Origin of the sequence: Erythrobacter sp. HKB08 (genome assembly GCF_004114695.1) — a bacterium.
Lineage (GTDB): Bacteria > Pseudomonadota > Alphaproteobacteria > Sphingomonadales > Sphingomonadaceae > Parerythrobacter_A.
Map to the genome: position 1 here is coordinate 2101288 of NZ_CP035310.1, position 57183 is coordinate 2158470.

The following is a 57183-nucleotide window of genomic DNA, read 5'->3' on the forward strand; positions in this document are numbered from 1 at the left end:
GCCGTGCGAAATGATACGGGCGAAGTCTGAAGGGGAAAGTGGGCGTACAGCGGCTTGGGCGCGGCCGGATACTTTGCCTTCCTCATTGAGCACGCCACGCTCAACCTGCTCGCCATTCACGATGTGAGGCACGGTCGGCTCGAAAGGCAGATAGCTGCCCTGCTCGATGATTGCACGGTAGCGATCTGAGACTTCCGGATCAGGGATAATCCGCTCAACTTTCGCCACGGCGAAGAAGCCCTTGGAGTTCGGAATCTTGACCGGCTCGCGATAGACAATCCAGTCGCCGACCATTTGCTGAGCGCGGCTAAGATAACTCTTCGGAAACTGGTAGTGCGCCTCGGGAATGTCGTCGTAGATCGACCCATCCTTGTGCATGAAAACGCCGAAAGTCATTGCTCACAATCCAGAGAGTTGGTCGATCCAATTCTGGTAATAGATCCGGATCAATTCAAAATCATCTTGATGGCGTAAAACCCCATTGTGAGCGACTACATTTCGAAATGAACCAGCGTCTTCAAACCGGTGAAGAAAGTTTATGTCGCCAAGAAAGGGCAAAAATTGATCCGGATATTTTCGCATCAGCTTAATGAGGTCGGGCCAATCTAAGGCGTAAAGAGGTCCAAAATCCGATCTGGTCGGCGCCCACTTTTTTGACTCTTCATTTGCTATCCGCGAAGCGTGTTTTCGCTTCATCTCTGCGTTTGATGCCTTGTCCCACCAGTCAATCCCCAGATGCCTCTGCAGCACATTCTCGATCAGCCCCCGCATCGAATTTTCGAGCAAGAAAAGATGCGCGTAAACACGCACCATTCGTTCCAAATCCTTGTGCCTTTCCGGGGCGACGAAAGCTGGCAATTGAATAGAACCAGTGTCAAATATCTCTTCAGGAATTTGCGAATTGGCCGGAAAAATATCTTCGCAACTCTCTAAAAATTCCCTTGTTGGCGCATAACCATTTCGATCACGCCTAACGTTTCGCGATTTACGGAAATGCTCGCGCAACCTCTCTACTTTTGCCCTCGGTAGATGGACCGATTCAAAAGCTTTAGAAATTTCCGTCAGGCCAATGGGCTGGCGACCGGATTCCTCAAATAGACACCAGAGGATGAGCTCGGCTTGCGCATTCTTATTGGCGTTTCGGAACCGCTCAGTCTTTGCGAGAGCTTCGAGCATTCGTTATTTCTTGGCTGGTTTGGCAGCTGGCAGATCGTGCTTCACCATGTCGCTTGACTTGAAGTTCGGCGTCCATTTTTTGTCGACTACCTTGCCGAGCCCTTCTCCAGTCATGTTACCGAAGACCCCCGTCAAATTTGCAGGAGTCTTCGCATTCACGGCCTGGAAGGCAGTATGAATCTCGTTCCCGTCGAACTCATTCCTGCCCAACATCTCAGCAAGCTTATGCGCAAGTACGGCTACTTGATCGTTCTGTTTGCCCGGGGCCTTTTCAGCATAAAATTTTCGCAACTCGTCCCGCTGCTTCTCGGTCATGAGATTGTCGAGTACCTTCCAATTAGCATGTCCGCTGCCCTTCTTGCGTCGCGATCTCGCCTTAGGCTTTGACGCATTTACGTCTTCTTCTGCCTCCGAACCTGGCTCTGAAGCATCCTCGTCCTGCGAGCTGGGGGCTGTACGCCCGTTCATTGCAGCCCCGCTCCTTGTTGCGAAATTGCTGAGAACTCGCTCTGCGCTGGAGATTACGCTTTCGAAATCGGCTGCTTCACACTCGACCTCAATCGTACCCAGATTGATGTCGATCTTTAAACTGATTGCCGTCACTATCTGCACCTTCGTGATGTTCAATAGGCAGATAGATAGTAAGATTTGCGAAAATCAAGTTCGCTTGTTTTAATCTCCACTATGGCGCGGCCTTGCAGCGCTGAAATATTCAGATCTTGCATAATATTCACAATTCTCGTCGCTAAAGCCCTTTGGGTGCCACCATGTCACCCGAGGCTGCGACACCATCACGCGCCGTTCCGCGATTGCTGACGCAATCGCTCCATGCGTCACGTGACGTCGAACGGGTTCCGCTGCGCGGACCCGCCGGCCGATGCTCGCGATGCGCTGGCGCGCACCGGCTTCTAACGTGTCGCTTGCTTCGCAAGCTCCGGCGTTAGGCGCCTTCGCTCGCTACTCCTCCCCCATCCGCAGCGCGGCAATAAACGCCTCCTGCGGAATGCTCACGTTGCCATACTCGCGCATCCGGGCCTTGCCCTTCTTCTGCTTCTCCAACAGCTTTTTCTTGCGCGTGATGTCGCCGCCGTAGCATTTGGCGGTGACGTCCTTGCGGAGCGCAGCGATGGTTTCGCGGGCGATGATCTTGCCGCCGATCGCGGCCTGGATCGGGATCTTGAACAGGTGGCGCGGGATGAGGTCTTTCAGGCGCTCGCACATGCCGCGGCCGCGCTCTTCGGCGACGGAGCGGTGGACGATCAGTGACAGGGCGTCGACCGGCTCGTTGTTGACGAGGATATTCATCTTCACGAGGTCGCCTTCGCGCAGGCCGATCTGCTCGTAGTCGAAGCTCGCATAGCCGCGGCTGATGCTCTTCAGGCGGTCGTAGAAGTCGAACACCACCTCGTTCAGCGGCAGCTCGTAGGTCACCTGCGCGCGGCCGCCGACATAGGTCAGGTCGGTCTGGATGCCGCGGCGGTCCTGGCACAGCTTGAGGATGGCGCCAAGATATTCGTCGGGGGTGTAGATCACCGCCTTGATCCACGGCTCCTCGATCATGTCGATGCGGTTCACGTCCGGCCAGTCGGCGGGGTTGTGAATGTCGATGACCTTGGCGTCCTCGTTCTTCGTGTGGCCGAGGTGCACGCGGTACACCACGCTCGGCGCGGTGGTGATGAGGTCGAGGTCGTATTCGCGGCTGAGGCGTTCCTGGATGATCTCCAGGTGCAGGAGGCCGAGGAAGCCGCAGCGGAAGCCGAAGCCCAGCGCGGCGGAGCTTTCCATCTCGTAGGAGAAGCTCGCGTCGTTGAGGCGCAGCTTGCCGATGGATTCGCGCAGTTTCTCGAAATCGGCTGCGTCGACCGGGAAGAGGCCGCAGAAGACGACCGGCTGGACTTCCTTGTAGCCTTTGAGCGGTTCGGGCGCGCCGTTCTTGACCGTGGTGATGGTGTCGCCGACGCGGGCCTGTTCGACTTCCTTGATCTGCGCGGTGATGAAGCCGATCTCGCCCGGGCCGATTTCCGGCAGGTCGACGCGCTTGGGGGTGAAGCAGCCGACGCGGTCGATCAGGTGCTGGGTGCCCCCTTGCATGAACTTGACCTGGAGGCCCTTCTTGATGACGCCGTCGATCACGCGCACGAGGATGACGACGCCGAGGTAGGGGTCGTACCAGCTGTCGACGAGGCTGGCCTTGAGCGGTGCCTCGCGGTCGCCCTTGGGCGGCGGGATGCGCTTGACGAGCGCCTCGAGCGTTTCCTCGATGCCGATGCCGGACTTGGCGGAGGTGAGGACGGCGTCCGATGCGTCGAGGCCGATGATGTCCTCGATCTCTTCCTTCACGCGCTCCGGCTCGGCGGCGGGCAGGTCGATCTTGTTGATGACGGGGACGATTTCGTGGTCGTGCTCGATCGACTGGTAGACGTTGGCGAGGGTCTGCGCCTCGACGCCCTGCGCTGCGTCCACGACGAGGAGCGCGCCTTCGCATGCGGCGAGGGAGCGGGAGACCTCGTAGGCGAAGTCGACGTGGCCGGGCGTGTCCATGAGGTTGAGCTCGTAGGTCTCGCCATCCTTTGCGGTGTAGTTGAGGCGCACGGTCTGCGCCTTGATGGTGATGCCGCGCTCCTTCTCGATGTCCATGTTATCAAGGACTTGCTCGGACATCTCGCGCTCGGTCAGCCCGCCGCAATGCTGGATCAGGCGGTCGGCCAGGGTCGACTTGCCATGGTCGATATGGGCGATGATGGAGAAATTGCGGATCTTGGACAGTTCGGTCATGAAATCGGAATTCTTGGAAAAAGAGGGCAGCGCAAAAACGCCTCGCGCGCCCTTTAGCGCCCGCATCCACGCGTGTCAGCCTTTCGCGTGATCAAAGTACGGTTAGCGCCAGTCTGCACCCGTCACTCGGTCTGATGACCGCCTTCGCTGTTGCAAAGTTGCCACGCGACCCGACGGCTTGAAACAAATTGCCGGAAAGCCCGCTCGGTCACATTGAAAATTGTGCAGGTGCGAAGTAGCGTCCTCGTCGACATTATCAAGACAAGGGGAAAAACATGTCGCATCGCCTCCTCTCCACCCGGCTGAAGTCGTCCACCGCACTTGTATGCGCAGTTGGTCTTGTCGGGATGGCATCGCCCGCTCTGGCCCAGGACGCCGAGGAAACCACCGAGCAGGAGGCGAGCACGAGCGGCCAACCTGCGATCGTTGTTACCGGTTCGCGCATTGCACGCGACCCCAACATCGGTTCGCCCGCTCCGATCGTCAGCGTATCTTCCGAGCAGCTGACCCAGTCCGGTTCTTCGGATGTTGTCGAGACGCTTCGTGACGTCCCGGCACTTTCGACCTCGACGACCAGCGATGGTTCGATCGACGGCGTGTTCTCTTTCTCGGTCGGCCAGTCGACGCTGAACCTCCGCGGTCTCGGTGCCGGTCGTACGCTGGTACTGGTCAACGGTCGCCGCCACGTTTCGGGCGTTGCCGGCGCGCAGGTTGTCGATATCAACTCGATCCCCTCCGCTCTGATTGAATCGGTCGAGACCATCACCGGCGGTGCGTCGGCAGTCTATGGTGCCGATGCTGTCACCGGTGTGGTGAACTTCAACCTCCGCGACGATTTCGAAGGCATCGAAGCAAACGTCCAGGGCGGCGTCTCGCACAAGGGAGATGGCTACCGCTTCAACGGCGACCTTACCTGGGGAACCAACTTCTCCGACGGTCGCGGCAATGTGACTTTCACGGCCGAATATGCGCGTAACGAGGAAATTCTTTTCGGCGACCGCTCGTTCACCCGGAATAACGGTATCTATGACGACCAGGGCAACCCGGCCCTTCGCTTCCAGGCTGGCGACATCGACGGCAATACGCCGAACTTCGCGCAGTACTATTCGACCGCGAACGGCTTCTTCCCGACGGGCTTCGTCATTCCCGACGCAGCGAGCTTCATTGCGGACTACACCGCGACCTTCGGCACCGCGCCGACCCTCACAGCGGCCGAGCAGGCGCTGATCGATCGCGCGGCCAACGCACCCAGCCGTATCATCGCGGCCGACCCGCGCTTTTCGCTCTCGTCTGCTGGCGGTGTGATCGCACCGGGTGACTTCGGCCTGTTCGCCCTCCCCGGCGTGGACCTCGACAACAACGGCACCGATGACTGTTTCCAGTCCTCGGTCGGCTTCAACAGCCTGCTGTTCGGCAACGCCTTCGGCATCGCAGGCGGTTGCTACAACATCAACGCCGATGGCAGCGTGACGCCGTATCAGGACGGCCAGATCACCGGCCTGTTCAACCAGTTCGGCGGCGACGGCATCCAGAACAACTTCGACGAGAACTCGCTCATTCCCGAGACCGAGCGCTATTCGTTCAATCTCAACGCCAAATACGAGTTCTCCGAAGCGGCCGAGCTGTTTTTCGAGGGAAAGTACGTGTTCTCCAGCGCCGAATTCCAGGGCCAGCCGAACACGTTCTACGACCTTCTAACCGTGCCGTCGGACAACCCGTTCATCCCTGCATCGCTGCAGGCACTTGCCGACAGCACGCCGCTGCTGTTCGACGACCAGGGACGCAACGGTCTCTACATCACGCGTGACCCGGCGGACCTCGGTCCGAACCGCGATCGCAACGAATTCGAGACCTGGCGTTTCGTCGGCGGCATCCGCGGTGAGATGACCGACCACCTGCGCTACGAACTTTCGGCCAACTGGGGCAAGTTCGAGCAGACCACCTTCGATAACAACCGCGTCATCCTCGACCGTTTCTATGCGGCGATCGATGCGGTGACCGATCCGGCGACCGGCAACATCGTCTGTCGTTCGGACCTCGACCCGACGCCCCCGCCGACCACAATCTTCGGCATTCCTGCCGGCGATCCGGGCTATTTCACCTTCAACCCCGGCGACGGACAGTGTCGTCCGGCGAACATCTTCGGCGGTGTCGGCTCGATCAGTGCCGAGGCAATCGACTTCATCACCGCGACGGTCGTCAACCGCTTCGAGCTCGAGCAGTTCGTCATCAACGGCCTGCTGATCGGCGATAGCGGCGCGTGGTTCGAGCTGCCGGGCGGCCCGATCGACTATGTCGTCGGCATCGAGTTCCGCAAGGAGCTGAGCGACTCGAACTTCGATCCGCTGGTTCGCGGCGTCGTTCCTGTGACCACGCCGGACGCCAACGCGGGCGACCTGCTGCGCGACCTGCCGAATGCGCAGAACTCGCTGGTCTTCGACCCGGCATCGGTGATCGACAACGCTGGCGGCGACTTCGACGTGTTCGAGATTTTCGGCGAGATCCGTCTCCCGCTGCTCGAAGACAAGCCCTTCGCAAACCTGGTCGAATTGAACGCGGCAGCTCGTTATGCCGACTACTCGACGATCGGGGGCGCGTTTACCTGGAACGTCAACGGCCTCTATTCGCCGGTCGAGGATATCCTCTTCCGCGCGACCTACGCCGAGGCGGTCCGCGCTCCGAACATCAACGAGCTGTTCAACCCGCCGCAGGGCGCGTTCTTCCGCCCGGTCGATCCGTGCGATGCGACCGAACTTGGCAACGCGCCCGATCCGGGCCTGCGCCAGGCGAACTGTACCGCGTTCTTCAACGCGATTGGTTTCGATCCGACCTTCGGTGGCGGCAACTACACCTACATCGACCCGCTGACCGCACGCTTCTCCGGTAGTGTCAGCGGCAACCCGGATCTGTCGGAAGAAACCGCCACCACCTGGACGGTCGGTGCGCAGTTCACGCCGACCTTCATCCCGGGCTTCGCGCTAAGCGTCGATTACTACAACATCGAGATCGAGGACGCGATTTCGACGGTCAGCGCACAGGACATCGTGAACAACTGCGTCGACAGCGCGTCGATCGACAACCAGTTCTGTTCGCTGGTCGACCGCAACCCGAACAACGGTGGATTCACCTTCCTGCGTCAGGTTGCGCTCAACTTCGCCCGTCTCGAAACGGCTGGCGTCGAGGCAGCGGCGCAATACCGCTTCGACCTTGGCGAACACCGTTTCACCCTCGCGGCTAGCGGCACTTGGGTCGACAAGCTCGACCGCTTCTTCGACCCCTCCGACCTGACGAATGTCGATCCGGAGCTGGGCGAACTGCAGCGTCCGGAGTGGGCTGGTCGCGCGTCGATCACCTGGGACTGGAGCGACCTCAGCCTGACCTGGTCGACCAACTACCTCGACCAGATGGCGCTGCGTTCAGTGGAGATCGAAGACGTAGGCACGATCTGGGACGCGTCCAACGCGATCGCCGACGAAGTATGGATCCACGACGTGTCGTTCAGCTACGATGCGACCGAGGAATTCACCATCTACGGCGGCGTCAACAACGTCTTCAACCGCAAGCCGTTCGTCACCGAGCAGGCTTACCCGGTGAGCCCGCTGGGGACCTATTTCTTCCTCGGTGCCACCGCCAAGTTCTGATCTGCGGAACAGGTAAATAAAGAGGGGCGGCTCGAAAGAGCCGCCCCTTCTTTGTTGGGAGCAAGCTTTCGTTGCAGTCAGTTAGACTGCGAGACCTTCACTTCCATGAATTGCGGCTGGGTCTTCGGCTTCTCTCCATACTCGCCGCCAATCAGCGGATAGTCGCCCGGAGGAAGCGAGGCGAGCGGCATTCCGGCGGCCGCCAGGGCATATGGCGATACGCGGTGGCGCGTGCACAAGCCGTCGGTACCATCGCTTACAAGCGGCTGCTCGAACTCAAGTCCTTGCCGCGCATCCATCGTTCGGCGAACCTTGGCGACTGCCAGCTGCCCTTCGCCGAGATCGAGCACGAGCGCCGTTCCCTGAGGTACGTTCAGCAATCCTTCGATCATGGCCCCTGTGCGCGAGAGATTGCGGAGAACCGCCTCGTACCGGTGATCCTCGTGAATTACGCCGATCCGACGGAACAGGCGCTTGCGTTCGGCGCGGTGCTTGCTCGGTCCGACGATCTCGAATTCAAGCTGCCCGTTCTCGAAGCGCTCCAACAGTTCTTGCTGGCGGATCGCTTTCGAGAAAACGAAACCCTGGATTAGGTCGGCACCGCGCTCTGTCACAAGCTCGAGTTCATCGCGCGCTTCGACGCCTTCGGCGACAGTCGTCATTCCCAGCGCCCTGGCGAGGCCGACGATCGCGGAAATGATGGCCGCGTTGTTGTTATCGTCCTCGGTCGCGCCCCGGACAAAACTTTGGTCGATCTTGATTTTGTCGAACGGCGCCCGGGTCAGATAGCTGAGCGAGGAATACCCGGTTCCGAAGTCATCCAGCGCCAGGCTGACGCCGCGCTTCTTCAGGCGCTGGAACATGCGGTTCGTCGCATGCGGGTCAGCCACAAACACACTCTCTGTGATTTCGAGAGTGAGCCGGCTCGGCGCCAGGCCCGATTTGGCGAGCGCCTGCTCGACTACATCCGGAAACTTGTCGTTCGCAAACTGGACCGCGGAAACATTTACCGCGACAGAAATGTCACCAGGCCACTGCGCAGCATCCTTGCAGGCCTGTTCCAATGCAAATTTGCCGACATCGTTGATGATGGCCGATTCCTCGGCGATCGGAATAAATGTCGCTGGAGAAATCCGACCTTTTTCCGGATGGTTCCAACGCATCAGCGCTTCCAGCGAACGAACCTTGTTTGTCTCGGGATCGATCAGCGGTTGGTAGTGGAGTTCAAGCTGCTCGTGCGCAATAGCATCGCGCAGATCGTCGCTGATCTCCTTCCGCTCTCGTGCGCCTTCTTTCAGTTCACTGGAATAGAAGCGGAATTGACCACGCCCGCCGCCCTTGGCCGCATAAAGCGCAAGGTCGGCGCTGCTGACGAGTTCTTCCGCCTCGATGCCGTCGTAAGGTGCAATGGCGATCCCGACTGACGTCCCTATGATCGCGCGACTGCCGTTGATCGAGTAAGGCTGCGAGATCATCTGGATCAGGCGATGCGAGATGTCGCCCAGCTTTCCGCGATCGTCGATGTCGGGCAGGATGACCTGGAACTCGTCGCCACCCAAGCGACCGATTTCCCCGTCGTCTCCGATAATCTTCTCAAGCCGCGTCGCCACCTGTTTTAGCAGCTCATCGCCCGCTGGGTGACCTAGCGTATCGTTGACCTGCTTGAAGCGGTCGAGATCGAGCATCAGAAGCGCACAGCTCCGCTTCGCCGCCTTGTAAGCGGTGAGCGTGGCCGTGAGCCGCTTTTCCATCCGGTTGCGATTGGCAAGTCCGGTCAGTCCATCGAACTGCGCCAGACGCTTTGCATCGCGCTCGCGTTCGCGAACTGCAGTGATGTCCTTCGCCGCGCCGCGATAACCGATGAAATTGCCTTCCTCGTCATATTGCGGCTTGCCCGAAATCGACCACCAGAGTTCGCGATCGTCGGAGGAAAGCGAAACCCGTGCAGGAAGGTCTGCGAACGAGTTTCTGGCACTTAGGAGGAATGGCAACGGGCGCTCGGCCTTGTCCGGATCATCGTCCTTGTCGGGCACGAACAGCTCGGTGAGCGACAAGCCGATAACTTCGTCGAGCGGCCGCCCCACGAGCTTTGCCGCGCTTTCCGAAAGGTAGATGAGCCGGCCTTCGTCATTGGTCGCCCAGAACCAGCCAAGGTTCAAACCTTCGAAATTGTCCAGCAGGGCAACGCGGCGGTCGAGGTCGTCGGCAGAGATGGGGACGCGATGGTACGCAGCGGCGCGTTCACCACTGTTCCTCGATAGCTTTGACAAGAATCCGGCTTTCGCCATTCGTATTTCCCTCGACCCGTCCTCTTTGTCGAGCGACCCTTCATTTCCTAGGGTTACGGCAGTAACCGAATTGGGTTGACGGCCCGTTAAAGTTTACGCCGAAAGCCGTTGGTCCCGGTCGTTATCCTGGGACACCAGCTGGAAATCGGTCAGGTTCGTCGCCTTCGTATCGAGGCGTTCGGCGAATTCGACCCCCATGCGCTCGTCACGGCTCCAGATCGATGTCGCCCTGACAACTAAGCTCGCGCTGATTGCGATGTTGAACGTCGTGCCCGGAGGTACGTTGTAGAGGCCCTCGATCATCGCGCCGCCTGGCGACATGTTGCGGATTGTAGCATTGTAGAATTCGCCGCCGTGTTCGAGCACGACCTTGCGCAGCATCTTGCTACGGGCCTCGCGTGCGGATCGCGGACCTTTCGCCTCGATAGTCGGTCCCTGCTGTACAAGCAAGTTGGCCTGAGCGAGCGGGACCGGCTTGGAGTAGATGTAACCCTGGACATGACTGCAGCCCAGGTTCCGGACGAGATCGAGCTCGTCCAGCGTCTCGACGCCTTCCGCAGTGGTTTCCATGTCGAGTGAATCTGCAAGGTTCGTAATCGAGCTGATGATCGCTCCGTTGCGATTGCCCGGCTGCGTGGCACCGCGCACGAAGCTCTGGTCGATCTTGATCTTGTCGAACGGCGCCTTCTTCAGATAGCCGAGCGACGAATAGCCGGTGCCGAAGTCATCGAGAGCGAGGCGCACCCCGATGCGTTTCAAGGCGACGAACATGGCCTCGGTCCCGGCGTCGTCATTCAGGAAGACGCTTTCCGTAATCTCCAGCTCCAGTCGCGAAGGTTGGATGCCAGCGGCGGCAATCGCGTTGGTGATGACCGTCGGGAGCTGCGGGTTGGCGAACTGGAGCGCGGACACATTCACCGCACAACGAATATGCTCCGGCCAGCTTGCGAGATCGTTGCAGACGGTGCGGATCGCCCACTCCCCGATCGTGGAGATAAGGCCGGTGTCCTCCGCGATCGGAATGAACTTTGCCGGAGAGAGCCAGCCCTGCTGCGGGTGCTTCCATCGCAGTAGCGCTTCGAAACCGGCGATTTCGCTGCTGTCGGACGTAACGACCGGCTGATAGTGCAACTCCAGTCCGCCGTCTCCGATTGCATCCCGCAGATCTCGCTCGAGTTTGGAACGCTCTTCTACCGCAGAGTGCAGCTCGTTCGAATAGAAGTGGTAGCGCCCTCGCCCGCCGTCCTTCGCTGCATAGAGAGCAAGGTCGGCATTTCGGATGATCGATTCACTGGTCGTGCCGTCATAGGGCGCGATGGCGACACCGACCGAAGCCCCGATCATGACGCGCTGGCCGTCGATCGTGTAAGGCTGAGAGAGCGAATGGATGATCTCGTGCGCTATCTGCGCGAGCCTTTCCCGTTCCGTATGTCCGGGAATGATGACCTTGAATTCGTCCCCGCCGAGACGGCCGACGCGCCCGTCCTTGCCGACAACCCGCTCGAGGCGTTGAGACACGAACTTCAGCAGAGCATCGCCGGCCGGATGGCCGAGCGTATCGTTGACCTGCTTGAAGCGGTCAAGGTCGAGCAGGAAGACCGAGCATTCACGCCGCAGCTCGTTCGGGGCGTTGAGGATTTTCTCGAGCGTCTGCTGCATCTGCAAACGGTTGGCGAGGCCAGTCAGTGAATCGAACTGGGCGAGCCTCTTCACAGATTCCTGGTTGCGCTTCTTCTCGGTCAGGTCGCTACCTGAACCACGGAAGCCCAGGAAGTTGCCGAAATTGTCGTATGCGGGGCGGCCGCTAATCGACCACCAGCGCTGTTCACCCTGAACATTCGCCTTCACGCCAAGCTCGACGAAGGAGGATCGCGATGAAAGATGGAAGGCGAGCGTGCGCTCCCCTTCTTCCTCGTCCCTGCCAAGGTCGAATAGCTCGGTGAACGGGCATTGCAGAAGTTCTTCGGTACTCCGTCCAAGCGCCTTGGACACCGACTTGGAGATGTAGGTGAGTTGGCCGCGACGATCGGTCTCCCAAAACCAACCGTGCCCGGTTTCCTCGTAATCGCGAAGGATATCTTCAGCGCGATTGCGCACCCTCTCGCGCGCTTGGTCCTTGCGCCGCCTCTCGACCTGCAGGCGATGTTGGTATCGACCGATAAGGAGCGCAACAACAGCACCAAGTCCGAGCGCCCCGAGAGACGACAAGCTGCCCACCATGAATGCGACGGGCAGCCACCCTGCAACTGCGGCCGAAAATTGCTGCGGCACTCGCCCACTCAGCAGGCTGGCGCTGAAGGTCACGTTGCAGACCAGTCCGGCGCAGCCAAGGCTCCAAGCAATTTTGTCCGACAGGGCAAAGTCGGCGATGATTACGCCCACAGCGACGACCGGGACAAGCAGCGTGCCCCAGGCGATAACTCCGAACATCTTTGGAATGGGCTCACCGCTGCGCTCGAAGCGGGCCAGCTTCCCGCCGAAATACGCCGCCGTCGTGCCGATGAGGGTTGCGGCGACTGCTAGCAGCGAAGGCAGAGACAGGCTTGTCAACATTGCCAGGATTGAGGTGATCGCGACGGCGAGCGCCATCCAGCCCCAATCCATCGGCAGAATGTTCTGTCGAAGTACGACCTGCTGTCGACCGAGTGCGCGGTCATTCTTCGATGTCGCACGTCGTTCGGTTGATCGGCGGTCCGTGGCAACCTGATTTTCGATATTCGGCGAAGACACAGGACGCACACCATCGCGCGCACCTTTCGAGGTCGCGACCATACCGTCATGCGGGTCCCGTTTGGGTTCTTCTCCGCCCATGACACGCACGTGCCACAAGGCTTTTGAAAAACGGTTAACCCGCCGGTGACGGAATTCCCCGCTAAACAGGGATTTGCCGTATGCTTGCCATAGTGAATGGAGGTGTGCATGAACGATCCTTCGGCAGAGACGAAGTTCGAAGGATTGCCCATGACAGAAGGCCCGAAGCTCGAAGACGAAGCCGCCCAGTCGACAACCGCGCTCGGACCGATGATCGGTCTTGCTCGCGAAGATTTCGTCGGCGCGATCGCTCTACTGCTCCGCGAAACTGCATCCGACCCGCAGCGCACCATGAAGCATGCACAGGAAATGGGTCAGGACATGATCAAGATCATGACCGGCCAGTCGGACCTTTCGCCCGATCCCCGCGATAAGCGTTTCATGGATCCGGCCTGGCAGTACAACCCGTTCTTCCGCGCCGGCGCGCAGTATTACCTCGCAGTGCAGAAGGGCATGCGCAACTGGCTCGCCGACCTCGAACTCGACGAACTCGAGCGAGACCGCGCCAACTTCATCTCTAATATCATCATCGACAGCCTTGCCCCGACCAATACGCTGGTCGGCAACCCGACTGCGCAGAAGCGCCTGATCGACAGTGGCGGACTGAGCCTCGTGAAGGGTCTCAAGAATGCCTACGACGACATGGTCTACAACAAGGGCATGGTCAGCCAGGTCGACAAGAAACCGTTCGAACTGGGCAAGAACATCGCGACTTCCGAAGGTTCGGTCGTTTTGCGGACCGAGATGATGGAGCTTGTTCACTATGCACCGACGACGGACGAGGTGTACGAGATCCCGCAGCTGACCATCCCTCCGCAGATAAACAAGATGTATATCAACGACTTGTCTCCGGAAAAGTCGGTGGTGAAGTACCAGCTCGACAACGGCATCCAGACCTTCGTCATCTCGTGGCGCAACCCGTCCAAGGAACAGGGCGTGTGGGACATGGCGGACTACATCCGCTCCTGCCGCGAAGCGATGGAGGCGGTGTCCAAGATTACCGGTTCCAAGAAGATCAACGTCTCGGCAGGCTGCTCGGGCGGCCAGACGGCGGCGATGCTCGCGTCCAAGATGGCAGCCGATGGCGACGACCTGCTCAATGCGCTCACGCTGATGGTCTGCGTGCTGCATCCCAAGCAGAACGACATCGAGGCCGGTTCGCTGGTGACCGAGAACGGCATGAAGCTCGCCCGCCGCCGCGCTGCGAAAAAGGGCGTCATCAAGGGTGACGACCTTGCCCGCGGCTTTGCATGGCTGCGACCGAACGACCTGATCTGGAACTACGTCATCAACAACTACCTGCTGGGCGAAGACCCGCCGGCGTTCGATGTCCTGTTCTGGAATGCCGATGCGACCAACCTGTCGGCTTCGCTCATGGGCGACTTCCTGACCATTTTCGAAACCCTCGCCTTCACCAAGAAGGGCGAGGTCGAAATGGTCGATCACAAGGTCGACCTCTCGAAGGTGACGAGCGACCTGTTCATCCTCGGCGGGGTGACCGACCACATCACCCCGTGGAAGGCGACCTACCGTTCGACCCAGCTGTTCGGCTCCGACGACGTGACCTACGTGCTGAGCCACTCGGGCCACATGCAGGCGATCCTCAACCCGCCGGGCAACCCGAAGGCGCGCTATTACGTCCAGAAGAAGGACGGAGACCTTCCGGAGACCGCGGACGAATGGCTCAAGGGCACCGAGGAAGTAGCCGGCAGCTGGTGGCCTTACTGGATGGAATGGGTCCAGGCCCGTTCCGGCGACAAGAAGAAGGCTCCGAAATCGGTGGGTAACAAAGCGTACCCTGCATTGGATCCGGCTCCGGGTCTGTATGTTGTAGAGGAACGCTGAGCCTGCGGGCTCGCCAGAAGGAATTCCGATTGACCGACGCGATGACAACCGCCGACATCTCGATGGAGACCGTCGGCGGCAGAACGCTCCGGGTCGCCACTTGGCGGCTCAACGAACCGAGCGACCACCTGCCCGTCCTGTTCTTCAACGGGATCGGGGCCAATATCGAAGCGGTCGCTCCGCTGGCCGAGGCGCTCGACGACCGGCCCTTCATCATGTTCGACATGCCCGGCGTTGGTGAATCGCCGGAACCGACCATCCCCTACAACGCCTTCACCATGGCGTGGACGACGACCCAGCTGCTCGACAAGCTCAAGATCGACCGGGTCGACGTAATGGGCGTGAGCTGGGGCGGCGCGATGGCGCAACATTTCGCGATCCAGCATCCCAAGCGCACGCATCGCCTCGTGCTGATCGCGACCAGTGCAGGCATGCTGATGGTGCCGGGCAATCCGGCAGCCCTTTCGAAAATGGCCGACCCGCGCCGCTACGTCGATGCCGCCTTCATGGCGAAGCATTTCCAGACGCTTTACGGCGGCGCGCTCGGCAAGGGTTCGGGCAAGTCGGAGCATATCGGGCGGCTCAAGCCCCCCACCCCGCGCGGCTATTTCTACCAGCTTCTCGCCATGCTCGGCTGGACCAGCGCACCGGCGCTGCCGTTCATGCGCAAGCACACGCTCATCATGATGGGTGACGACGACCAGATCGTGCCGCTCGCGAACGGCAAGATCCTGCATTCGCTCATTCCGAACAGCGAGCTGGAAATCATGGAAGGCGGCGGGCACCTGTTCCTGCTAAGCCACCGAGAACAAAGCGTTTCCGCCATCCGGCGGTTCCTCGACACTACTGACGAAGAGGATCTGTCGGAAGCAGCCTGACGTGCGAACCAAGAGGGAGAGGTAAGCACATGCGGCATATTGCGATTATCGGTTCCGGCCCTGCCGGATACTATACCGCCGAAGCGGCCCAGAAGCACTGGGGCGATGACGTGCGGATCGATATCTTCGACGCGCTTCCTGTCCCTTACGGGCTGATCCGCACGGGCGTCGCGCCCGACCACCAGTCGATCAAGGGCGTCTCGCGCCGCTACGAGAAGACCGCCCTGACCGAGAACGTGCGTTTCGTCGGCAATGTGACGATCGGCGAGGATGTGTCGGTCGCCGACCTGCAGGGCCTGTACGATGCTGTCGTCCTTGCAACCGGCGCTCCGAACGACCGGCAATTGGGGATGGAAGGCGAAGACCTCGCCAACGTGTTCGGCAGCGCCGCGTTCGTCGGCTGGTACAACGGGCATCCGCAATTCGCCGACCTCGCACCGGACCTGTCGGGCCGCCACGCGGTCGTCATCGGGATGGGCAATGTCGCGCTCGACGTGGCGCGCATCCTCGCCAAGACCGAGGCTGAGTTTGCCGGCTCCGACATAGTCGGACACGCCCTGAAGGCGCTCAACGAAAGCAATATCCACACGATCACCATCCTTGGGCGGCGCGGCCCGCACCAGATCATGATGACGCCGAAGGAGCTTGGCGAGCTCATGCATCTGGAGCGCGCCAGCCCCCGGGTCGACCCGGAGGACCTGCCGGAGGAAGAGGAAGACGCGCTGCTCGAACCGGGCCTGCGAAAGTCGGTCGCGCACCTGCGCAGTTTCGCCGCCATTCCGGAAAGCGTCCACGCCGATACGCCGGTCGAGATCGAGTTCGACATGTTCGCCAGCCCGGTCGCGCTCGAAGGCGACGGCAAGGTGCAGAAAGTCCGTGTCGAGCGCACTGTCGTCGAGGCCGGGCGCGCCAAGGGTACGGGGGAATTCTACGACATCCCCGCCGATCTCGTCGTCAGTTGCATCGGTTATCGCACCAGTCCGATCCCCGGCGTCCCGTTCGACGAGCGCGCGGGACGTTTCGCCAACGACGAGGGGCGTATCCTGCCCGGCCTTTACTGCGTCGGGTGGGCGAGACGCGGCCCCTCCGGCACGATCGGCACCAACCGGCCCGACGGTTTTGGCCTGATCGAAAAAATCGCCGAGGATGACGCCAGCGGCGCGCTGGGCCGCAAGGGAAAGGCTGGCCGCGAAGGCTTCGATGCCCTGGCGAAGGAACGCGGCATCGAAGTCGTCACATTCCGCGACTGGAAGAAGATCGAGGAAGCGGAGGAGGCCGCCGCAAGGGAAGGCGCTCCCCGAGAGAAATTCGTCGACATCGAAAGCATGATCCGGGCCCGCGACTGAGCGGCGATGGTTGGGAGGAAATACGAATGAGCACTCCCATTATCGATCCGAGCCCGCTTGAAAGACCGATTTCCGAGCGGCCGGCGCATGGCGAAGGCGGCCCGCTCGGGCGCACGGGATTTGCCTGGGCGGTCTTCGAATGGGCGCGCAACCCGTATTACATCCTGATCGTCATTTACATCTTCGCGCCGTACTTCGCGCGCGACATCATCGGGGCTGACCTGCTCGCCAGTGGGCAGCTCGACGGAATGGAGCCCCAGGCCGCGCAGGCGACAGCCAATGCGCAAGGCCAGGCGACGATTGCCTCGGTTACGAAGTGGGCGGGCCTTGTCGCGGCTTTGACTGCACCGTTTCTAGGCGCAGCGCTCGACCGCGGCGGAAGGCTCAAGCCCGTCCTCGCAGTGACGCTCGGCAGCATTGCTCTGTGCTCGGCGCTGCTGTGGTTCGCGATGCCCGGTGGAGCGGGTCTATCGACCCCGGCGATCATGGCGCTGCTGGTGATTGCCTACGTCAGCTATACCTATTCCGAGGTGACCCACAACGCGATGCTCAGCGTATCGGGTGCGCCAGGCAAGCTGTCGATGATTTCCGGGCTCGGACTGGGTCTCGGCAATCTGGCGGCGACGCTGATATTCATTGCCCTGGTCCTGCTGTTCGTCTTGCCCAGCCTGATCCAGTGGCCCTTCGCAGAACCGCAGTTCGGTATCGACGTGACTTCGTTCGAGCACATGCGGATCGCCGGGCCGATCTGCGCGGCATGGCTGGTGATCTTCTCGATCCCGTTCTTCCTCAACGCCAAGGACCCCGGCATTCCCGGCGCGAGCTGGATCGCTGCTACCCGCAGCGGCGCGAAGAGTGTCATGCGGACTTTCCGTGAGGCTTCGCATTATCGCGAGCTTCTCAAGTTCCTCGTCGCGCGCATGTTCTACCAGGATGCGATGGCCGCCCTGCTCGCGCTTGGAGCGGTCTATGTCGCGTTGTTCCTCGGTTGGGGCTTTCTCGAGATGCTCTGCTACGCGATCTTCGCGAGCGCCTGTGCATTCGGCGGCGGCATCTTCGGCGGCTGGCTGGAAGAAAAGGTCGGGGTCAAGCGGGCGCTCGTGATCGAGATCGTCGGGATGATTGCGACTATGATCGTCCAGCTGAGCATCACGCGAGAGAGCCTGTTCTTCGGCCTCGTTGAGAATTCGCAGGTGTGGGACGGCCTCGTCTTCCGCACCGTATCCGATCTTGCCTATCTCGGCCTGATCAGCATCGTCGCGATCACTGCGACTGCGAGCATATCGGCAAGCCGCACCATGCTGGTCACGCTGGCGCCGCTCGGGCGAAGCGGCGAATTCTTCGGCCTTTATGCGATTGCCGGGACGATCACGGTGTGGATGGGTCCCCTGCTTGTCGAGTACTTCACCCTGTGGTCGAACGACCAGCGCATCGGCATGGCCTCGATCTCGCTTCTCTTCACCATCGGCCTCGCAATCCTGCTCACGGTCAAGGTCCCCCACCGCAACGCAGCCTGATCCCGTCGCTATGCGTATGGACTCATGGGTTGCATTGTGAGACTTTCCTCTTCGAGAGAGGAGACCAATCATGCCAGCATTCGACCTGATCATCAGGGGCGGAACCATTGTAGATGGGACCGGGGAGGACCGTTTCACCGGTGACGTCGCGATCAAGGACGGCCTTATCGCGCAGGTCGGAGAGGTGACGGGCGATGCAGCGGAGGAAATCGACGCCAGCGGCCTGCTCGTCACGCCCGGCTTCGTCGACATTCACACGCATTACGACGGGCAGGCGACATGGGACCAGGAAATGGCCCCGTCCAGCTGGCACGGCGTGACCACCGTCGTCATGGGCAATTGCGGCGTAGGCTTCGCTCCCGCCAAGCCCGACAAGCACGACTGGCTCATCCAGCTGATGGAAGGCGTCGAGGACATTCCCGGCACCGCCCTTGCCGAAGGCATCACCTGGAACTGGGAAACCTTCCCCGAATATCTCGACGAGCTGGAGAAGCTGCCGCGCACCGTCGATGTCGGCACCCATGTCCCGCATGGCGCGGTGCGTGCCTATGTCCTCGAGGAGCGCGAGGAGCCGGGTGCAGTCCCGACCGAGGAAGACATCCGCCAGATGGCACAGATCGTCGAAGACGGCGTGCGTGCAGGCGCGCTGGGCTTCTCGACGAGCCGCACCGTTCTGCACAAGGACGTGAACGGCGTCCTCGTCCCCGGTACGACCGCGCAGGCCGACGAGCTGATCGAGCTCGGTCGTGCGATGGGCCGCGTCGGCTACGGCGTGTTCGAAATGGCGAGCGACCTTCGCCGCGAGTGGAACGAGTTCGAGTGGATGGGCAGCCTCAGCCGCGAAACCGGCCTGCCCGTCACCTTCGCAGCGCTCCAGTCGATCGCCAAGGAACAGCCGCTCGACGAGCAGATCTCCAACATGCGCGCCGAGAACGACAACGGCGCCAATATCGTCGCCCAGATCGCGCTGCGCGGAAACGGGATCATCATGGCCTGGCAGGGCACGGTGAACCCCTTCGTGCTGCGCCCGAGCTGGCAGGCGATGGAAGAGCTTTCGTGGGAAGATAAGAAAGCGAAACTGCTCGACCCCGAATTCAAGGCGAAACTGCTGGCCGAACCGAACGACTACTCCGAAGTGGCCGAGGACGTGAAGGAAGTGATCTTCGCCCTCACGAACGGCTGGGGCCTGATGTTCGAGATGGACGAGGATTTCGACTACGAACCGCCGCAGGATGCGACCGTGCAGGCCCGCGGCACTGCGGCCGGCGTCGATCCGCAGGAATACGCCTACGACATGCTCTGCCGCGACGATGGCAAGGGCTTCATCTATTTCCCGATCCTCAATTATGCCGACGGCGATCTCGAGTTCCTGCTCCCGCTGCAGCATAGCGACGACACGGTGAACTCGCTGTCCGACGGCGGCGCGCATTGCGGCACGATCTGCGATGCCGCATCGCCCACCTTCATGCTCCAGCACTGGGTGCGCGATCGCAAGCGCGGGGATCGCATCTCGCTGGAGAACGCGATCAAGCGCCAGTGCAGCGATACCGCGAGGCTCTATGGCCTCGAGGACCGCGGCGTGATCGCGCCGGGCTATCTCGCCGATCTCAACATTATCGATTTCGACAAGCTCAAGCTAGGCAAGCCGTGGCTCGCCTTCGACCTTCCGGCTGGCGGCAAGCGCCTGTTGCAGAAGGCGGACGGCTATGTCGCGACGATCAAGAATGGCACGGTCACCTTCCGCAACGGCGAATGGACCGGCGAAACCCCGGGCGGCCTCATCCGCGGCCCGCAGCGCGCAGAGCTGGCAGAAGCCGCCGAGTAACGCATTCCGGCGCTGCGAAGACGCGGGGCTCGCCCCCGCCTCGCGGCGCCGTCTCCTACGATCCGAACTCCGGGAAAAACCACCATGAAAGCCATCCGCACGGGCGCGACGCCCTCTACCCTCGAAGCGCTCGAACTGGTCGATATCGACGATGCACCCGCTCCGGGACCTGGCGAAATTACTGTCGCGATCAAGGCCAGTTCGCTGAATTATCACGATTATGCGGTCGTCAAAGGCATGATCCCGGCAGCCCAGGGCCGGATCCCCATGTCCGACGGCGCAGGTGAAGTCACTGCGGTCGGCGAAGGCGTGAGCGAATTCGCGGTCGGCGATGCCGTGGTCTCGACCTTCTTTCCCGACTGGATCGATGGCAGGCCTCCGCAGACCGCTTTCACCCGAGTGCCGGGCGACGGGATCGACGGCTATGCTCGTGAGAGCATCACAGCGCCGACGCACTGGTTCACCCGCGCGCCGAAGGGCTACAGCCATGCAGAAGCGGCAACGCTGACCTGCGCAGGCCTCACCGCATGGCGGGCGCTGTTCGTGGACTACACGCTCAAGCCCGGAGACACGGTCCTCGTCCAGGGCACGGGCGGGGTTTCGATCTTCGCCCTGCAATTCGCGAAAGCCGCCGGAGCGACCGTGATCGCGACCAGCTCATCCGACGAGAAGCTGAAGCGGGTCAAGGCGCTCGGGGCCGATCACCTGATCAACTACAAGGAGGTCGAGGCGTGGGGGCCGAAGGCGCTTGAGATCACCGGTGGCCGCGGGGTCGACTGCGTGGTCGAGATCGGCGGCGCAGGAACGCTCGACCAGTCGATGCTGGCGACCCGCGTCGGCGGCCACGTCGCGCTGATCGGCGTGCTCGCAGGCTTTGCCGGGCCGGTGCAAACCGCCCTGCTCTTCTCGAAGAATCTCAAGGTCCAGGGCCTTACCGTAGGCAGCCGCGCCATGCAGCAGGACATGATCGACGCGATCGAGGCGAACGGCATCAAGCCGGTCATCTCCGATCACTTCGCACTCGCCGACCTCGCCGATGCTTTCCGCCACCAGGAGGCGAACAAGCACTTCGGCAAGATCGCGGTCGATATCTAGGGCTCGATAACGATTCCCTTGGCCGGGTCGACCTGGCCCTGCACCATCGCGACGAATACCTGCTTTGCCGCCTCGATACCTGCGTGCCGCTCGATCTCGACCGTGTCTCCGACGTCGGCGAGGAATGCGTGCCAGCTTTCGGCGACCTGCTTGCCGAAGCCTTCCGGCCCCAGTTCCTTGATCGCCGCGACCGCATGGTCGGGGGCGAAGAACAGCGTCGGGGTCGGACCCGGCAGGTCGGCATCGCCGCCCATCCCCGCGCCGCGCGCCTCGATATGGGTCGCGCCGACGAGGCAGGAATATTTAAGCGCGTCGCCGAAATGCTCGTGAATGGCCTTCAGCACTCCGGCATTGCCCGCGAAGTCGACGACGACGGCAGGGTCCGCTGACAGCGAGGCGACATCGTCATAGGCGACGACCTCGTCATAGAGACCGGTCGAGCGGGTGAACTCGACATTGCCCTTCGAGGTCAGGCCGATGCGCTTCACATCGGGGGAACGGTGCTTGGCGACGCTCGCCAGCCCCATGGAAGTCTTCGACGAAGCGCTGGTCATCACGACGGTGCCCGCACCGAACCAGTTCTCGCGGCGCATGAAGCTCTCGATAAGGAAGCCGGTCTTGAACAGCGGGCCGAAGATCATGCGCTCGCCTTCGCGCGCCGGATCATGTTCCGGATCGGCCGCAAGGCGCGAATACTGGTTGTAGATCGGGCTCATCGGCTGGCGATGGGCAGCCATGTCCATGAAGCCGCCCTTGGAGACATTGCCCGGCACGACATCGAGGTGCGTGCCCATCGGAAGATAGCCATAGACTCGCTCGCCTACGGCGATATCCGGGTGGTTGCTCTCGACGACCTTCGCGTGGCCCCACATCGGGACGATGCCCATGCCATCGGGCGCCGGGAAGAAGTTCCAGTATCCGAAGCCGTCGCCGACCACTGCATAGGTGATGTTGTTCGCCGTGACCGAGAAGCTCTCGATCTCGAGCCGCACGGCACCATCGGGCAGGACGCCCGGTTCGACGTGAACGAGTTCTGCCTCGGTCAGGGCATCTTTGCGGACATGGATCTGGCTTTGCATGGCGGTCTCTCCTTTGCCGCCATGCCTAGCCTAGTCGCGCTCGCTTTCCCACCGTGTTGCGCGCCATGGCCGGCGCGCATCCGGTCAGACGCGCATCGGCATCAGGACATAGAGCGCAGGCGACTTGTCATCCTTGCGGATGAGCGTCGGAGCTCCGGCATCGGCGAGGTGCAGTTCGACTGCATCCGCGTCGATCTGGCTCAGGATGTCCTTCAGGTAATTGGCGTTGAAGCCGATCTCGAAACCGTCCGCGCCGTATTCCGCCGCCACTTCCTCGGTCGCGGTGCCGTTGTCCGGGCTGGTGACCGAGAGCACGACCTTGTCGTTCTCGAGGCCCATCTTCACCGCGCGCGTCTTCTCGGTCGCGATGGTCGCGACGCGGTCGACGCCTTCGTAGAAGCTCTTCGGGTCTATCTTGAGCAGCTTGTCGTTCCCGGTCGGGATGACGCGGCTGTAATCCGGGAAGGTACCGTCGATCAGCTTGCTGGTGAGGACGACGCCGCCCTCCCCGCCGAGCGTGAAGCGGATCTTGCTGGCCGAAAGGTCGATCTGGACGTTCGCGTCCATCGCTTCCTCGAGCAGCTTGCGAAGTTCGGCGACGGCTTTGCGCGGAACGATCACGTCCGGCATGCCCGCCGCGCCTTCCGGCTGGTCGAGCGTGAAGCGCGCGAGGCGGTGGCCATCGGTCGCGGCCGCCTTCAGAACCGGCTTGTCGTCTTCCGCAACGTGCAGGAAGATGCCGTTGAGGTAGTAGCGCGTTTCCTCGGTGCTGATCGCGAAGCGGGTGCGATCGATCATTTCGGCAAGCGTCTTGGCCGGGAGCTCGAAGCTCGTCGGCAGGTCGCCTTCCACGATGGTCGGGAAATCGTCGCGCGGCAGGGTCGGCAGCGAGAAGCGGCTGCGCCCGGCCTTGATCGCCATGCGGTTGTCGGCCGTCTCAAGGCTCACCTGGCTGCCTTCGGGCAGCTTGCGTGCGATGTCGAACAGCAGGTGTGCCGAAACGGTGATTGACCCCGGATTCTCGACCGAGGCAGCAGGCATGGTCTCGACGACCTGGAGATCGAGGTCGGTCGCCATGATCTTGACCGATCCCCCCTGATCCGCCTCGATCAGGACGTTCGACAGGATCGGAATGGTGTTGCGCCGCTCCACCACGGATTGCACGTGGCCAAGGCTACGGAGCAGGGTGGCGCGTTCGATAGTGGCTTTCATCAATTCCCCCATGCGCGCCCGTGTGTGCCAAGGGCCGGATTCGCCCGCGAGCGCCGGAAAGTGTTGCAGCTATCCTTAGCGAGGCCAGTGTCGGCGGCAAGCGCCTCCGGCATGCAAGCCGGATTCCTTGGGGATAAAAGCGCTTGCGGGCCGAAGATAAGCTATTGTTGCAGGTCGCGCAGGGGCGCGATGGCGGGTCCGCTTGGGGATAAGGAGTTACAGCTTGCCGTCCTCGAGCTTCCGGCCAGCAGTCAGCACTCCCATCCAGGCGTCGAAATAGGCGAAATCGTTCGTCGACCGAAAAGCGGCCAGCGACCGGTAGCCGTTCTGGCGCAGCCAGTTGGCCATCGCCGTATTGTTTTCGTTAAAGAGAAGGCCGGCCGCACCGCGCAGACTGGCGAGCTGGCTCGGCGAAACGCCGCGCGCGACCATGGCCTGCTCCTTGTCGCGGAAGCGAAGCACGAAACCAGCGTAGGCTCCCGCATCGATCGTCTGGGCGCGTTGCCAGCCGTATCGCTGCTCGCATGCGAGCATCGTGCGATTGAAATCGGCCTTGACCTGCGGTTCGTACGTTTGGTTCGGGGTGTTGAGCCCCCTCAGGAGCGTGTGAACCTGCTCGCTGGAATCGTTTATCAGGCACTGCTCGGCTTCCGCCTTGATCTGAGCCGATACCGGCGTAGCGAAACCGGCAAGCGAGCAGAGCCCCGCTGCCACCATTATCTTCTTCGAATTCACGATTTTAACCCCCTGAGATATCGGCGCTTAGCTGATCATCGCCATGCCGCCATTCACATGCAGCGTCTGGCCGGTGACATAGCCTGCCTCGTCCGAAGCGAGATAGGCGACCGCCGCCCCGATATCCTCGCCCTCGCCCATGCGCGCCATCGGGATGCGGGCGTTGATCGCATCCTTCTGCGCGTCGTTGAGCTGGTCGGTCATCGCGGTCCTGATGAAGCCCGGCGCGACGCAGTTGACCGTGATGCCGCGGCTCGCAAGCTCCTGCGCGAGGCTCTTGCTCATGCCGGTGAGACCGGCCTTGGCCGCAACGTAGTTCATCTGCCCCGGGTTACCGGTCGCACCAACGACACTGGTGATCGAGATGATGCGCCCGTGCTTCGCCTTCATCATCGGACGCGCGGCTGCGCGCATCAGGCGGAAGGAAGCTTCGAGATTGATACGGATGACCTCGTCCCACTCGTCGTCCTTCATCCGCATGGCGAGATTGTCGCGCGTGATGCCGGCGTTGTTGACGAGGATGTCCATGCCGCCGAGCGTATCGATGGTCGCCGGGATCAGTTCCTCGACCTGCGTGCTGTTCGACAGGTCGCAGGTAATCTCGACGTGATCGTGACCGAATTCGTCGTTCAGTTCCTCGCGAAAGGCGCGCAGTTTCGCGCCGTTCGAGCCGGAAAGCGCCAGGCGGGCGCCCTGCCGTGCGAGCGCACGGGCGATGGAAGAGCCGATGCCGCCGCTGGCACCGGTAACGAGCGCGGTCTTTCCTTCGAGCGAGAACATCAATTGTCTTCCTTTTCAAATGTTTCGGCGAATCGCGCCTTCGCGCTCCGTGTCATCGACCAGCCGACGAGCAGGTTACCGAGATAGGTCCCCATCTCGTAATCGTCGGCCAGTTCCATGTCCGCCATCAGCTTGGTCGTCCATTGCATGATGAAGGCCTTCGAGCTCGGCGAATCCTTGTTTTGAAACGCCGAGACGACCACTGCCATGGCATCGGGGCCCTGCCGGTCGAACTCCGCCGCGAGCTGGGCCTTCTTTGCATCGCTAAGCGGGACAGAATTCCACGAACCGGCTTCGAGCAGGCTGCCCACGAGATGGAGCTTCGCGAAATCGGCCTGTCGCCGCGTCCAGCCATACTCTTCCGAGCAGCGCTCGCCTTCGCTGATGATCAGCGCCCTGAATTCTGGGTCCATCTTCCCGCTCGCTGTCACCTCGGGAGAGAACTCGGCGATAAACGTGTCGTAGGTCGACGCCGCTTCGGCGGACGCGGGCTCGGTCATGCAGGCGAGCTGCGTTTCGACCGAGGCGGCGTTGGCCGGCTGCGATACGGTGAGCATCGCGGAAGCCAGGACGGAGCCGAAAACACTCACGAAGTCAGTTCCTTGGCGAGCGTTTCGAGGTCTTCCATCGTAATGATGCTGCTGGTCGCCGCGTCGCGATCGATCCGGCCGATCATCGGGCCGAGGACCTTGCCGCCGAGCTCGACGAAGTGTTCTACGCCAGCCTCACGCATCGCGAGCACGCTTTCACGCCAGCGAACCCGGCCGGTCACCTGCTCGACGAGCAGGCGCTGCTCTTCGGCGGGGTCGTCGACCGGCGCAGCGGTGACATTGGCATAAAGCGGCAGGTCGAGGCCGCCCGGAGGCGTTTCAGCCAGAGCCTCGGCCATTGCGTCGGCAGCGGGCTGCATCAGAGAGCAGTGGAACGGCGCAGAGACCGGCAGCGGAACCCCGCGCTTGATGCCGAAGTCCTTCACGAGGCCGATTGCCCGTTCGATCGCGCCGGCATGGCCGGAAAGGACCACCTGCGTCGGATCGTTGTCGTTGGCGACCTCGCACACCTGCCCTTCGGCAGCCGCTTCGGCGAGTTTCTGTGCCTTTTCGAGGTCGGCACCGAGCAGAGCGCACATCGCACCCTCGCCGACCGGAACGGCCGCCTGCATGGCCTGTCCGCGAAGCTTCAGCAGACGCGCCGTATCGCTTAGCGAGAAAGAGCCAACCGCGCAGAGCGCCGTGTATTCGCCAAGGCTGTGACCGGCGACGAAATTGCCGTGGTCGACCAGCGACACGCCGAAATCGCGCTGCAGCACGCGCAGGGTGGCGATAGCGTTCGCCATGATCGCCGGCTGGGCGTTTTCGGTGAGGGTGAGTTCGCCTTCGGGCCCCTCGCGCATGATCATCGAGAGGTTCTGCGACAGCGCGTCGTCGACTTCTTCGAAGGTCTCTCGGGCCGCGGTGCTGGCATCGGCCAGTTCTGCCCCCATCCCTACTTTCTGGCTTCCCTGACCCGGAAAAACGAAAGCTCGCATTTTGTGTTCTCCTTTGGCCGCGCGGGTTATGCGCGCAGCGCTTCGCTCGCAACCCCGAAGGGCACGATCTTGTTGGCAGCGTCGTGACCGATGTCGGCGAGACCGAGGTATGGAATGCCTGCCCGCTCGCACCAAAATTGCGCGATTTCCTGTTCGCTCATGCCGAAGGGGCGGTCGTTCTCGGGCACGGCGCCGATGCGTCCAAGGCGCAGACCTGCAATGTCGGAGAGATGCTGCGTGACATGGAAGAACAGCCGGTCGACGGCATAAAGATATTCGCCCACCTCCTCGACGCAGACGACATGTCCGGTCAGGTCGGGCATCAAGTCGGTCCCGCACAGCATCGCGAGCGTCATCAGGTTGAAAGCTACAGTCGGTCGCTCGTCCAGCTCCGCTTCGAGGCCGCTCACATTGCCGGTCAGCCAATCGAGCGAGCGCGAAATCGCCGCTTCGCCATCGTCGCGCGAAATATCAGCAACCATCGGACCGTGAACGGGCTTGCCGATGCCCGCCTTGTAGAGCGACGCGAGGATATATCCCGTGTCCGAATAGCCGAGGAAGGTCTTGCTGCGTGCAGCGTCCCCGAGTCCGGCGATCGCCTGCGATGCGATCCGGTTGGACCCGTAACCGCCGGCAGCGAACCAGACCGCGTCCACATCGGGATCGTTCGCGCATTCGAGGAAGGCCTCGAGCCGCGTTTCGTCGTCGCCGGCAAAGTGACCGTGGCGTTCGAAACATTGGCGATGGAACACCAGTTCCACCCCGCCCCGCTCCTGCGCCAGGTCGAGAACAGCGTCGGCATGTTCTCGTTCGAGCCGCTTTCCGGGGGCGCATATCGCAATTCTGGTCATGTCGCTTGCTAGCCCGCTTGTCTTGCCGCCTGCAACGCAATACCGCGCCCCAATGTCCGAATTCCCCACACCTGAAGAACTCTTTTCGCGCCCCTTCTTCTTCTGCGGCATCGGCGGCTCCGGCATGCAGCCGCTCGCGCAGATCCTGAAAGGTCGCGGCGCAAGCGTCGGCGGTTCGGACCGCAGCTTCGACCAGGGGCGCACGCCGGAAAAGTTCGCGGCGCTCGAAAAACAGGGCTTCGAGCTTCATCCGCAGGACGGCAGTGGCATCACCTCGAAGGACCAGATTCTCGTCGCCTCGGCTGCGGTGGAGGACACGGTGCCCGATGCGAAGCGCGCGAAGGAACTCGGCTGCCTGCGCATGACGCGCGCCGAACTGAATTCGATCCTGTTCAACACCAGCGGTGCCGGTATCGGCATTGCCGGGACGAGCGGGAAGTCGACCGTTACCGGCATGATCGGGTGGATCCTCCAGGCGACGGGACGCGAGCCGACCATCATGAACGGCGCGGTGATGAAGAACTTCGTCTCGGACGAGCGCCCCTTTGCCAGCGCGGTCGTCGGCAGCCAGAGCATCTATGTGAGCGAAGTCGACGAGAGCGACGGTTCCATCGCGCTCTATCGCCCGGCGGTCGGCGTGCTGCTCAACGTCAGCCTCGACCACAAGAGCATGGAGGAACTGCGCCAGCTGTTCGGCGATTTCCTCGAGCGCAGCCGTATCGCGGCGATCAATGCCGATGACGAGGAAGCGCTCAAGCTGCTGCCGCGCGCGAAGGAGGTCATCACCTTCGGGCTGGAACAGGAAAAGGCCCAGATCGGGATCGTGCCCGGCTCGATTGCCGAAGGTCCCACGCGGCAGGCGGCGCTCGTCATCGACCGTCACGACGGCAGCGAGCACCCGCTGACCCTCGCCATGCCGGGGCGCCACAACCTCTCTAATGCCCTTGCCGCCATTGCCGGTGCCGCGGCCGCCGGCGTTCCGGTCGAAGCTTCGGTCAAAGCGCTCGCCTCCTTCGAGGGGCTCGCTCGCCGGTTCGATATCGTCGGCACCAGCGCGAACGGCGTCACCGTGATCGACGATTTCGGGCACAACCCGGAAAAATGTGCTGCCACCCTGCGCACGCTCAAGGCGCATGAAGGCCGCGTAATCGCATTCTTCCAGCCCCACGGCTACGGCCCCTTGCGCCAGATGGGTCACGAACTGGCAGAAACATTCGCGCGCGAACTTGGTCCGGAAGACATCACCATCATGTGCGACCCGGTCTATTTCGGCGGCACGGTCGATCGCAGCCAGGGTACCGAGCGGATCATCGCCATGATCGAGGAAGCTGGCGGCCTCGCAGACCATGTCCCGTCACGCGAAGATTGCGGCAAGCTGATCGCGTCCATCGCCAAGCCCGGCGACCGCATTGTCGTGATGGGCGCGCGGGACGATACGCTTACGACCTTCGCGAAGGACCTGCTGGCGAAAGTCTAGTGCGCTCCGATGCGCAGGACCTTGTGCAGCACGAAGACGATCACGGCGCCCACGGCGATACCGAATAGCGCGGAAAGCGCCGCATAGGTCGTCCAGCCGAGGATGCCCGACAGGCCTCCGGTGACCGTCTCGACAGCGTGCTGCACCCCGTGCGCCCAGTCCGAAGGGCCATGGATGCCAAGCTCGTGCAGGCCGTGCAGGATGATCCCGCCACCGACCCAGAGCATCGCAACCGTCCCGATGATCGACAGCGCCGTCAGCAGGCGCGGCATGAGGCGCAGGAGGAACTTGCCGAATTTCTGCGCCGCCTCGCTCGGCTTTTCGGCGAGATGGAGACCGATATCGTCCATCTTCACGATAACCGCCACCGTACCGTAGACGACGACGGTGATCACGATGCCGACGATCGCGAGCACGCCCGCGCGGACGAAGAAATCTTCCGCCGACACCTCGTTCAGCACGATGGCCATGATCTCGGCCGAAAGGATGAGGTCGGTCCTGATCGCCCCGGAAATGCGCTGTTTCTCGAACTTCGCGGGATCCTCGATCGGGTCCTCGATGGTCTTGCCGTGCTTTGCCCCGCCGAGCTTTTCGATGACCTTCTCGGCGCCTTCGTAGCAGAGGAAGCCGCCGCCCAGCATGAGGATGAAAATGATCGCGCCGGGCAGGAATTCGCTCAGCAGGAGCGCGCCGGGAAGCAGGATCACCAGCTTGTTGAACAGACTGCCTTTCGTGATCGACCAGATGATCGGTAACTCGCGCGCCGGGCTGAGGCCCGTGACGTAGCTCGGCGTGACCGCGGCATCGTCGATCACGACGCCGGCGGCCTTGGTGCCCGCCCTGCTTGCCGCGACGCCGATATCGTCTATCGAGGCGGCAGCGGTTCGCGCGATGATCGATACGTCGTCGAGCAGGGCTACAAGTCCACCGGGCACGCAATTCTCCTTTGTCGTGTCTCGAACCCGCCCTTGCCGCCTGCGTTCCCGGCTCGCAAGGCTTGCATTCCCCGCCAATCCCGCTATGTGCGCGCATCCCTTGCGTCCGGAGCGTTCCGGCGACGGGGATAAGAAGAAAGCCGGAGGGGCCCCCGCGATCCGCGCGGGACAGCCAGCGATCGGCAGAAGTGAAAGGACAAGGAATGGCTCTCTACGAGCATATCTTCCTTGCGCGCCAGGACCTGAGCCAGAGCCAGGTCGACGCATTGGCCGCGCAAGCTACCGAGATTGTCGAGCAGAACGACGGCAAGGTCACCAAGACGGAGACCTGGGGCCTCAAGAACCTCGCCTACAAGATCGACCGTAACCGCAAGGCGCATTTCGTAATGCTCAACATCGAGGGCCCCGGCTCCGTTGTTTCCGAGCTCGAGCGCCAGACCCGCATCAACGAAGACGTCATCCGCTACATGACCATCCGTGTCGAAGAGCACGAAGAAGGTCCGAGCGTGATGATGCGCAAGAACGACCGCGACGGCAAGAAGCGCCGCGCCGACCGTGAGGAGCGCGACTGATGGCCCGCCCGTTTTTCCGCCGCCGCAAGACTTGCCCGTTCTCGGCCAAGAATGCACCGAAGATCGACTACAAGGACGTGCGCCTGCTGCAGGGCTTCATGTCCGAGCGTGGCAAGATCGTTCCTTCCCGTATCACCGCCGTTTCGGCCAAGAAGCAGCGCGAACTCGCCAAGGCGATCAAGCGCGCGCGCCACATCGGCCTGCTTCCGTACATCGTGAAGTAAGAGGAGCAGAACCATGGATATCATTCTCCTCGAACGTATCGGCAACCTCGGCTCGATCGGCGACATCGTCACCGTGAAGGACGGCTACGCCCGCAACTTCCTGCTCCCGCAGAAGAAGGCCCTGCGTGCCAACGAAGCCAACAAGAAGGTCTTCGAAGCCAACCGCGAGCGCCTCGAGAAGGAAAACGCCGAGCGTCGTACCGAAGCCGAGAAGCTCGGTGAAAGCGTCGACGGCACCGAAATCGTCCTGCTTCGCGCTTCGTCGAACGCCGGCCAGCTGTACGGCTCGGTCAACGTTCGCGACATCGTGAACGGCCTGAACGACAAGGGTCACTCGGTCGACAAGAAGCAGATCGTCATGGGCAGCCCGATCAAGACGATCGGCATGCACGACGTGACCGTCGCCCTGCACCCGGAAGTCCACGTCACGGTGAAGGCGAATGTCGCCCGCTCCGAAGACGAGGCCGAACTGCAGAGCCAGGGTGTCGACGTTCTCGCCCAGCTGTTCGAAGAAGAGCAGAAGGAAATCGAGGAAGCGGCAGCTGCCAACCAGATCGACCCGACCCTCGAACCGGGTGAAATCCCGGCCGAGCTGCTCGAAGAAGGCGTTACCCCGGCAGAGGGTGAAGACGCCGCTTCGGACGAAGCAGAGACGGACGAAAACGCAGAAGGCTGAGCGTCACGCCAGTCTTAGCGCAAGAGGGGCGCGGCCTGCGGGTCGCGCCCTTTTTGTAACAGGAGGAATCCGCCCGCGCGGCGGCCCCTGACTTGGAATTGCAAGAGAGGAAGCGCAGATAGGACACATGGACAAGATCGAACTGGTCATCGAGAAAATCACCGCAATCTACGACAAGGCGGTGGAACAGCTACGCGAAGACGTCATCGCCTTCGCCCGCAATGGCGCCCTCCCCTCGAAGGAGCGCCGCAACGACGGGACCTACGCCTATCCCGAACTCGTCCTGACCTTCGACGGTGCCAACCATCCTGCCGACCGCAGCCGCGCCTTCGGCCGGTTGAACGAGGCGGGTGTCTACACGACCACGATCACCCGTCCGCGCCTGTTTGCCGATTACCTGCGCGAACAGCTCGATCTCATCTGCAGCGACTACGACGTTTCCATCGACGCGCGCCCTTCGCGCCAGGAAATCCCCTTCCCCTACGTGCTCGACGGTGAAGTCGGCGCGGAGCTCGCCGGGATCAGCCCGAACGATCTCGCACGCCATTTCCCGGCGACCGAGCTGGCCGATATCGGCGATGAACTGGCGGACGGAATCGAGCTAGACGATCCGGAAGACGAGATCCCGCTGTCGCTGTTCGACGGCCTGCGGACCGACTTCAGCCTCGCCCGCCTCGCGCACTATACCGGCACCAGCACGGACGACTTCCAGAACTACATCCTGTTCACGAACTATCACCGCTATGTCGATGAATTCGTTGACTGGGCCGGTGAACAGCTCGGCAGCAACGGCTACACCAAGCTGGCTGGCGCGGGCGGCCTCGAACTGACCGAGCGGACCAGCAATGCGCGCATTCAGCTGTCCGACACGGCATGGCGCCGGCACCAGATGCCCGCCTACCACCTCGTCGGTGAAGGGCGCGGCGGGATCACTCTCGTCAACATCGGTGTCGGTCCATCCAACGCGAAGACGATCTGCGACCACCTTGCTGTGCTGCGCCCCGAAGCCTGGCTGATGATCGGCCACTGCGGCGGCCTGCGCCCGAGCCAGAAGATCGGCGACTACGTGCTCGCCCATGCATATCTGCGCGACGACCACGTGCTCGATCCGGTCCTACCGCCTGAAATCCCCCTCCCCGCCATTGCCGAGGTCCAGCAGGCCCTTGCTGGCGCGGCCGAAGAGGTTTCGGGCGAACACGGCAGCGACCTCAAGAAGCGTATGCGCACCGGCACGGTCGTCACCACCGACGACCGTAACTGGGAGCTTCGCTACACCCAGTCGGCCAAGCGCCTTTCGCTCAGCCGCGCCGTCGGCATCGACATGGAAAGCGCGACCATCGCCGCGCAGGGCTACCGCTTCCGCGTGCCTTACGGAACGCTGCTGTGCGTCTCGGACAAGCCGCTCCACGGCGAGATCAAGCTGCCGGGCCAGGCGAACAAGTTCTACGAGGAGGCGATCGCCGCCCACCTCCAGATCGGCGTCACAGCCTGCCGCCTGCTACGCGAGGAAGGTCCGCGCCTGCACAGCCGCAAGCTTCGCGCCTTCAACGAGCCGCCGTTCCGGTGATCGAAAGCGGGATCAGCCGACTGCGGTCGCCTCGATCTCGATCATGATTGCCGGATCGTAGAGCCGCGTCACGCCGAGCAGCGTGGCGACGATCTGCGCGCCCGCTTCTACATGGACCGACATGATCTGGTCGGCGTGGGCCATGAACGCATCGACATCGGTCGTGTAGTAATTGAGCCGCACGAGGTTGCTCGCATCCATGCCCGCAGAGCCAAGCGCGTCGAGCAGGCACTGCCAAGCAGCCTTGTACTGCGCGACGAGATCGCCCGGATGCATCGGCGAGCCATCGGCCGCGGACGCCGTCTGCCCCGATAGGTAGAGCGTCCGCTGGCCGCCCTCGACCTCGACGGCGTGGTTGAGACCGAAGCCCTGCATCCAGGGTGTCGGATTATGCGTCGTTTTCTTCATCAGTCGCCTCCCGTTGAGTGAATAACCGGTGCGACCCGATGAATGGCTAGCCTCTGCCCTTGGTCTTGGTCTTGCCCGCTTTCGCGCTCTTTTCGATGAATTCGATGATCAATCCGGCGACGTCCTTGCCCGTCGCTTTCTCGATGCCTTCGAGGCCGGGTGAGGAGTTCACCTCCATGATCACCGGCCCGTGGTTCGAGCGCAGCATGTCCACGCCGCAGACGTTGAGGCCCATGTGCTTGGCCGCGCGTACCGCGGTCGAGCGTTCTTCCGGGGTGATCTTGATGACCTCGGCGCTACCGCCACGGTGCAGGTTGGAGCGGAAATCGTCCGCCGCGCCGGTGCGTTTCATCGCTGCGACGACCTTGCCGCCGACGACCAGCGCACGAATGTCGGTCCCGCCGGCTTCCTTGATGAACTCCTGCACCAAGATGTTCACATTCGCGCCGCGGAATGCCTCGATTACCGACTTCGCGCTGCTCATCGTCTCGGCGAGGACGACGCCGATGCCCTGCGTGCCCTCGAGCAGCTTGATCACCACCGGCGGGCCGTTGACCGCCTTGATGATCTCCTCCGCCGCCTTGGGATCGTTGGCATAGGCGGTCAGCGGCAGGCCGAGGCCGTATTTGGCGAGGATTTGCATCGAGCGCAGCTTGTCGCGGCTGCGACCGATGGCGACGCTTTCGTTGAGCGGCCAGACGCCGCCCATCTCGAACTGGCGCAGCACCGCGAGGCCGTAGTTCGTGATCGAGGCCCCGATGCGCGGGATCACCGCGTCGTATTTGCCGACGGTCTCGCCATTGTAGGTCAGCGTCGGACGATGGCTGGCGATGTTCACCGTGCAGCGCGTCGTATTGAGGATGTCGAGCGTGTGCCCGCGTTGCTCTGCCGCCTCGACGAGGCGCTCGTGCGAGTAGAGCTTCGGATTGCGCGCCAGCATGGCGATTTTCATGGTTTGTGTCCCTTGGTAGTCTTGAGTTCGGGCGTTTGCAGCCACGAGTAACCTGAATCGACGACGAAACGGCGCCGCAGCGACGATCGTCCGATCAACATCGGAAACCGCATGTCCGACCGGTCGGCCAGGCTGATTTCCGCACGAAATTCTTCATCGCCGATCTTGAGCGGCGTCTTGATGACATAGCGGCGCTGCGTCTTGCCGTTCGAGCTGGTGATGCCGCGGATGTCGACATGCACTGCCTCGCACACGTGGCGCTCGCCATCCCAGTCGACGGCGAAGCGCACATATTGCTCCCCGTCGCGTTCGAGTTCCTCGATCACCGTGCCGTGCAGCGAGGAGGTGCGGGCACCGGTGTCGATCTTGGCGGGAATGCCGCTCAGGCCCAGTTCGGGCAGATGCACGAGTTCCCGCCAGCCCACGACCGGCAGTGGCTTACGTTTGTCGCTCAATCGAGTATCGCCAATCCGTCCCCGCCGTCACCGGCCTGCAGCCGGCGGAGAACTTTCCCTGTTTCGTAGTCGACTTCGGCAATCGTGTCCGAGGCTGTTTCCGCGACATAGACGCGCTTGCCATCGTCCGACCACAGGATCGTCACCTGGAAGCGTTCCTCGGCCTCTTCCGGGCTGGAAACCGCGATAGTGCGCACTGACTCTGCCTTCGCGAGGTCGATAACCGTCAGCGAGCCATCCTGCAGGTCGGACGTGACCGCAACGTCGCCCTGCGGCCGGATCGCGAGGCGCAGCGGGAATCGGCCCGTCGCCACCTCGTTGCGGACCTCGAGCGTCATGGGATCGAGCTCGATCGCCTTGTTCGAACCGCGCGCGGATACCCACAGCGCCTTGCCGTCGGGCGACAGCGAGATGCCTTCAGGCTCGACCCCGACCTCGACCGACAAAGGAGCGCGGCGCGTCTTGAGGTCGACCAGCGTGACCGTCCCGGAGCCGAGATCCATCGTCCAGGCGTGATTGCCGTTGGGCGATACCGCCAGCATGTGGCTGCCCCGCTTGCCGGTCGAATATTCGAAAGTCTCGACCTCTCCAACCGGACGCCTGATCCAGAAGACCGATTGGCGCCCCTCGGCCGTCACATAGAGATCGTCGTCGGTCCACCACACGATACCGTGCGGCCGGGCATTCTCGCCAAGCTCGACGGAGCGCACGCGCGCAAGATCGCCGGTGCGGAAGATATCGACGCTCGTCCCGCCATAGCAGGCGAGCGCGACATATTCCCCATCCGGCGAGGTCGCCAGCTCGTGCGGATTGGCGCAGCTGTCGACGCGCTTCACTTCCTCGCCGCTGGCAAGGTCGATTTTCGACAAGGAGTTGCCGAACTTGTTCGCGACGAACAGCGCCTGCCCTTCGAGCGAGGCATTCGCTTGCCCTCCCGGCTCGGCCAGGTCGGCCGAAACCGGGGCGCAGGCTGCCAGCGCAACCAGCGGGACAAGCTTGAAAAACCTCACCATCCGGTGGGCTTACCAGCATTCTGCTCGTCGAGCCATGCCTTGAGCGGTGCGAAGTATTCGACCATCGCCTTGCCGCTCATCTCGCGGGTTCCGGTGAACGCCTCGAGCGCGTCGGGCCACGGCTTCGAAGCGCCCATTTCGAGCATTGCGTTGAGGTTCTCGCCGACTTCCTCGTTGCCATAGAACGAGCAGCGGTGGAGCGGCCCTTCCCAGCCTGCCTGGTCGCACGCAGCCTTGTAGAACTGGAACTGCAGGATGCGAGCAAGGAAGTAGCGGGTGTACGGCGTGTTGCCCGGGATGTGATACTTCGCACCCGGATCGAAGGCGTCGGCCGGACGATCGACCGGCGGGGTAATGCCCTGGTACTCGCGCTTCAGGTCGTGCCAAGCGGTGTTGTACTGGTCCGGCGTGATCGAGCCGTCGAACACGCCCCAGCGCCACTTGTCGACCAGCAGGCCGAACGGGAGGAACGCGACCTTGTCCATCGCCTGGCGCAGGAGCAGGCCGATATCCTTGTCCGGGCCCGGAACGTCCGCGCGGTCGAGCATGTCGATCTGGACGAGGTATTCCGGCGTGATCGACAGGGCGATCATGTCGCCGATAGCCTCGTGGAAGCCGTCGTTCGCGCCGTTGAGGTGCAGGTAGTCCTGCTCGTTATAGGCGCGCTGGTAGTAGTTGTGGCCGAGCTCGTGGTGGATGGTGATGAAGTCGTCCGCATTCTGCTTGATGCACATCTTGATGCGGATGTCGTCCTTGTTGTCGATGTCCCACGCGCTTGCGTGGCACACGACTTCGCGGTCTGCCGGCTTCACGAACTGGCTGCGCTGGTAGAAGGTCTCCGGCAGCGGCTCGAAGCCGAGCGAGGAGAAGAACTGTTCGCCGACGCGGACCATGTCGATTTCAGACAGGCCCTTCTGGGCGATAAGGTCGGTCAGGTCGTAGCCGATGTCGCCGGCACCCTCGGGCGCGACGAGTGGGTAGATGTTGCCCCATTCCTGCGCCCACATATTTCCGAGCAGGTCGGCGCGGATCGGGCCTGTCGCGGGCTGCACCGCATCGCCGTATTTCTCGTTGAGGTTCCAGCGGACATAGGTGTGCAGGCTGTCGTAGAGCGGCTTCACTTCCTGCCACAGACGCTCGGTCTCGGCCGCGAAGTCGTCGGCCGGCATGTCGTAGCCCGAACGCCACATGGCGCCGACATTGGTGAAGCCGAGTTCCTTGGCGCCTTCATTGGCGATTTCGACCATGCGGGCATAGTCGTCCTTCATCGGCGCGCCGACATTGGTGTGCCAGCTGGCCCACATCTCAGCGAGCTCTTCGGGCGAACGATCGATATTGCCCATCTCGGCCTCGATGTCCGACCCGTTGATTTCCTCGCCGTTCAGCGTGCCGCGGCCCTTGCCGTAGAGGCTGTTGAGCTTGGTCGCGATCTCGTTGAGTTCAGTCGCCGCGCCATCGGTGGTCGGTGCGGGCAGGACGATGCCGTTGCGCAGCATGTCGAGCTTGCGGCCTACTTCGGCATCGAGGCCGTCGACGGTCGCATACTTGGCCGCTTCGAGTGCGTATTTGACGGATTTTTCCGTGCCTTGCGCGCCGATCTTGGCTGCTAGCGCATCGGTATCTTCGGTGATGTAGGTCGAGTTGATCCAATAAACCCGGCCCGCTTCGACCGAGTAGTCGAACAGGTCCTTCTCGACCATGGCGACCCAGTCGGCAGCGCCCTGCGGCGTCATCGGGAAAGCTTCACTTGCCTCGCTCTTCTCGCCGCCGTGATGGTCGGCATAGGCGGGCGCCGCAAGCGAAACGGCCAGCGCGGCAAGCGCAACGGATGCGAATTTCATGATGTGTCAGTCCTCTCGGTCAAAACCGGTTTCGATGGATACCGGTTTGGACCTGCAAGGGGGCTGAATCAAGCGGACTTGCGGGAATTTCGACGAACGACGAGCGCGGCCAGGATACCGACGAACGTGATCACCCAGGCCACCACCTTCACCGGCCTGACTGTCGCCGCAAGCGAGGCCAGCGTATCGCTTCCGCGCATCTGCCACAGCTGGATGATCTGCGAGAAGGTTTCGGCATAGTCGGTCGCAATGAAGACGATCGCCGCCCCGACCAGCAGCATGCCGAGCCGCTTCAGCCGCTTGTCGTCCGCTTCCATGAAAGCGAGCCCGCCATACCAGCTGCCGAGCCCGTAGATGGTGATGAACACGATATCGCCGATCATCGAGAGAAGCGCGCGCTCGTAGAGGCCGGCCAACGACCAGGCGCGCTGGATCATGTCGACCTGGAAGGCCGAGCCGGCGGCCTGGTGAGCGAGGATGCCGCCCGGTACGCCCTCTATCGCGAGCGGGAACCCCAGCCAGATCACGAGCGCGAAGGCGACCAGCCCGGCAGGCCAGAGGATCCGGAAGCGTTGCCAGTTAGCGCTCTCAGTCACCGAGGAACTCCACCAGCGCATCGCCCATTTCCGGCTCGGTGACCGAGCTCATATGCGTGCCCGGTATCTCGACGTAATGGGCATCGGGCAGCGCTTCGACGAGCTTTTGCGCCGAACCGTTGTCGTTGTCCTTGTCGCCGCACAGCACCATCGTCGGCATGGTGATTGCCGCGAGCGCTTCGGGTTGGGTGTCGGCCACGGAGTTGAGCAGCAGGCGCGCCGCGTCGCGATCGACTTTCATGGTCTTCATGAAGCTGACCGCCATGAACGCCGGATCGCCGCGTTTGACCTCTTCGAAGCGGTCGATCGCATCGATGAAGAAGGCGGCGCGGCGGTTCCACCCTGCCAGCCCCTCAAGGCCCATGCCCGCCAATACCAGCTTGCGCGGAGCAAGCCCGTTGATGACCGCGCGCGCCGAGGTTCGCGCTCCGAGCGAGAAGCCGACGAGGTCGAAATCGTCGAGGCCGAGCGCCTCGACCAGCGCGGCGGCGTCTCTTGCCAGTACATCGGGCGGATAGGCGGCGACATCATGCGGTTTTCCGCTTTCACCGTGTGCGCGCAGGTCCGGCATAATCGCCTCGAGACCCGCATCGGCGAGTTTCTTCGCATGGCCGAAGCGTATCCAGTTCATTTCCGCGCTCGAGAAAAGGCCGTGGAGCAACAGCACCGGCCTGCCCTCGCCCATGCGGTGCACGGCGAGCTCGGTTCCATCGAAGCTCGCGATCGTTTCGCGTCGAAGTTCGCTCATCGCTTGGCCAGGCCCTTCTGTTCCATGCGCCACTTCGCCATCTCGACACGGTCCTGCCCGAAGAACGGTTCACCCTCGAACACGAGGGTCGGCACACCCCAATGGCCCGCTGCTTCGAGCGCTTTCTGGTTCTCGCCGATCTCCGCATCGAGCGCATCGGCATCGGAGACCGCTTCGGCATCGAGCTCGGCCAGGTCGAGCCCGGCCCGCTGGGCCGCATTGGCAAGGTGGTCGCCCTCGTGCCAGTTATCGACTTCGCCCGACCAGATGACCCTCGAAGCCTCGTCGGCGAAGGCCAACCCCTTCCCTCGCCGCGTCGCTGCCTGCCCGAGGCGGCTGATGCGGAAGATGTAGGGCTGCTCCTTCGGAATCTCGCGCGTCTGGAAGTTCTGCACGACCGGGTCCGGACGCGGCCAGCGCAGCGGAATGCCCTGCATCTGCGCGGAACGCATGCAGTCGAGCACGATGTAGCGCGGCGCTGCCGGGTTGCCGGTGAAGAGGATATCGGGATCGCGAATGGCGATCGGCATCACCGTGCGCAGGGTGATGTCGACATCGTACTCCTCCGCCATGGCGCGATAACGCCCCACGGCGAGGTAGGAGTATGGCGAGCGGAAGCTGAAGAAGAGATCGGCTTGCAGTGTCATGCGGCCCTTGTGCCGCAATCGCCTGCTGCGGTCACCCCTTCTTCAGGTGGCGACGTCCGAGAAGTTCGGCGATCTGCACCGCGTTGAGCGCGGCACCCTTGCGCAGGTTGTCCGACACGCACCACAGGGTGAGGCCGTTCTCCACCGTCGGGTCTTCGCGCACGCGGCTGATGTAGGTGGCACCGTCGCCCGCGCATTCGACCGGGGTGACGTATCCGCCGTCCTCGCGCTTGTCGACGAGCATGATGCCCGGTGCCTCGCGCAGGATTTCCTGAGCCTGCTCGGCGCTGATCTCGTTCTCGAACTCGATGTTCACCGCTTCGGAGTGGCCGACGAAGACCGGCACGCGCACGCAGGTCGCGGTCAGCTTGATCTTCGGGTCGAGGATCTTCTTGGTCTCGACCACCATCTTCCACTCTTCCTTGGTCGAGCCGTCGTCGAGGAAGACATCGATGTGCGGAATGAGGTTGAAGGCGATCTGCTTGGTGAACTTCTCCGGCTCCACCGGATCGCCGACGAAGATGGCGCGGCTCTGGTTGAACAGCTCGTCCATGCCCGCCTTGCCCGCTCCGGAAACCGACTGGTAGGTGCTGACGACGACGCGCTTGATCTTCGCCGCATCGTGCAGCGGCTTGAGCGCGACGACGAGCTGCGCGGTCGAGCAGTTCGGGTTCGCGATGATGTTGCGCTTCTTGTAGTCGTCGATCGCGTCCGGATTCACTTCCGGCACGATCAGCGGCACGTCCGGCTCCATGCGGTAGAGCGAGCTGTTGTCGATCACGACGCAGCCGGCAGCCGCCGCCTTGGGCGCATATTCCTTCGCCGGGCCACTGCCCGCCGAGAACAGGGCGATATCCCAGCCGGTGAAGTCGAAATGCTCGATGTTCTTGCACTTGAGCATCTTGCCGGTGTCGCCGAATTCGACTTCCGTCCCGACCGAACGCGACGATGCGACCGCCGCGACCTCGTCGCAGGGGAACTCGCGCTCGGCGAGGATCTGCATCATTTCACGACCGACATTTCCGGTCGCACCGACCACGGCTACGCGATAGCCCAATTCACTTCTCCAATTCGTTTGCGCCGCCGAGATAGCGATTGGCGGCGCGCCCGCAAGCGTACATTCGATTGCGCGCGCTAAACCCTCACTCCTCGGGAGGCGTCACGCCGTTGCGCTCGAGGAAGCTGAAAATCGTGTTCCACAGGTGCGGCGAGATCATTTCGCCCGACACGCGGTGCGTATAGCCGGGGTAGAGCATCATTTCGAACGGCACGTTTCCTTCCTGCAGGACCGAGATCAGTTCCGAGGAATTCTCGAACACGACATTGTCGTCGGCCATGCCGTGGATCAGCAGCAGCGGGTCGCTAATGGCTGTCGCCTGCGGGATCGCACTCGATGCTTCGTAGGCACCCGGCACCTTGTTCGGATCGCCCATGTAGCGCTCGGTATAATGGGTGTCGTAAAGCTCCCACTTGGTCACCGGCGCGCCCGAGATGCCCGCAGCATAGAGCCCCGGATCGGCCTGCAACTGCTTCAGTGTCATGTAACCGCCGTAGGACCAGCCGTAGAGCGCGATCTTCTCCGCATCGACGTAATCGAGCGTCTTGAGATATTCGGCACCCGCCTTCTGGTCCTCGACTTCGACGCTGCCCATTGCGCGATAGAGCGGCTGTTCGAAATCGACCCCGCGGTTCGCACTTCCCCGGTTGTCGAGCTCGAACCAGATGTAGCCCTTGTCGACCACCGCCTGTTGCAACGCGCCGTCCCAGCCGCGCGTCACGACCTGCGGGCCGGGGCCGCTGTAGTGGTAATAGAACACCGGGTATTGCTTGCCCGGCTCCATCTCGGGCGTGACCATCTTGTAATAGAGATCGGTCACGCCGTCGGCCGCCTTGATCGTGCCGTAGCGCGCAGGGCGATGGCTCGCGAGGTGCGGCGCGTAGGGATGGCCGTCTTCCAGCGCATTCTGCTCGACCCAGGCGAGGTGGTTGCCTTGGGCATCGGCGAGGTAGCTCTGCGAAGGCTGGTTGTGGTTGGAGCGCGTGATGAGGAGCGTCTTCGCATCCTTGTCCATCGTCGCGGAATGCGTGAAGCCGTCGCTGGTCAGACGACGCGCCTCGCCGCCCTCTGCCATGTCGATGACATAGACATGTTGCGCGAGCACGTCTTCGACCGCCTGGAAGAATATCTTCCCGCTTTCCTGGTCGACGCCGAGCAGCTTGGTGACCGGGCCCGGCGTGTCGGTCAGCTGCGACCAGTTCGAACCATCGAACAGGTAGAACTGCCCCGAACCGCTGCGCTCCGACCACCACAGCAAATCGCCGTTCTTCAGGAATTTGTACTCGTCGGAGATGTTGATCCAGTAGTCCTCGCGCGCGGCGTTCTCCGTGAAGAAAATCTCGCTCGCGCCGGTCGCCGGATCGACCTTGAGCATGTCGAGCACCGTTTGCTCGCGGTTCTGGCGCTGGACGTAGATGGCGCTGCCGTCCGGTGCCCAATCGACGCGCGCGACGTAGATGTCGCTTTCCTCGCCGAGGTCGATCTGCACGCGGTTGCCACCGTCGGGGTCCATCACGAACAGCTCGACGATCGCATTGTCGCTGCCGGCGACCGGATAGCGCTGGTCGAAGACCTTCGTGCCGGTTGCGCCGATGGCCGCGCGGGTGACGATGCCGACCGGGCTCTCGTCGGTGCGCTGGACCACGATGCGCTTGTCGTCCGGGCTCCACCAGTAACCGGTTAGCCGGCTCATCTCTTCCTGCGCGACGAATTCCGCTTCGCCCCAGCGGATCGCATCGCCTTCCTTCGGAGTGATCGGCTGCGCTTCCGAGCCGACCGGCCCGACCCACAACTGCCGGTCGCGGACGAAGGAGAGGTAGGTGCTCTTCTCGCTCAGCGCGGGGTTGAGTTCGCTTTCCTCGGTGTCGGTCAGGCGCTGGATCGATCCGTCGAGCCGCGCAAGGTAGAGATCCCCGTCGAGCGGCACGAGAATGCCCGTGCCGTCTGCCGTCCACTGATAGGCGATGATGCCGCGAAGATTGCCGACACGCGCGCGTTCGCGCTGCATTTTCTCGTCCTCGGACAGTTCGCGCCCGGTGCCGAGCGCCTCGCTGTCGACCAGCATGCGCCATTGGCCGTTTTCGCGGTCGTAGCCCCACAGGTCGTAGCGCTCGCGCTCGTCCTCGCGGTTGCGCAGCAGGGTGAGGTAGCGCCCGTCCGGCGAGAGCTTCGCCTGCCGCGGGCTAGGTCCGTCCAGCGAGGGAGAAGCGAAGACCTGTTCGAAGGTGAGGTCGGCAGTTTCGCTCATCGCGTGATCGTCCGCGATTGCAGGTGTGGCGAGAGCGAGCGAAGCGGCAGCAGCAAGCAGGTGGCGCATGGCAAGAAAGCGTGTCTCCGGTTGGGATGAGAAACGAAAAAGGGCGCCCCGGCTTCTAGACCGGAGCGCCCTTTCGTCAAACCGTTATAGGTCTTGTGCTTACGCCTTGGGGGCGTTGACCTTGCGTTCCGCGATGCGCGCACGCTTACCGGTGCGGCCACGCAGATAGTAGAGCTTCGCACGACGCACGACGCCGCGGCGGACCACGGTGATGCTGTCGACGATCGGCGAGTAGAGCGGGAACACGCGTTCCACGCCTTCACCGAAGCTCATCTTGCGGACGGTGAAGTTGCTGCCCATGCCGCGGTTCGAGCGGGCAATGACAACGCCTTCGAAATTCTGGACGCGTTCACGCGTACCTTCGACAACCTTTACGCCAACGCGGACGGTGTCGCCGGGACGAAATTCGGGAACGTCCTTCCCGAGGTTCTCGATAGCTTCCGCTTCGAGCTGCTGAATCAGGTTCATTTGCCCTGGTCCTTCTTTTCCTGCCGCTCGCCAGAGGCAGACTGGACCGGAGCGTCACTGTAACGCTCCCACAAGTCCGGCCTGCGTAACCGTGTGTGATCTTCCGCCATGGACTTGCGCCAAGCAGCGATCTTCGCATGATCCCCCGATCGCAGCACTTCAGGGATCGTGCGCCCTTCCCATTCCTGAGGTCGGGTATATTGCGGATATTCGAGCAGCCCTTCTTCGAAGGATTCCTCGGTTCCGCTTGAAGGCGCGCCCATTACCCCCGGAAGCAAGCGAATGCAAGCGTCGAGTATGGCGAGCGCGGCAGGCTCTCCGCCGGACAGGACGATGTCGGCGAGGCTGACCTGTTCTATCTGCGGACGAGCTTCGAAAAGCCGCTCGTCGAACCCCTCGAAGCGACCGCACAGGATAGTGACTCCCGGCCCTGCAGCCAGCTCGCGAATTCGCTCCTGCGTGATCGGCTTGCCGCGCGGCGTCATCGCGAGGATCGGGACGCCGGGCTGCATCCTGATCGCATGATCGACCGCGGCTCCCAGCACATCGGCCTTCAGCACCATCCCCGCCCCGCCGCCGGCCGGCGTATCGTCGACCGTGCGATGCTTGTCGGAAGCGAAGTCGCGGATCTGGATCGTGTCGAGCGACCACTTCTGCTCCTCCAGCGCCCGCCCGGCGAGCGACAGCCTCAGCGGCCCGGGGAACATCTCGGGATAGAGTGTCAGGATGGTTGCGGCGAAGGTCATGACGACTTCCAGAGAGAAATGGCTAAAGCGGCTACGGGCAGCGCAATTCCGAAGAACACAAGCACGACACTATCAGGGGTCGCCCCGCAATTCTCGGGATCGGCAGGCAGTATTTCGACCAGCGTGTAGCTCGCAATCGTGCCGAGAATAAGCGGCAATATGCCACGCGCCCCGACGCGAATCGTGTTTTCGTCACCATAGAGACGGGCGTTGTGCAGCACTGCGCACGAAAAACCGATGAGGCACGCCAACACAGCAAACGGGAAAGCCGCCAGAGCGATCTCGAGGCCGCCCATGCGGCACAGGTCAATCACTCCAATCCACCCCATCTTTCGCCCGGGTATCGACTGTCAGTTCGAACACGTCGGGCCGCGAATAGTGGCCGTCGGTATCGAGGCTCGCCAGTCCCTCGTCGATTTCCGCAAGATCCAGCTCGACATGGAGCGTTTCCTCACCCTCGCCCGCTTGCGCGACCACTCGCGCGTCGGGCGCGGCGATCATGCTGCCGCCTCGGTTGAGAACGTCGCTTTCGATAGCGCGGATCAGCGCTTCGGCCTCTGGGTCTCCGCCGCAGCGTTCAAGCCCACCGAGCAGGTCGTCCTTGTGCTGGACCAGCCCTGCGGCGAGCACGAAGCACCGCCCCTCCATCGCGTAGTGGCGGCTGGCGATGGCGTATTGCTCGCGCACGGTAGGCCATGCAGCGACGTGGACGCTCTCGCCGAGGTTGTGCATCGCCGCGCGTGCCAAGGGCATCCAGTGCTCCCAGCAGATAAGGTTGCCCACCGAGCCCCATTCGGCCTGGTGAACGCCCAGGGTCGAGCCGTCGCCGCGCATCCAGACCAACCGCTCGCCATGCGTCGGCACCAGTTTGCGGTGGTCGAGGACTGGCTGTCCGGGCCGGAAGGTCATCTGGTTGTTGAACAGGCTGCGGCGAACGCGCTCGTGCGCGCCGATGGAAATGACCGCGCCGGTCTCGTCGCACAGTTCCTGCAGTGGCAGCAGCCGCTCGTCGTTCCGGACCACCGCGTTCTCTAGCAGGAGGCGGTGCAGCGCCTTGGTGCCGGGATGATCCCACAGCGCGGCGCCGGGAGCCTCGTCGAGCCACAGCGGGTAGCCGCCGAGGAAGGTCTCGCCGAAGGCGACCAGCTGCGCCCCGTCGGCAATCGCCTTGCGAGCGAGCTCGACCGCTTGCGCAATTCCATCCTCGATTGCGAGCGGAATCGGCGCGGCTTGGCAAATGGCGACGTGAAGTTTCGTCATGACAGGCGCTTAGGCCCGCGCGTCAGCCTCCGCAACCGCCGCAGCCGCCGCCACAACCGCCGCCACCGTCCCCGCTGTCACCCCCGCCATCGCCGACGAACGCCCCTCCGTCGCCTCCGAAAGCATTCTGGCGCAGTTCGTGAACCGCCACCATCGGCGTGCCGACCAGCACTGCCGTGCCGTAGAGCGCGACCGCCCTGCCCGCCTCGTCCTGCGTCGGCGCACGCGAGAGGCGCGACGAGGCGACACGGGCAGCCTCAACCGCCTCGATCCCCGCCTTGGTCCGCATATCGACTCTGGAAAAGCGCACCATCATCAGGATCAATGCAATGATCGTCAGGATCGCGAGGAAGCCGACCGGCTCGCCCAGTCCGAGGCCGGCAGCGATCCGCCATGCGCCGAGAAAGACGAGGAACGCGTAAGGCGCAGCCTGCATCATGCGCAGCTTGGTAATCTCGTCCGGCCCGACGAGCATGCCATCGGCGCGCAGTCTGTCTGTTATCCCTGCCACCTCGGCTGTCCCGGCGCGCAGGAAATCGTTCCACCGTGCCGGCTCCGGCGTCGAAAGGATGCGGCTCTCGAGGGCCGTCTGACCGCCACCAGCCGAACGGATGGCGAAGCGGTCCTTCTTCTCGTGAACGATGGCATCGCGGGCGAGCAATTGCGCGGTCGCGGTTTCCGACACTCGGCGAGCCCCGCCGGTGAGAAATGCCAGTTCCTCGGCCCCCAGTGCCGCGCCGGTGCTTCGCCCTTCGGGCCGCACCATGTCGGCAAGCCGCGGGCCGGAAAGCCAGCCGACCACCATCAGGACCAGGAACAGGATCAGGAAGGCAGGTCCCGAAAAGAATGACAGGCCCGTATCGATCATTGCAAAGCTCCCCAACCCAGCAGCGCGAAGGCCGCTCCGAATAGCGCGATGATAGCATAAGCCACTTTGCGCGGAAGTATCATGACATCCGCCGGGTTGACCCTCACCCCCTTGGGATCGACGCCGAAGCGGCGCGCGGCACCGGGCCAGATGTCGGCAGGCGGCGGCTCGCCGAAAGCGTCTTCGTAGGATTTCAGCGTCGCGGCGTACTGGTCGTAATAGCGCGTCCGCTCCGCCTGGCCGCCGGCGGTGGGGCCGTGGTGCAGTTCGGCACCCAGCACTTCGGGGCAAAAGCGCTGCCAGTAGTCGCGGCTGTAGGTGAGGTGCAGGTGCCATGCCTGGTCCACCGCGTCCGAGGGCGTGACCTCATGCCCCGCTGTCCTCGCAAGGTAACAGAACCGCTTGTATTCGCCGATCACGCGGTCCGCGAAGGCGCTATCCCAGCGGTTTTCTCGGGCGAGCCGGTCGCGGAAGGATAGCGTCGCCTGTTCAGGGCCGATCTCGTACGCGGCGAGGCGCTGCCAGAGGTCGGAGGAAATGACGGAGGGCTCGGCCGGCATGGCCGCTAGTCTTCGACGAAATCCTGCGAAATGACCAGCACCTGCGCGTCCCAGCGGGGAACGGCCTGCTCCGTCATCGGAACGAGGAAGCTCTTGCCGCCATCGCGCTTAATCTCGACGAGGTCGCCTGCACCGTAGTTGAGCACATTGCCGACCGTCCCGATCGCCTCTCCGGCGTCGGTTTCGACCTTCAGGCCGACGAGGTCAGCATGGTAGTATTCGCCCTCGTCGAGGGGCGGCAGAGCCGAGCGCGGGACGGTGAGTGTCGTGCCCCGCAGCTTCTCGGCCGCATTGCGATCGGCAACTTCCTTGAAGCGGGCGATTGCCCCGCCCTTCCCGTCGTCGCGGATCTTGGAGAGCGTCAGGCTCCCCTCATTGAAGCTCTTGTGGTTCTTGAGGGCATCGACACCCTCGCCGAAGAGCTTCAGGCGGACTTCGCCCGTCACGCCATGCGCGCCTTTGACAGCGGCGAGCGTGACGGGCTTGTCCTGCATGGGAGAGGCTTACTCGGCCTTCTCTTCAGCAGCGTCTTCTGCCGGAGCTTCCTCGGCAGCGGCTTCTTCAGCCGGTGCTTCTTCAGCTGCCGCTTCTTCGGCCGGAGCTTCTTCAGCAGCGGTTTCTTCTTCGGCAGGAGCGTTTGCTTCTTCCTCGGCAGCCTTTGCAGCTTCCTCGGCTTCAGCAGCCTTCGCGGCCTTCTCTTCAGCGCGTTCCTTGGCGGCTTCGCCCGGCTCACCCTTCTTCGGGTTGTTCTTCGGAGCACGCTCGAGGATGCCGGCTGCGTCGAGGAAGCGGTGGACGCGGTCGCTCGGCTTCGCGCCGACGCTCAGCCAGTGGCGGGCGCGGTCTTCGTTGAGCTTGACGCGATCTTCCGAATCCTTCGGCAGCATCGGGTTGTAGGTGCCGATCTGCTCGAGATACTTGCCGTCACGCGGGCTGCGCGTGTCGGACACGACGATGCGGTAGTACGGACGCTTCTTTGCGCCACCGCGCGAAAGACGGATTGCAACTGCCATTTGATATTACCTTTCCGAATTAAAATTTTGAATTTGCTATAATTTACTTTTTCTGGCCGGGAAGTCCGGGAAGGCCCGGCGGAAGACCGCCTCCGGCCATGCCCTTCGGGTTCAGGCCCGGCATGGCGGCGTCCATGCCACCGGAACCGAACAGGGCTCCGAGCCCCTTGAGACCGCCCATTTTCTTGATCTGCTTCATCGCGCGAGACATTTCCTGGTGCATCTTCAGCAACCGGTTGACGTCCTGCACCTGCATGCCGCTGCCCGCCGCGACGCGCTTTTTGCGCTTGGCGTTCATCAGCGCAGGGTTCGCGCGTTCCTTTTCGGTCATCGAACCGATGATCGCGTCCATGTGGACGAGGACCTTGTCGTCCATCCCGCTCTGCGCGAGCGCAGCCTTGGCCTTCTTCATGCCCGGCAGCATTCCTGCCAGCATGCCGAGGCCGCCCATCTGGTTCATCTGGCGCAGCTGGGTGCGCAGGTCGTTGAGGTCGAACTGGCCCTTGGCCATGCGCTTCGCCAGCGCCTCGGCCTCGTCCTGCTTGATCGTCTCGGCAGCCTTCTCGACGAGGCTGACGACGTCGCCCATGCCAAGGATGCGATCCGCGACGCGCTGCGGGTGGAAAACCTCGATCTGGTCGAGCTTCTCGCCCGTGCCGGCAAACTTGATCGGCTTGCCGGTGACATAGCGCATCGACAGCGCTGCACCGCCGCGCGCATCACCGTCCATACGGGTCAGCACGACGCCGGTCAGCGGAACTTCGTCGGTGAAGCTCTTGGCGACATTGACCGCGTCCTGGCCGGTCAGGCTGTCGACGACGAGCAGCACTTCGGTCGGCGCGGAAACGCTCGCCACGGCCTTCATTTCGGCCATCAGCGCTTCGTCGACATGCAGGCGGCCCGCGGTGTCGAGCAGCAGCACGTCGGCAGCCTGCAGCTTCGCGCTTTCCATCGCGCGCCGGGCGATGTCGACCGGCTGCTGGCCCTTGACGATCGGCAGGGTCGCGACCTCGACCTGCTCACCCAGGACAGCGAGCTGTTCCTGCGCGGCCGGACGATTGACGTCGAGCGAGGCCATCATGGCCTTCTTGCCGTGCTTTTCCTTGAGCAGCTTGCCGATCTTGGCAGTCGTGGTCGTCTTACCCGAGCCCTGCAGGCCGACCATCATGATGACGACCGGCGGCTTGGCTTCGAGCTTCAGCCCTTCGGTTTCCTCGCCGCCGAGCATCTCGACAAGCTCGTCGTTGACGATCTTGATGACCTGCTGGCCGGGGGTGACCGACTTGAGAACGTCCGAACCGATCGCCTTCTCGGTGACCGCATCGATGAAGCGACGAACAACGGGAAGTGCGACGTCGGCTTCGAGAAGCGCGATTCGCACTTCGCGCATCGCATCGCGCACGTCCTGTTCGGACAGTGCGCCGCGACCGCGCAGCTTGTCGAATACGCCGCCGAGGCGATCTGACAGGCTGTCGAACATACTACGCTTCTCCTCTGCCGCTTTGCCCGGATATGGGCATCACGGCGTCAAATGCCAAAAACGCCGGCGGACGAGAACTCGTCGGCCAGCGTGCGAACTCCCGTGGGAAATCCGACTTTTTCAGTTTCGAGTGGTGGAGCCTAGCGGGATCGAACCGCTGACCTCTACAATGCCATTGTAGCGCTCTCCCAGCTGAGCTAAGGCCCCATTCACTCTGGCGAGGTGCCCTGGGAGGCACCCCTGCTTGCGGGAACGGCCCTTTAGAAAGCCGCCACCCGCAACGCAAGTCTAAAAATCAGCTATCGTCCTTGTCGTCGTCGTCGCCCTTGCCGCTCGTCTCGACACCGAGATCGCTGTCGTCGCCAAGGTCGACATCGGCGTCGGGACGGTTCTCGTCCTCGTCGACATCGCTGAGATCGTCGTCGTCGGCCAGATCGCTATCCGCCTCGCCGTCTTTCTTCTTCTCGTCTTCCTCGAACGGAATCGGCTGCTTCGTCTTGAGAACCGGCTCCGGCTCCCATTCTTCGCCGCATTCGATGCAAGTGACCGGGTCTTCCTTACCCAGGTCGTAGAAGCGGGTGCCGCATTTCGGGCACGTACGCTTGGTGCCCCATTCTGGCTTGACCATTACTATTCCTCAGATGCTGCCCGGCCTCATGCTTGGCGGGACGAAAATTTCTCTAGCTTGATGGGTACCGATCACTCGGGAATCAAGAGCGGCGCGCGCCTTGCCATAGGCCACAGCCGCTGTCAAAAGCCGCGGCGATTTTGCCGCCCTTCTCGAAAGACCCGACTTGGCCCAGCAGTCAACCGACAATTACCGCTTCATGCCCGCCGGCCCGCTGAAGGGGCGCATCCGCGTGCCGGGCGACAAGTCGATCAGCCACCGCTCGCTGATGCTCGGCGCGCTGGCCGTGGGCGAGACGCGCGTGACCGGCCTGCTGGAAGGCGAAGACGTGCTCGCCACCGCTGCCGCGATGCGCGCGATGGGCGCGACGATCGAGCGCGAGGGCGACGGCAGCTGGTCGATTCACGGTGTAGGGGTCGGCGGGCTGCTCCAGCCCAGGAGCGCGCTCGACATGGGCAACAGCGGCACCTCGACCCGCCTGCTGATGGGCGTTGTGGCGAGCCACGGCATCACCGCCACCTTCACCGGCGATGCGAGCCTGTCCAAGCGCCCGATGGGCCGCGTGATCGAACCGCTGAGCCGCATGGGCGCCAGTTTCGAGGCATCGCCGGGCGGCACGCTCCCGCTGATGATGCGCGGCTGCCTGCCCGCCGTTCCGATCGAATACCGCCTGCCCGTCGCCAGCGCGCAGGTGAAGAGCGCCATCCTGCTCGCCGGTCTCAACACGCCGGGAATTACGACGGTTATCGAGCCGGTCCCGACGCGCGATCATTCCGAACGAATGCTGCGCGGCTTCGGCGCCGAGCTCGAGGTCGAGGAGATCGACGGAGAGCGCGTAATCCGCGTGCGCGGCGATGCGGAACTGCATGCGCAGGACATCGTGGTGCCGGGCGATCCTTCGTCCGCCGCATTCTTCATCGTCGCCGCTACGCTCGTCAAGGGAAGCGACCTCGTGATCGAGAACGTGGGCCTCAACCCGACGCGCGCCGGGCTAATCGAAGTGCTGCGCCAGATGGGCGCGAATATCGAGGAACTCGACAGGCGCGAAGTGGGCGGCGAACCGGTCGCGGACTTGCGTGTGCGACATGCGCAACTGCACGGCATCGACGTCGATCCGGCCCTCGCACCGAGCATGATCGACGAATTCCCCGTTCTCTTCGTCGCAGCAGCGCTCGCGAAGGGCACGACCCACACCACCGGGCTCGAGGAACTTCGCGTCAAGGAATCGGACCGCATCGCAGCGATGGCTGCCGCACTCGAACTCGTCGGCGCACGGGTCGAGGAAAACGGCGACGGGCTGACAATCCACGGCACCGGCGGGGAACCCCTGTCCGGCACGCCGGAAACGCTCGCGGTGGAAACGCAGCTCGATCACCGCATCGCGATGAGCATGGCCGTCGCCGCGCTCGTCAGCCGCAAGGGTGTCGCGGTCGACAGCGCAGAGCCGATCGCCACCAGCTTTCCCAATTTTCACGCCCTGCTCGAAACCGCGACCGGCGGCGACGCGTAGGACCATAGGCCGAATGCGGAGAATACGATGACTGTTCGCAACATGCTCGCCGCCGCCTTCCTGGCGCTCGCCGCCTGCACCAATGCGGTCCAGGCAGCGACCTACACCATGTACCGCGACCCCTACTGCGGTTGCTGCAAGGAATGGGCGAAGCATTTGCGGACCGAGCTCGAAACGGCGGTCGCCGAAAGCGAGACGACCGACATGGCCGCGATCAAGATCGCACAGAACGTCCCGCGCGAATTGTGGAGCTGCCATACGCTGATCGTCGATGGCTACGTGATCGAGGGCCACGTTCCGGCCCAGGCTATCGCCCGCCTGCTCGAAGAGCGGCCCGAGGGCGTGCGCGGCCTTGCCGTACCCGGAATGCCGGTGGGTTCTCCCGGAATGGAAATGGGTGGACGCAAGGACCCCTACCAGGTCATTGCCTTCGGCGATGCTGGCATGAGCGTGTTCGCGTCGTATAATTGAAAGTAGCCAGCCAGCGATGATGCCCGATCTCGATTTCTATTCCGCCGTCGGCTTTGTGGGCACCGCCTGCATTATCGGGGCGTATTTCTACCTGACGGCCAAAAAGACGCCGAATCCCTACATCCTGCATGGAACCAACCTGCTGGGTGCCGCGCTCCTCACGGTGTCGTTGATCGTGCATACCAACTGGCCGAGCCTCGTGCTCGAAGGCTTCTGGGCCGCGATCGCGATCTGGGGCCTGGCGAAGGCCTGGAACGCCCGCACCCGCGAAGGAGCGCAGGAAGCATGATCATCGCCGTCGACGGACCGACCGCATCGGGCAAGGGCACGATCTCCAAGGCACTCGCCGCGCACTTCGGCCTGCCCCATCTCGATACCGGCCTGCTCTATCGCGCGGTCGGCAGGCAGGTGTTCCTTAATGGCGGCGATCCCGACTGCGCCGAGGATGCGCTTGCCGGGACTGAATTCCCGGACAGCCTGCTCGAAGACGACATCCTGCGCGACGAAGGATCCGGCAGCCTTGCTAGCCGTGTCTCCATCCACCCATCGGTCCGCAAGGCCCTGTTCGAGCGCCAACGCGCCTTTGCCGAACAGCCCGGCGGGGCGGTACTCGACGGGCGCGACATCGGCACGGTCATCGCTCCCGATGCCGATGTGAAGCTGTTCGTCATCGCCAGCGTCGACGCACGCGCACAGCGGCGCTTCGCCGAAATGAGCGGCCGCGGCGCCGAGACCACGCTGGACGAAATCGCAGAAGATTTGCGCCGCCGGGACGAGCGCGACACGAACCGCAAGGACGCCCCGCTCAAGGCCGCGCCTGACGCGTTCGTGCTCGACACAAGTACGCTCGACAAGGACGCCGCCATCGCCGCTGCGATCGAGGCGGTCGAACAGGCGCTCCCAAGCAGGTAGCGCCCTGCCCCATTTCGCTTGCTTTGTGCGGTCGTTTCGCCTAGGCGCGCGGCCGTCCGACGGACCATTCCCGAAGATGCCCGGCCAAGCAGCGCGTTTCGCGCCGGCCATCGGCATTTGACGGTTCGGCCCCGAGGGCTCCTGCGACGGCATACGGCCCCGCGGGAATTCGGCCCTCTTGCCCCGCTAGCCCCGCAATGGTGCGGGAGGCGGAGAAAGACCCCGGTAAAACCGGTGGCCGGAAGCAAATGTGAACGGGAATACCAACGCTATGGCAACCTCTGCCAACCCTACGCGCGACGATTTCGAAGCGCTTCTCAACGAACAACTCGGCGGCGCAGCCGACGGCGGCTTTGAAGGCCGTGTCGTCAAAGGCACCGTGACCGCCATCGAAAACGGCAAGGCCGTTATCGACGTAGGCCTCAAGAGCGAAGGCCGCGTCGACCTCAAGGAATTCATGCGCGGCGAAGACGAGCATGGTCTCGAAGTCGGCAGCGAAGTCGAAGTCTATGTCGACCGCGTCGAAAACGCCGACGGCGAAGCGATGCTGTCGCGCGACCGCGCCCGCCGCGAAGCCGCCTGGGACAAGCTGGAAAGCGAGTTCGGCGAAGGCAAGCGCGTCGAAGGCCGCATCTTCGGCCGCGTCAAGGGCGGCTTCACCGTCGACCTCGACGGCGCCGTGGCCTTCCTGCCCGGTTCGCAGGTCGACATCCGCCCGGTTCGCGACATCACCCCGCTGATGGACGTTCCGCAGCCCTTCCAGATCCTCAAGATGGACCGTCGTCGCGGCAACATCGTCGTTTCGCGTCGTTCGATCCTCGAAGAAACGCGCGCCGAACAGCGCAGCGAGCTGATCGACCAGCTGAGCGAAGGCCAGGTCACCGACGGTGTCGTCAAGAACATCACCGACTACGGTGCCTTCGTCGACCTCGGCGGCATCGACGGCCTGCTCCATGTCACCGACATGAGCTACAAGCGCGTCAACCACCCGAGCGAAGTGATCGAGATCGGCCAGACCGTGACCGTCCAGATCATCCGCATTAACGCCGACACGCAGCGCATCAGCCTCGGCATGAAGCAGCTTGAAAGCGATCCGTGGGATGGCGTCGGCGCGAAGTACCCGGTCGGCGCGAAGCTGACGGGCACCGTCACCAACATCACCGAATACGGCGCATTCGTCGAACTGGAGCCGGGCATCGAAGGCCTCGTCCACGTTTCGGAAATGAGCTGGACCAAGAAGAACGTCCACCCGGGCAAGATCGTCTCGACCTCGCAGGAAGTCGAAGTGATGGTCCTCGAAGTCGACGCCGAAAAGCGCCGCATCTCGCTCGGCCTCAAGCAGGCCCAGCGCAACCCGTGGGAAGAGTTCGCCGAGAAGCACCCGGTTGGCTCGAAGGTCGAAGGCGAAGTCAAGAACGCCACCGAATTCGGTCTCTTCATCGGCCTCGATGGCGACGTCGACGGCATGGTCCACATGTCCGACATCGCATGGGGCATCTCGGGTGAAGACGCCCTCGCCCTGCACCGCAAGGGTGAGCAGGTCGAAGCGATCGTCCTCGACGTCGACACCGACAAGGAACGCATCAGCCTCGGCATGAAGCAGCTCGAAAAGGGTGCACCGACCGAAGCTGGCGCTCAGGGTTCGCTCAAGCGCAACGACGTCGTCACCGTCACCGTCCTCGAAGTCCGCGATGGCGGCCTCGAAGTTCAGGTCGGCGACGATGGCGCGACCGGCTTCATCAAGCGTAGCGACCTCGGCCGCGACCGCGACGAGCAGCGTCCGGACCGTTTCCAGGTCGGCAGCAAGGTCGACGCGATGGTCACCGGTTTCGACCGTTCGAAGAAGCCGAACTTCTCGATCAAGGCGCGTCAGATCGCCGAAGAGAAGGAAGCTGTTGCACAGTTCGGTTCGTCGGATTCGGGCGCATCGCTCGGCGACATCCTCGGCGAAGCACTGAAGAAGAACGACTGATCTATCGGGGCGCTCGCCCATCCGGGCGAGCGTCCTCGATGCTGTTTCCACGGCCCTTGGCCGCGGAGCATCTGCGGGCGGCCAGTCGACCTTGCGGTCGCTGGCGCGCCCGTTTTCTTTTGTCTGACTAGTTCAGGAACGACGCCCAACGCGTCGCAAGGGCGACCGCCCGCCCGCAGCGATGCGACTAAGAGTCGCACGAGCGAGGATAGCCAAGGTGCCGGATGGCCCCGCCGGCGCCTGAGGCAAGCTGGAACGCGCGGGCCTTTCTTGTTTGGGAGGAGGCGTATAGGTTGCGATCCATGCTCAAGGTTCACCAGTTCCCCTGCCTGTCCGACAACTACGGCTTCCTCCTCCACGATACCGACAGCGGGGAAACCGCCTGCATCGATACGCCCGATGCGGAGGAGTACCTGAAGCAGGCGGAAGCGCAGGGCTGGAAGATCACCCAGATCTGGAACACGCACTGGCATCCCGACCACGCAGGCGGAAACGAGGCGATCAAGGCAGCGACCGGCTGCACGATTGTGGCCCCGCAAGAGGTCGACCGAATCCACCAGCCCGACCGCGTGGTCGCGCATGGCGACACGGTGAAGCTGGGCGAGCACGAGGCGCACATCATCGACGTTTCGGGCCATACCAACGGTCACATCGCCTACCACCTGCCCGACGCAGCCATGGCATTCGTCGGCGACAGCGTATTTGCGCTAGGCTGCGGACGGATGTTCGAAGGCAAGCCGGAGCAGTTCTGGGCAAGCATCGAGCGGGTAAAGGCACTGCCCGCCGACACGACGCTCTACTGCGCGCATGAATACACGCAGGCCAATGCCAAATTCGCGCTCCATGCCGATCCGGACAACGAGGCGTTGCAGGCCTACGCTCGCGAGATCGACGAAAAGCGCTCGCGCGGCGAACCGACGGTGCCGACGATCCTGTCGCGCGAGCTGGAAACGAACCCGTTCCTGCGCGCCGACGATCCGTCCCTGGCGGCGAAATGGGGCGGTTCTGCACCGCACGAGACCTTCGCTGCGCTGCGTGCCGGCAAAGACAGCTTTTGACCCTGATGAAAGCCCTGCGCGTCGAGAAGCTGACCGACGACCTGTCGGGAGTGAGCATCACGGAAATCGACAAGCCGGAACGGGCCGAGGGCGAGGTTCTCGTCGCGGTGCGCGCGGCTTCGCTCAACTTCCCCGACCTCTTGATGACGCGGGGCGCTTACCAGTTCAAACCGGAGGTGCCCTTCACGCTCGGGCTGGAATTTGCGGGCGAGGTTGTCGAGGCGGACGCCGAAAGCGGTTTCGCGCCTGGTGATCGGGTCATGGGCGGCGCTAAGACTGGCGGAATGGCCGATTTCGCGAGCATTCCGGCCGGTAACCTGCGCCCCGTCCCTGACGGCCTCGATTTCGACCAGGCAGCAGCGATGGGCGCTGCTTACAGCACCGCTTACACCGCGCTCGTTGAAATCGGGCGGCTGCAGAAAGGCCAGTGGGTCCTGGTCCATGGTGCGAGCGGCGGTGTCGGCCTCGCGGCCTGCGACCTTGCGAAAGCCATGGGAGCCAGGGTGATCGCGGCCTCGCACCGGGAGGACAAGCTCGACCGCATAGCCGAGGCTTGCGCGCCGGACGCGCTGCTCGTCAACCAAGGCCGGTTTCGCGAGCAAGTCAGCGAGATCACCGGCGGCCACCTGTGCGACATCGTGTTCGACCCCATCGGCGGAGACGTGTTCGATGAGAGCACCCGCTGCGTGACCTTTGGCGGGCAATTGCAGGTCATCGGGTTCGTCGCCGGACGCATCCCCGAAATCGCGGTCAACATCCCGCTCATCAAGGGCTTCAGCGTCGTCGGCGTGCGCGCGGGCGAATATGCGCGGCGCTTTCCCGAGCGGGGACGCGCCATCATGGGAGAGCTGGCCAAGCTCGCCTCGGCGGGCAGGATCACGCCCACCATCGACCGCACCCTGCCCCTGTCACGGTGGCGCGAGGCGTTCGAGGCGATGCAGGCAGGCGATATCGTCGGGAAGATCGTGCTGACACCTGGCGCCTGATCGCATCGCTCCTTAAACGAAAAAGGGCGACCCGCGGGCCGCCCTTCGAATTAGATATCGCGAGTGCGATCAGAGGCCCGAGATAACCTCGTCGGCCAGCTTGCGATCGGCTTCCGCGTCATGCTTTTCGGCAATCAGCTTGCGCGATGCGGCAGCAGCGGCTGCGGCGGCACTGGCGCGGACTTCGTCGATCGCGTCACGCTCGGCAGCGGCGATCTTGTCTTCCGCCATCTTCTTGCGACGCTCGACCATCGCCTTGCTGTCGGCCTCTGCCTTTTCGAGCAGGGCGTCGGCTTCGCGCTTGGCGTTTTCCATCATCGCCTCGGCGTCCTTCTCGGCACCTGCGATCTTCTTGGAATACTCGTCACGCAGCGCTTCGGCCTC

General features: G+C 62.9%; 54 protein-coding genes and 1 tRNA gene (2 of these 55 cut by a window edge). 19 read left to right on the forward strand and 36 right to left on the reverse strand.

Annotation, left to right across the window (positions count from 1 at the left end):
• From EO245_RS10135 to lepA, 4 genes are all read right to left on the reverse strand, one after another.
• Positions 1–396: the 5' end (the start) of an HNH endonuclease gene (locus EO245_RS10135; RefSeq protein WP_128892817.1), read on the reverse strand. 501 nt of this gene lie to the left of the window's left edge; only the first 396 of its 897 coding nucleotides appear in the window; its start codon is at positions 394–396; the stop codon falls past the left edge of the window.
• A gap of 3 nt (positions 397–399) precedes the next feature.
• Positions 400–1176 (reverse strand): hypothetical protein, encoded by a 777-nt coding sequence (locus EO245_RS10140; protein ID WP_128892818.1) that lies wholly within the window; start codon positions 1174–1176, stop codon positions 400–402.
• A gap of 3 nt (positions 1177–1179) precedes the next feature.
• Entirely contained in the window at positions 1180–1803 is a 624-nt protein-coding gene (locus EO245_RS10145; protein WP_128892819.1) for a hypothetical protein, read from the reverse strand.
• Between the two features lie 330 nt (positions 1804–2133).
• The gene (gene lepA / locus EO245_RS10150; RefSeq protein ID WP_128892820.1) at positions 2134–3951 is read right to left on the reverse strand and encodes a translation elongation factor 4; all 1818 of its coding nucleotides are present in this window, start codon (positions 3949–3951) and stop codon (positions 2134–2136) included.
• Between the two features lie 347 nt (positions 3952–4298).
• On the opposite strand from lepA, the gene EO245_RS10155 reads away from it, so the two are divergent.
• The gene (locus EO245_RS10155) at positions 4299–7592 is read left to right on the forward strand and encodes a TonB-dependent receptor domain-containing protein (RefSeq protein WP_164931303.1); all 3294 of its coding nucleotides are present in this window, start codon (positions 4299–4301) and stop codon (positions 7590–7592) included.
• Between the two features lie 77 nt (positions 7593–7669).
• Here EO245_RS10155 and EO245_RS10160 read toward each other — a convergent pair whose 3' ends face one another.
• Together EO245_RS10160 and EO245_RS10165 are read right to left on the reverse strand one after the other, a co-directional pair.
• On the reverse strand, positions 7670–9880 hold the full coding sequence (locus EO245_RS10160; RefSeq protein ID WP_128892822.1) for a bifunctional diguanylate cyclase/phosphodiesterase: 2211 nt from the start codon (positions 9878–9880) through the stop codon (positions 7670–7672).
• A 93-nt stretch (positions 9881–9973) separates the two neighbouring features.
• Positions 9974–12691: an EAL domain-containing protein gene (locus EO245_RS10165; protein WP_234026874.1), complete on the reverse strand. Its 2718-nt coding sequence runs from the start codon at positions 12689–12691 to the stop codon at positions 9974–9976.
• A gap of 150 nt (positions 12692–12841) precedes the next feature.
• Between EO245_RS10165 and EO245_RS10170 the strand changes: the two genes are divergently transcribed.
• The 6 genes from EO245_RS10170 to EO245_RS10195 all read left to right on the forward strand — a co-directional run bounded on the left by EO245_RS10170 (position 12842) and on the right by EO245_RS10195 (position 21197).
• Complete coding sequence (locus EO245_RS10170) at positions 12842–14536, forward strand: alpha/beta hydrolase (RefSeq protein ID WP_128892823.1); 1695 nt, start codon at positions 12842–12844, stop codon at positions 14534–14536.
• A gap of 29 nt (positions 14537–14565) precedes the next feature.
• Positions 14566–15414, forward strand: a complete 849-nt coding sequence (locus EO245_RS10175) for an alpha/beta fold hydrolase (RefSeq protein ID WP_234026875.1) — start codon at positions 14566–14568, stop codon at positions 15412–15414.
• Between the two features lie 29 nt (positions 15415–15443).
• Complete coding sequence (locus EO245_RS10180; protein ID WP_128892824.1) at positions 15444–16760, forward strand: FAD-dependent oxidoreductase; 1317 nt, start codon at positions 15444–15446, stop codon at positions 16758–16760.
• Positions 16761–16786: 26 nt separating this feature from the next.
• The gene (locus EO245_RS10185) at positions 16787–18277 is read left to right on the forward strand and encodes an MFS transporter (RefSeq protein WP_128892825.1); all 1491 of its coding nucleotides are present in this window, start codon (positions 16787–16789) and stop codon (positions 18275–18277) included.
• A 70-nt stretch (positions 18278–18347) separates the two neighbouring features.
• Positions 18348–20102, forward strand: coding sequence for an amidohydrolase family protein (locus tag EO245_RS10190; protein ID WP_128892826.1), 1755 nt, complete (start codon positions 18348–18350; stop codon positions 20100–20102).
• Between the two features lie 84 nt (positions 20103–20186).
• Positions 20187–21197 carry an NAD(P)-dependent alcohol dehydrogenase gene (locus EO245_RS10195; protein WP_128892827.1) on the forward strand — a complete coding sequence of 337 codons (1011 nt, stop codon included), beginning with the start codon at positions 20187–20189 and terminating at the stop codon, positions 21195–21197.
• Here the strand turns inward: EO245_RS10195 and EO245_RS10200 are convergent.
• The 7 genes from EO245_RS10200 to EO245_RS10230 all read right to left on the reverse strand — a co-directional run bounded on the left by EO245_RS10200 (position 21194) and on the right by EO245_RS10230 (position 27382).
• Positions 21194–22276, reverse strand: coding sequence for a DUF2855 family protein (locus EO245_RS10200; protein ID WP_128892828.1), 1083 nt, complete (start codon positions 22274–22276; stop codon positions 21194–21196). The two genes, EO245_RS10195 and EO245_RS10200, sit on opposite strands and share 4 nt — an antisense overlap.
• Positions 22277–22360: 84 nt before the next feature.
• Positions 22361–23488, reverse strand: coding sequence for a DNA polymerase III subunit beta (gene dnaN, locus EO245_RS10205; RefSeq protein ID WP_128892829.1), 1128 nt, complete (start codon positions 23486–23488; stop codon positions 22361–22363).
• A gap of 216 nt (positions 23489–23704) precedes the next feature.
• Positions 23705–24223 (reverse strand): hypothetical protein, encoded by a 519-nt coding sequence (locus tag EO245_RS10210; RefSeq protein WP_128892830.1) that lies wholly within the window; start codon positions 24221–24223, stop codon positions 23705–23707.
• 27 nt (positions 24224–24250) lie between these two features.
• Positions 24251–25003 (reverse strand): 3-oxoacyl-[acyl-carrier-protein] reductase, encoded by a 753-nt coding sequence (fabG, locus tag EO245_RS10215; RefSeq protein ID WP_128892831.1) that lies wholly within the window; start codon positions 25001–25003, stop codon positions 24251–24253.
• Positions 25003–25593 (reverse strand): hypothetical protein, encoded by a 591-nt coding sequence (locus EO245_RS10220; protein ID WP_128892832.1) that lies wholly within the window; start codon positions 25591–25593, stop codon positions 25003–25005. The genes fabG and EO245_RS10220 overlap by 1 nt, the downstream gene beginning before the upstream one ends.
• Positions 25590–26531 carry an ACP S-malonyltransferase gene (gene fabD, locus EO245_RS10225; protein WP_128892833.1) on the reverse strand — a complete coding sequence of 314 codons (942 nt, stop codon included), beginning with the start codon at positions 26529–26531 and terminating at the stop codon, positions 25590–25592. Before fabD ends, EO245_RS10220 begins: the two co-directional genes overlap by 4 nt.
• A 26-nt stretch (positions 26532–26557) precedes the next feature.
• Positions 26558–27382, reverse strand: coding sequence for an LD-carboxypeptidase (locus EO245_RS10230; RefSeq protein ID WP_128892834.1), 825 nt, complete (start codon positions 27380–27382; stop codon positions 26558–26560).
• Positions 27383–27434: 52 nt separating this feature from the next.
• Here EO245_RS10230 and EO245_RS10235 point away from each other — a divergent pair, with 52 nt between their 5' ends.
• Positions 27435–28859 carry a Mur ligase family protein gene (locus EO245_RS10235; protein ID WP_128892835.1) on the forward strand — a complete coding sequence of 475 codons (1425 nt, stop codon included), beginning with the start codon at positions 27435–27437 and terminating at the stop codon, positions 28857–28859.
• Here the strand turns inward: EO245_RS10235 and EO245_RS10240 are convergent.
• Positions 28856–29794 (reverse strand): DUF808 domain-containing protein, encoded by a 939-nt coding sequence (locus EO245_RS10240; protein WP_128892836.1) that lies wholly within the window; start codon positions 29792–29794, stop codon positions 28856–28858. The two genes, EO245_RS10235 and EO245_RS10240, sit on opposite strands and share 4 nt — an antisense overlap.
• Before the next feature lie 203 nt (positions 29795–29997).
• Here EO245_RS10240 and rpsF point away from each other — a divergent pair, with 203 nt between their 5' ends.
• The 4 genes from rpsF (at position 29998) to EO245_RS10260 (ending at position 32833) form a co-directional block, all read left to right on the forward strand.
• Complete coding sequence (rpsF, locus tag EO245_RS10245) at positions 29998–30366, forward strand: 30S ribosomal protein S6 (RefSeq protein ID WP_128892837.1); 369 nt, start codon at positions 29998–30000, stop codon at positions 30364–30366.
• The gene (gene rpsR / locus EO245_RS10250) at positions 30366–30590 is read left to right on the forward strand and encodes a 30S ribosomal protein S18 (protein ID WP_128892838.1); all 225 of its coding nucleotides are present in this window, start codon (positions 30366–30368) and stop codon (positions 30588–30590) included. Before rpsF ends, rpsR begins: the two co-directional genes overlap by 1 nt.
• 13 nt (positions 30591–30603) lie before the next feature.
• On the forward strand, positions 30604–31266 hold the full coding sequence (rplI, locus tag EO245_RS10255; RefSeq protein WP_128892839.1) for a 50S ribosomal protein L9: 663 nt from the start codon (positions 30604–30606) through the stop codon (positions 31264–31266).
• A 118-nt stretch (positions 31267–31384) separates the two neighbouring features.
• Entirely contained in the window at positions 31385–32833 is a 1449-nt protein-coding gene (locus EO245_RS10260; RefSeq protein ID WP_370246183.1) for an AMP nucleosidase, read from the forward strand.
• 12 nt (positions 32834–32845) lie between these two features.
• Here the strand turns inward: EO245_RS10260 and EO245_RS10265 are convergent, their stop codons facing one another.
• The 21 genes from EO245_RS10265 to EO245_RS10365 all read right to left on the reverse strand — a co-directional run bounded on the left by EO245_RS10265 (position 32846) and on the right by EO245_RS10365 (position 49890).
• The gene (locus EO245_RS10265) at positions 32846–33241 is read right to left on the reverse strand and encodes a RidA family protein (RefSeq protein WP_128892841.1); all 396 of its coding nucleotides are present in this window, start codon (positions 33239–33241) and stop codon (positions 32846–32848) included.
• Positions 33242–33287: 46 nt separating this feature from the next.
• Positions 33288–34193: a 30S ribosomal protein S6--L-glutamate ligase gene (rimK, locus tag EO245_RS10270; protein ID WP_128892842.1), complete on the reverse strand. Its 906-nt coding sequence runs from the start codon at positions 34191–34193 to the stop codon at positions 33288–33290.
• Entirely contained in the window at positions 34190–34648 is a 459-nt protein-coding gene (locus tag EO245_RS10275) for a RimK/LysX family protein (protein ID WP_128892843.1), read from the reverse strand. Before EO245_RS10275 ends, rimK begins: the two co-directional genes overlap by 4 nt.
• Positions 34645–35661, reverse strand: a complete 1017-nt coding sequence (locus tag EO245_RS10280) for a beta-propeller fold lactonase family protein (protein ID WP_128892844.1) — start codon at positions 35659–35661, stop codon at positions 34645–34647. The genes EO245_RS10275 and EO245_RS10280 overlap by 4 nt, the downstream gene beginning before the upstream one ends.
• The gene (locus EO245_RS10285; RefSeq protein ID WP_128892845.1) at positions 35655–37502 is read right to left on the reverse strand and encodes a M2 family metallopeptidase; all 1848 of its coding nucleotides are present in this window, start codon (positions 37500–37502) and stop codon (positions 35655–35657) included. The genes EO245_RS10280 and EO245_RS10285 overlap by 7 nt, the downstream gene beginning before the upstream one ends.
• A gap of 68 nt (positions 37503–37570) precedes the next feature.
• The gene (locus EO245_RS10290; RefSeq protein WP_128892846.1) at positions 37571–38098 is read right to left on the reverse strand and encodes a hypothetical protein; all 528 of its coding nucleotides are present in this window, start codon (positions 38096–38098) and stop codon (positions 37571–37573) included.
• Complete coding sequence (locus EO245_RS10295; protein ID WP_128892847.1) at positions 38091–38846, reverse strand: alpha/beta fold hydrolase; 756 nt, start codon at positions 38844–38846, stop codon at positions 38091–38093. The genes EO245_RS10290 and EO245_RS10295 overlap by 8 nt, the downstream gene beginning before the upstream one ends.
• The gene (locus EO245_RS10300) at positions 38843–39493 is read right to left on the reverse strand and encodes a 2-hydroxychromene-2-carboxylate isomerase (protein WP_128892848.1); all 651 of its coding nucleotides are present in this window, start codon (positions 39491–39493) and stop codon (positions 38843–38845) included. The genes EO245_RS10295 and EO245_RS10300 overlap by 4 nt, the downstream gene beginning before the upstream one ends.
• 31 nt (positions 39494–39524) lie before the next feature.
• On the reverse strand, positions 39525–40550 hold the full coding sequence (locus EO245_RS10305; RefSeq protein ID WP_128892849.1) for an aspartate-semialdehyde dehydrogenase: 1026 nt from the start codon (positions 40548–40550) through the stop codon (positions 39525–39527).
• Between the two features lie 85 nt (positions 40551–40635).
• The gene (locus EO245_RS10310; RefSeq protein WP_128892850.1) at positions 40636–42867 is read right to left on the reverse strand and encodes a S9 family peptidase; all 2232 of its coding nucleotides are present in this window, start codon (positions 42865–42867) and stop codon (positions 40636–40638) included.
• A gap of 99 nt (positions 42868–42966) precedes the next feature.
• Positions 42967–43335, reverse strand: a complete 369-nt coding sequence (gene rplS / locus EO245_RS10315; RefSeq protein WP_128892851.1) for a 50S ribosomal protein L19 — start codon at positions 43333–43335, stop codon at positions 42967–42969.
• A complete protein-coding gene (gene trmD / locus EO245_RS10320) occupies positions 43332–44081 on the reverse strand; it encodes a tRNA (guanosine(37)-N1)-methyltransferase TrmD (protein ID WP_128892852.1) in 750 nt (249 codons plus the stop codon). Before trmD ends, rplS begins: the two co-directional genes overlap by 4 nt.
• On the reverse strand, positions 44078–44377 hold the full coding sequence (locus EO245_RS10325) for a hypothetical protein (RefSeq protein ID WP_128892853.1): 300 nt from the start codon (positions 44375–44377) through the stop codon (positions 44078–44080). The genes trmD and EO245_RS10325 overlap by 4 nt, the downstream gene beginning before the upstream one ends.
• 10 nt (positions 44378–44387) lie before the next feature.
• Positions 44388–45341, reverse strand: coding sequence for a carbon-nitrogen hydrolase family protein (locus EO245_RS10330; protein WP_128892854.1), 954 nt, complete (start codon positions 45339–45341; stop codon positions 44388–44390).
• A 22-nt stretch (positions 45342–45363) separates the two neighbouring features.
• The gene (locus EO245_RS10335; protein WP_128892855.1) at positions 45364–46209 is read right to left on the reverse strand and encodes a TIGR04222 domain-containing membrane protein; all 846 of its coding nucleotides are present in this window, start codon (positions 46207–46209) and stop codon (positions 45364–45366) included.
• Positions 46206–46769: a hypothetical protein gene (locus EO245_RS10340; protein WP_128892856.1), complete on the reverse strand. Its 564-nt coding sequence runs from the start codon at positions 46767–46769 to the stop codon at positions 46206–46208. Before EO245_RS10340 ends, EO245_RS10335 begins: the two co-directional genes overlap by 4 nt.
• A gap of 5 nt (positions 46770–46774) precedes the next feature.
• Complete coding sequence (gene rimM / locus EO245_RS10345; RefSeq protein WP_128892857.1) at positions 46775–47263, reverse strand: ribosome maturation factor RimM; 489 nt, start codon at positions 47261–47263, stop codon at positions 46775–46777.
• Between the two features lie 9 nt (positions 47264–47272).
• Positions 47273–47782: a 30S ribosomal protein S16 gene (rpsP, locus tag EO245_RS10350; protein WP_128892858.1), complete on the reverse strand. Its 510-nt coding sequence runs from the start codon at positions 47780–47782 to the stop codon at positions 47273–47275.
• A gap of 43 nt (positions 47783–47825) precedes the next feature.
• Positions 47826–49262 (reverse strand): signal recognition particle protein, encoded by a 1437-nt coding sequence (gene ffh / locus EO245_RS10355; protein WP_128892859.1) that lies wholly within the window; start codon positions 49260–49262, stop codon positions 47826–47828.
• Between the two features lie 131 nt (positions 49263–49393).
• A tRNA-Ala gene (locus tag EO245_RS10360) sits at positions 49394–49469 on the reverse strand.
• Between the two features lie 88 nt (positions 49470–49557).
• Positions 49558–49890, reverse strand: coding sequence for a TIGR02300 family protein (locus tag EO245_RS10365; RefSeq protein WP_128892860.1), 333 nt, complete (start codon positions 49888–49890; stop codon positions 49558–49560).
• A gap of 199 nt (positions 49891–50089) precedes the next feature.
• On the opposite strand from EO245_RS10365, the gene aroA reads away from it, so the two are divergent.
• From aroA to EO245_RS10400, 7 genes are all read left to right on the forward strand, one after another.
• Complete coding sequence (gene aroA, locus EO245_RS10370) at positions 50090–51400, forward strand: 3-phosphoshikimate 1-carboxyvinyltransferase (protein WP_128893537.1); 1311 nt, start codon at positions 50090–50092, stop codon at positions 51398–51400.
• 27 nt (positions 51401–51427) lie between these two features.
• The gene (locus EO245_RS10375) at positions 51428–51871 is read left to right on the forward strand and encodes a DUF411 domain-containing protein (RefSeq protein WP_234026876.1); all 444 of its coding nucleotides are present in this window, start codon (positions 51428–51430) and stop codon (positions 51869–51871) included.
• A 16-nt stretch (positions 51872–51887) separates the two neighbouring features.
• Positions 51888–52160, forward strand: coding sequence for a permease (locus tag EO245_RS10380; RefSeq protein WP_128892861.1), 273 nt, complete (start codon positions 51888–51890; stop codon positions 52158–52160).
• A complete protein-coding gene (locus EO245_RS10385) occupies positions 52157–52783 on the forward strand; it encodes a d(CMP) kinase (protein ID WP_128892862.1) in 627 nt (208 codons plus the stop codon). Before EO245_RS10380 ends, EO245_RS10385 begins: the two co-directional genes overlap by 4 nt.
• Before the next feature lie 271 nt (positions 52784–53054).
• Complete coding sequence (rpsA, locus tag EO245_RS10390) at positions 53055–54755, forward strand: 30S ribosomal protein S1 (RefSeq protein ID WP_128892863.1); 1701 nt, start codon at positions 53055–53057, stop codon at positions 54753–54755.
• Between the two features lie 302 nt (positions 54756–55057).
• Complete coding sequence (gloB, locus tag EO245_RS10395) at positions 55058–55813, forward strand: hydroxyacylglutathione hydrolase (protein WP_128892864.1); 756 nt, start codon at positions 55058–55060, stop codon at positions 55811–55813.
• 5 nt (positions 55814–55818) lie between these two features.
• A complete protein-coding gene (locus EO245_RS10400) occupies positions 55819–56799 on the forward strand; it encodes an NADPH:quinone oxidoreductase family protein (protein ID WP_128892865.1) in 981 nt (326 codons plus the stop codon).
• 69 nt (positions 56800–56868) lie between these two features.
• Here EO245_RS10400 and EO245_RS10405 read toward each other — a convergent pair whose 3' ends face one another.
• Positions 56869–57183: the 3' portion of a hypothetical protein gene (locus EO245_RS10405; protein ID WP_128892866.1), read on the reverse strand. 252 nt of this gene lie beyond the right edge of the window; only the last 315 of its 567 coding nucleotides appear in the window; the start codon falls outside the window, past its right edge — the gene reads right to left on this strand; its stop codon occupies positions 56869–56871.

Coding starts and splice junctions, on each gene's coding strand:
- EO245_RS10140 (WP_128892818.1), bottom strand. CDS start 1,176: ATGCTCGAAGCTCTCGCAAAGACTGAGCGGTTCCGAAACGCCAATAAG.
- lepA (WP_128892820.1), bottom strand. CDS start 3,951: ATGACCGAACTGTCCAAGATCCGCAATTTCTCCATCATCGCCCATATC.
- EO245_RS10155 (WP_164931303.1), top strand. CDS start 4,299: ATGGCATCGCCCGCTCTGGCCCAGGACGCCGAGGAAACCACCGAGCAG.
- EO245_RS10160 (WP_128892822.1), bottom strand. CDS start 9,880: ATGGCGAAAGCCGGATTCTTGTCAAAGCTATCGAGGAACAGTGGTGAA.
- EO245_RS10165 (WP_234026874.1), bottom strand. CDS start 12,691: ATGGGCGGAGAAGAACCCAAACGGGACCCGCATGACGGTATGGTCGCG.
- EO245_RS10170 (WP_128892823.1), top strand. CDS start 12,842: ATGACAGAAGGCCCGAAGCTCGAAGACGAAGCCGCCCAGTCGACAACC.
- EO245_RS10180 (WP_128892824.1), top strand. CDS start 15,444: ATGCGGCATATTGCGATTATCGGTTCCGGCCCTGCCGGATACTATACC.
- EO245_RS10185 (WP_128892825.1), top strand. CDS start 16,787: ATGAGCACTCCCATTATCGATCCGAGCCCGCTTGAAAGACCGATTTCC.
- EO245_RS10190 (WP_128892826.1), top strand. CDS start 18,348: ATGCCAGCATTCGACCTGATCATCAGGGGCGGAACCATTGTAGATGGG.
- EO245_RS10195 (WP_128892827.1), top strand. CDS start 20,187: ATGAAAGCCATCCGCACGGGCGCGACGCCCTCTACCCTCGAAGCGCTC.
- EO245_RS10200 (WP_128892828.1), bottom strand. CDS start 22,276: ATGCAAAGCCAGATCCATGTCCGCAAAGATGCCCTGACCGAGGCAGAA.
- dnaN (WP_128892829.1), bottom strand. CDS start 23,488: ATGAAAGCCACTATCGAACGCGCCACCCTGCTCCGTAGCCTTGGCCAC.
- fabG (WP_128892831.1), bottom strand. CDS start 25,003: ATGTTCTCGCTCGAAGGAAAGACCGCGCTCGTTACCGGTGCCAGCGGC.
- fabD (WP_128892833.1), bottom strand. CDS start 26,531: ATGCGAGCTTTCGTTTTTCCGGGTCAGGGAAGCCAGAAAGTAGGGATG.
- EO245_RS10230 (WP_128892834.1), bottom strand. CDS start 27,382: ATGACCAGAATTGCGATATGCGCCCCCGGAAAGCGGCTCGAACGAGAA.
- EO245_RS10235 (WP_128892835.1), top strand. CDS start 27,435: ATGTCCGAATTCCCCACACCTGAAGAACTCTTTTCGCGCCCCTTCTTC.
- rpsF (WP_128892837.1), top strand. CDS start 29,998: ATGGCTCTCTACGAGCATATCTTCCTTGCGCGCCAGGACCTGAGCCAG.
- rpsR (WP_128892838.1), top strand. CDS start 30,366: ATGGCCCGCCCGTTTTTCCGCCGCCGCAAGACTTGCCCGTTCTCGGCC.
- rplI (WP_128892839.1), top strand. CDS start 30,604: ATGGATATCATTCTCCTCGAACGTATCGGCAACCTCGGCTCGATCGGC.
- EO245_RS10265 (WP_128892841.1), bottom strand. CDS start 33,241: ATGAAGAAAACGACGCATAATCCGACACCCTGGATGCAGGGCTTCGGT.
- rimK (WP_128892842.1), bottom strand. CDS start 34,193: ATGAAAATCGCCATGCTGGCGCGCAATCCGAAGCTCTACTCGCACGAG.
- EO245_RS10280 (WP_128892844.1), bottom strand. CDS start 35,661: ATGGTGAGGTTTTTCAAGCTTGTCCCGCTGGTTGCGCTGGCAGCCTGC.
- EO245_RS10285 (WP_128892845.1), bottom strand. CDS start 37,502: ATGAAATTCGCATCCGTTGCGCTTGCCGCGCTGGCCGTTTCGCTTGCG.
- EO245_RS10295 (WP_128892847.1), bottom strand. CDS start 38,846: ATGAGCGAACTTCGACGCGAAACGATCGCGAGCTTCGATGGAACCGAG.
- EO245_RS10300 (WP_128892848.1), bottom strand. CDS start 39,493: ATGACACTGCAAGCCGATCTCTTCTTCAGCTTCCGCTCGCCATACTCC.
- EO245_RS10310 (WP_128892850.1), bottom strand. CDS start 42,867: ATGCGCCACCTGCTTGCTGCTGCCGCTTCGCTCGCTCTCGCCACACCT.
- rplS (WP_128892851.1), bottom strand. CDS start 43,335: ATGAACCTGATTCAGCAGCTCGAAGCGGAAGCTATCGAGAACCTCGGG.
- trmD (WP_128892852.1), bottom strand. CDS start 44,081: ATGACCTTCGCCGCAACCATCCTGACACTCTATCCCGAGATGTTCCCC.
- EO245_RS10325 (WP_128892853.1), bottom strand. CDS start 44,377: ATGGGCGGCCTCGAGATCGCTCTGGCGGCTTTCCCGTTTGCTGTGTTG.
- EO245_RS10330 (WP_128892854.1), bottom strand. CDS start 45,341: ATGACGAAACTTCACGTCGCCATTTGCCAAGCCGCGCCGATTCCGCTC.
- EO245_RS10335 (WP_128892855.1), bottom strand. CDS start 46,209: ATGATCGATACGGGCCTGTCATTCTTTTCGGGACCTGCCTTCCTGATC.
- EO245_RS10340 (WP_128892856.1), bottom strand. CDS start 46,769: ATGCCGGCCGAGCCCTCCGTCATTTCCTCCGACCTCTGGCAGCGCCTC.
- rimM (WP_128892857.1), bottom strand. CDS start 47,263: ATGCAGGACAAGCCCGTCACGCTCGCCGCTGTCAAAGGCGCGCATGGC.
- rpsP (WP_128892858.1), bottom strand. CDS start 47,782: ATGGCAGTTGCAATCCGTCTTTCGCGCGGTGGCGCAAAGAAGCGTCCG.
- ffh (WP_128892859.1), bottom strand. CDS start 49,262: ATGTTCGACAGCCTGTCAGATCGCCTCGGCGGCGTATTCGACAAGCTG.
- EO245_RS10365 (WP_128892860.1), bottom strand. CDS start 49,890: ATGGTCAAGCCAGAATGGGGCACCAAGCGTACGTGCCCGAAATGCGGC.
- aroA (WP_128893537.1), top strand. CDS start 50,090: ATGCCCGCCGGCCCGCTGAAGGGGCGCATCCGCGTGCCGGGCGACAAG.
- EO245_RS10375 (WP_234026876.1), top strand. CDS start 51,428: ATGACTGTTCGCAACATGCTCGCCGCCGCCTTCCTGGCGCTCGCCGCC.
- EO245_RS10380 (WP_128892861.1), top strand. CDS start 51,888: ATGATGCCCGATCTCGATTTCTATTCCGCCGTCGGCTTTGTGGGCACC.
- EO245_RS10385 (WP_128892862.1), top strand. CDS start 52,157: ATGATCATCGCCGTCGACGGACCGACCGCATCGGGCAAGGGCACGATC.
- rpsA (WP_128892863.1), top strand. CDS start 53,055: ATGGCAACCTCTGCCAACCCTACGCGCGACGATTTCGAAGCGCTTCTC.
- gloB (WP_128892864.1), top strand. CDS start 55,058: ATGCTCAAGGTTCACCAGTTCCCCTGCCTGTCCGACAACTACGGCTTC.
- EO245_RS10400 (WP_128892865.1), top strand. CDS start 55,819: ATGAAAGCCCTGCGCGTCGAGAAGCTGACCGACGACCTGTCGGGAGTG.